Below are 57,671 nucleotides of genomic sequence, written 5' to 3' on the forward strand. Positions count from 1 at the left end.
GACCTGTCCGTAGCTGAGCGGTCCGGGCTACCTGGGCAAGCAGCTCAGGAATTGGGACGTCCTTCGAAATCAGTCCGGTCAGGCAGGGGAAAGGTTTGAGAACGGGTTCCGGAGTCCTCTCAGCCGGCGGCCTCTGCTGCCACGTCAAAGGCCTCGGAGACTCGAACCTCTCTTTCCTGGATCAGATCCTTCACCGTCACCGTGATCTCATAGCTTCCCGGCTCGAAGCTCTGCAGGGAGACGGGCAGGACCAGAACGACTCTCTGCTCGGAGAGATATTGTATCGACCGACCCATGATGTCGATGAACTGCGCGACCGGGTGTCCATCTCTCGCCACCCGGTACGCGACCCTCAGTGAGGGCCTCATTGCGGTCTGATCCAGGGCAACGTTGTACACCTGGAGATAAAAATTGAGATTATCCGAGGGCCGGAAGACTTTGTCCAAGCTCGGTCGAATCTGCAAGTCCCCCAGAACGAACATCGCATTACGCTCCGGGGCGCTCTCCAGTCGCATGATTCGATTCGAGAGCAGAATCGAGCTGACTGAAAGCTCGGACCGGTGCGGCGGTGGAATCAATACCAGGCGGCGGACCCCCACACGCCCGCTGTTGAGATCCTTGATGATCAGGTCCAGCTTGTAGCGGCCCTTTCGTTCCAGCACCAAAACCCTTTGATAGACGGAGCGGGCGGTCCGGGCCCGATAGTCGGTCACCAGATCCGCTTCGAATTCGTCCACAGTCCGATTCGACAAACTGGTTACGATTCCATAGACCGCCATGCGAGCCCGCCTTCCATGCTCTTCCTCGCCGAAAGTGAGTTCACGATCGTGGATTTCGACACTGACCGGCACCAGGGCGCGCGTCTCGTCGAGGCCGAAATAATCGACCCGGTGGGAAAAGGGAAGGTCCTGGTAAGTGACGTCGACCTCCACGAGGCGTTTCAGGTCACGATGCTTGAGGGGCTTGGCGTGCCGGATCCTGGTGAACGTCTGGTAGCGGTCGAAGGCGGTGTCCCGGGCTCGAAAGCTTCGGAGATTGGCGTTTCCGGGCGACGTGAAGGCCGTCCCTTCCAGGGATTCGTCGCGCTGAATCATTTCAGCAATGGTATTGCCTGCGCCGGCCACATGGAGCAGGGCATCCTTCTCGTCGGGGTTGAGGGCGAGCCTGTATTCCCCACTCCATGAAGGGTCTACGAACTCCAGGATGACATCGGAGCCAAGGCCTTCGATGAAGCGGTACCTCCAGACTTCGAACGGATGAGCTACGGTGGTTCCTCCTCCCTCTTCAAGGGGCCGGTCATACCTCCCGCCGGAAGGGTGCGCCTCGATCTCGTCGGGCGGCCCGTGAATGATGTAGATGCGGCCTCGGTCATGCATCCATCCGGGAAAGCCGCTGGCGAATCTCTCATTGGCGTAGGCGATCCGGCGATAGTGTTCTTCCTTGAACTCGTTGGCGGCGCTGCGCGGATCCGGATCTCTTTGAAACCAGAACTGTTCGATGAACTGCTCCTTTTCTTCCGGGGTGGTCAGACTCTCGAAGACGGCGCGCTCTTCCTTGGAGATCACGTAGACGACGTCCTCGTCCAACCAGCGTCGAAAGTAATCTTCCGCTTCCTCTTTGAGCTGGGCTTGAGGCGGGGACTTCCCGGACTTGTTCTCCTGGGCTCCGGCCAGGATCGGAACCTCCGGCAGAATAAACAGGAGAAGAGCAATCAGCAGTCGACGGAGAATTCTTTCGAAAGAAAGAATCGGCGGGTTCACGCCCTGATTATACAAGAACCCTGAAGACACCGGAATCGTTCTATTACTTCAGACTGAATGAATAGAGCTTGGGAGATCCCCCTGTGGCCGCCAGATGGAACTTGATCTGGAATGACTCCCCCTCAAGCCCCCGGAGGCCTCCTCCGCTTTCCCATTCGACTCTCCAAGCCACCGAGTCCCCCTCGAACCTGGGACTCTCCTCTTTCGAGTACCCCGGCAGTGGCCGTCCGGAGGCGGGATCGATCAGCTCGACTTGCAGGAAGCCTCCGGCGCTGCAGTCGGCGTTCACGTACAGTTCAGAAGCCGTGCCGGGCCCGATGGGAATGGTGGTGAGACTGCCTCGAGCCCGTTCCTTCACCAACTCCAGATGGGTGAAGCCGTCCAGTCTCAGCGTCGCCACGCCCCCCGAGGGCTGCCCTTCGGCCCAATGCGAAAGGCGCCAGCCTCCGTAGTACAGCTTGATTTCTTCGCCATCCACCAGGGGCACGGAAGGGGCGACCATGTCCGAGTCCCAGGCGTCCGGAGCGCCGCGAGTGATCACCTTCTCGCCGGGCTGGATGAATACGAAGGACTCTCCGTCACGGCTCGCGGCCAGTTCCACATCCATGTTCGACCCGCTGTGCTGGTATTGATACAGGGCCAGGTAGTAGCCGTATTGTTTCCACACCACCACATCATGGATCTGTTCCACCTTTCCGCTTCTGACGACGGGTACGCTTCGCGCAAAGGGGTCGAAAATGGGGTTCTGAGGATGCCCCGTCCACTGAACGGCATCCGGGCTGTAGCCGTAGGCCCCGCCGCGGCGGCTGATATTCAATGAAGTAAAGCCGTAAGCCTTGTAGCGCTTTCCCGGATCCTTTTCCGCCTCGTCGAAAAAAAGGGACATGGGCACGAAAGAACCGGGCTGGCCGGCAGGAAAGGAGATGTTCCCTCCTGCCTGCCGGCTCCACCGGATACCGTCAGGGGAGGTGAAGAGGGTCCAGCGCTGACTCTCCTGCAGGTGCGGCGCACTCGCTTCCTCGAGGGGGTCCCGGTCCCACTTCAGCAGCTTGTACCTCTTCGCCGGGTCCGCCTCGTGGGCGTCACGATGGATTCCCCCCGCAAAGATGGGCTTGTAGACCGGGGCGGGGGGAAGTCCCGCAACCAGATTCGTACGCTCCCGTCCACCAAAGGGAACCAATCCCAGATCCACTCTCCTGAAATCGTAGCCGTCGTTGCTCTCCGCGTAACCAATCCGGCGCATGGGTACGGGGCCCGACTCGGGCCACTTGGACCCGGGCTCGCGAAAGACGCCGGAATACCACATTCGATACAGGCCGTTCTCTTTCAGGACGCCCAATTGGGAGGCTCCCCCGGCATCGAAGTCCCCGGCGGCTCCTCGGGCGATCACCGGGTTTCCCTGGTATTTCGTGGCCTCATTGACCTTCAGCCGCAGACCGTCCAGCGCTTTCAACTCCTTCAAATCCAAGAACAGGACAGTCGTTCCGGGAGTGGCTGTGAGAGACGGGACCGGCATGGTGTGATAGGCCGTCTTGGGAAACCGGCTTTCGTGGGTGATGGAGACACCGATCCCCTCAGCGTCCTCAGCCATTTTCTCCTCCACCGCCAGCCGCTCGATGGAGAGATGGTTTTCGTCCATTCTGGGCGTATTGCGCGTGAGCCAGTAGGCGTTCAAGACCGGACTCCACTGCTTTTCCAGCCAGCGGGCGTAAAACACGTGCTGGCGGGTGCCGTTGATGAAGAAAACCCAGGGGATGCCGTAGCGGTCGACGGCAAACCGGGGCGAGTGACAGAAATCCCACGTGAACCTTTCGTCCTCACCGGTGAGAGGAAAGTGTTTTTTTTCTTTGGCCCCTGGAAAAACGGATCTCAACTCCGCCGTTCCGCTCTCGTGGACCGCCAGTATTCCAGCGGGCGTCTCCACCAGGGCCGGCCGATAGGCCCAGAGCCTCCAGGGTCCGGCGGGCACGGAAGAGGAGGCTCGGGTTTCAACGGCAGACTCCTTGAGCGCTTCTCGCAGATCGGAAGGCTCTTTGCTGTTATAGAAACCACGCCCTTCCCGGTTATGCCAGGCCAGGTGAAAGCCCCCCCCGCTGTCAATGAGAAGAGCGGGTGGAGCATGGCTGTCTCCGGCCGCGATTTCGAAAGCTTCCCATTTCCCTCCGCTGATGCTCCCCAGGTGGAGGGAGGCGTCGTCGCCCGTCCCGGCCGTCCATGCCAGCCAGACGTCGCCATTGGGCGCCTGCCTGATGTCACCCACGAGCGAACCCGACTCAGCCAGAATCAGCGCTCCGGGCGTCCCGTCGGCTGGATTCACCCAGGGCAGCTCCTCTCCGGCCTTCAGGCGCCTCTTGAGCCGATCCAGGCTCATCATGCCGTAACCGGAAAGACCCTCTTCGGTGCTCCAGACGAAATGCAGACGGCCGGCGCCATCGAGGGCCATGCCGGCGCAACAAATCGATTCGCGGGCGCTCCGGGGAGGGACGAGGTCGGCCGGGGGGAGAAAATCCTCCAGTGATCGAGATCTGGTGTTTTTTGAGATTCGAAGTGCGAAGCCCGCCTGTCCCTCGGGTCCCCTCCCGGGCGTCAGGAGGTAGCGGATCCCCTCGCCGTCCCGGACCACCCACCGGCTGATGGCCCGATCGAACTCTCGAAGCAACAGCCTGCTGGGGCCGGCGAGAAGGGGAGAACAGACGGGCAAGAGAGCCGGAAATGAGAGGAGCAAGAGGCAGCAGACCTTCGGCCTGCAAAATATAAGATTCTTGTCCATTTGATCCTCCACTTGGCGGGCGGTTCCCTTCCGGACGGCGCGGTCAGGAATACTGCAATACAATTCAGTATACGGAGAGTGAACATGACAACCAATCGTCGCACCTTTTTGAATCGGATCCCCTGGATAACGGCCGCCGCCATGCAACCGGTCGCGCTTGCCCGCGCGGGCCCGAAGAGCACCGATGAACCCGTTTCCATAGGGTCGCGCCGCGAGTTGTTCCTGGACGACTTCATGATCGAGCAACTCTCAGGTAAAGCCCGGCTTCGGCTTCATCATCCGGCCTTTCGCGAGGTCGTGATCGAACATGATGCCCCTTGGGAAGGAAACGCCAGCGGATCCCACACCGTACTCCGGGATGGCGACGGCTACCGCATGTACTATCGCGGTTGGAACTTCAAGACCCTCCCGGGAAAACTCGTATTCGACGGCACGCCGGTCACCTGTCTTGCCCGGAGCCGGGATGGAATTCACTGGGTCAAGCCCGACCTCGGCATCGTCGAATACCAGGGATCGAAACAGAACAACATCATTCTGGATGGAATCGGCACCCATAATTTCATGCCGGTGATCGACGAGAACCCGGCCTGCCCCAGGGAGGAACGGTACAAGGCATTGGCCGGCATCAAGCGAGAGGGCGGACTGTTCGCCTACAAATCCCCGGACGGCGTCCACTGGTCCTTGATGCAGGAAAAACCGGTGATCACCAACGGCGCGTTCGATTCCGCCAACCTTGCCTTCTGGGATCCCACCATCGGCCGGTACCGTGCCTACTGGCGAACCTTCACCGGCGGCGTCACCGAAAAGGACAATTGGAAGCCGGCCGGCTTCCGGGCCATTCGTACCGCTACTTCCGGGAATTTCCTTGACTGGGACAACCATGCCGATTTGACCTATTTCGATTCTCCCGAAGAGCACTTGTATATAAACAACGTGGCGCCCTACTATCGGGCGCCCCACATCCTGGTGGGAACGCCGCAGCGATATATCGAACGAGGTTGGTCCGCTTCGATGAGAGCTCTTCCGGACCTGGAGAAACGGGAATTGAGAGCCAGCTCGCATCTACGCTATGGGACGGCTTTGACCGAAACCCTGATCATGGCAAGCCGTGATGGTGTGAAGTTCAAGCGCTGGAATGAAGGTTTCATTCGACCGGGCATACAACGTGACGATTCGTGGTATTACGCTCACCAGACAGTGGCCTGGCAGATGCTGGAAACCAAAGCGGCCCGGGCCGGAGCCCCCAATGAACTGTCTTTTTATGCCTCCTCGGGTTATTGGCACGGCAAGGGTGGAAAGATGAGCCGCTACACCCTGCGCCTGGATGGATTCGTCTCAGCCTCGGCGCCGATGCGAGGCGGCGAGTTGCTGACCCGGGTCTTGAAGTTCGAAGGAAGCAAGCTGAGGCTGAACTTCGCCACCTCGGCGGCGGGCACACTCAAAGTTGAAATGCAGGACGCCGAGGGCCGTCCGATCCCCGGCTACTCGTTGCCGGAAGCGGATGAGACCTTCGGGAATGAGATCGACCGAACGGTTTCCTGGAACGGTTCCACGGACGTGAGCAGGATTGCGGGTCAGGCGATTCGCTTGCGCTTTATCCTGCAAGACGCCGATCTGTATGCGTTTCAGTTCGGGGAATGAGTTTCGGAGCCAACGCCGATCTCATCCCTTGAGTCTGGTGACTCATTTTTGCCCCTGACCGGAACTCCTGCCGCGGCTGCTGTCGCCGGCTGGTTGGTGCTTCCTTCCTCCACCACGACGATCTGCCGGGGTTGAAGCTCTCGCAGATGATCTCGGATTCCACTTGGCCAGTGAACCGTGATCTCGACCTTGCCCTGATATTCTCCCAGGCCGAAGTGAACTCGATAGTCGCTGGCCGAAAGATAGCTGCCGGCTGAGGTGACCTGGGAGACCCGGCGTTTCTCGCCAGATTTGATCTCTACCAGAGCCCCGAAGCCGTTTCGGTTGGATTTATTGCCGACCAGTCTCAATTGCAGCCAGGTATTTTCGTTGCCTCCCTCGTTGCGCAACAGCACCGGGCTTCCGCCGCAATTGCTGACCAGCACATCCAGATCGCCGTCATTGTCGTAATCCGCCCAGGCCAGACCCCGGCTGACCTGGGGTACCGTCAATACTTCGCCACGCTCAGAGGTGACGTCCTCGAACAGGCCGCCGGCGTTCTCCAGCAGAAGTTTGGGTTGCCGGTAAGAGGCCCCTGCTCTCAGTTGGGCCGCGTTGTCCATAATGTGGCCATTGGCGACAACCAGGTCCGGATCCGAATCGTTGTCCACGTCGATCAAACCCAGCCCAAAACCCACAAAGGGCCGGCTGGGAGCCAGAACGCCGGCACGGGAGCTCATGTCTTCAAAAAAGCCGTCACCCATGTTCTTGTAGAGGGCCAGGTATTCCAGGTCCAGATTGGTCACCGCCAGATCGAGAAGCCCGTCCCCGTCGTAGTCTCCGGCGACGACTCCCATGCCTGCCTGCGGCTCTCCGTTCTCGTCCAGAGCGGTTCCGGTCAACAGCCCCACCTCGGAAAAGGATCCATCTCCCTGGTTCCTGAAGAGGAAATTGTCGACTCCGTCGTTGGCCACGTAAATGTCGACCAGGCCGTCCCGGTCAAAATCCAGTGGCGCCACCCCCAGACCCTTCCCCGCAAACTGAGCCACGCGAGCCTTGTGACCCACCTCGGCAAAGGTGCCGTCGCCCTGGTTTCGATAGAGGACGTCAGGGACGCCGTTGAAGGCCTCGGGACCACAGGTGGCCACCATGGGTCCGTGTTTGCAGATCGGATTGTTTTTATCGAGTGAATGATCTGTGTAACCAACGACATAGAGATCCAGGAAACCGTCATTGTCATAATCGAAGAAGGCGGCACTGGAGCTCCATCGTCCGTCGCCTCCCACACCCGCCGCCAGCGACCGGTTGCGAAAGGTTCCGTTTCCATTATTGCGATAAAGAAGATCGGGACCGGCAAAATTGGTGATGAAGAGATCGTCGAATCCGTCGTTGTCGTAATCGCCGACGGCGACGCCCATTCCGTAGTACCGGTTGGATTCAATTCCGGCCTGGGCGGTCACCTTCCGGAAGGTGCCGTCACCCCGGTTTCGATAAAGGGAGTGATCGAAGGAGAGGTTCTTGTCGGTACCCGGAGTCCAACCGCCGTTGATGAGCAGAATGTCCTGGTAGCCGTCTCTGTCAAAATCGATAAAACCGCATCCTGATCCCACCGTTGCTACGGCGTATCTCTTGGGAGTCGGCGAATTTTGGTGCAGGAAACGGATACCGGCTTGTGCGGTCACATCCCGAAAGGTTATTGAGGAGCCGGAGTCGGGAGCTTCACCCAGGGCCCAGGCTTCGACGGCCAGCAGCGGGAAAAGCACTGCGGTCATGAGTCGACGCGGCATCTAATCGGGTTTCCCTCCGCCGGACAGCCGGAAGTAGATCTCTCTTTCTCTTTCGGCCTCATGAGCGGCCCCGATCTTGGGCAGCGTCGTGGCCAGATTCAAGTGCGGGATGGGGTCGTCCGGGTCCATTTCCACGGCCCGGCGATAAGCTTGGACGGCGCCCTGAAAGTCATCCCGTTTGAAGAGCAGATTGCCCAGGAAGTTGTGGTAGTCCGCATTCGTCGGGTTCAATTCGATGGCCGTCCTGACGGCGTCGAGGGAGCCGGCCACATGAGTCTGCTCCAGGAGTCTGGCCAGCACGAAGTGGTACCGCGCGTCAAGCGGATACACCTGAATCGCCTGGCGAATCCAATCGGCCGCACGTTGGCGGTTCCCCCTTTCGGTATCGATTTGGGCCAATCGATAGAAACCCAGATCCATGTCGGGGGAAGCCTCAACGGATTCGAGGAAGGCCGCATACGCCTTCTCCGGCGCAGCCTGCTTGGACAAGAGGTCCACTCCCTGCGCGTATAGCCTTGGGCCTCTGTTCTCCACCGCCAGCCGTTCCCGGGCGGCCGTCCTCAGAGATTGGAATCGTTTCAGAGCGGCTGCCGCTTTCTCCTTCATCCCCAATTTGCGGAATGCATCCGCCAGCAGAAAATGGGGTTCCACATAGTCCGGGCTGCCTTGCAAAGCCAGCTCCAGTTGTTCCACCGCTTTCTCATGCTCCCCCAGTTTGAGGAGTACAAAGCCCAGGCTCTTGTGAACGTCCGGTCGAACCAATCCTGACGAGATCGCCAACTCCAGGTGCTCAACGGCCAGGCCAAAGGTCTTGTGATCGGCGCTGTAAAGTAAACCCAACTCCAGGCGGGCCTCGGCGAACGAGGGGGCCAGGGCAACGGCCTGCTCCAATGCAGCTTGCGATTCCTCGAATTGCATCAGCCCCTTGTGGCTGACTCCCAGGAGGTAATGTCCGTAGCTGTCGCCGGGGTCCAGCGTGAGGCCCTTCCGAGCCAGAGCCAGCGCCTGATCATGCTGGCCCTCCCGGACGTATATCCGGCACAGTAAGCGAATACAGGGGAGAGACTCCGGATGCCGTTCCAGAAAGGCCCGCAGCACTTGAATGGCTTCTCTGGCTTGCTTACAGTGGAACAAAACCGAGGCTAGGGCGAGCGGATATAGATCCGAGTCCTCATCCAGGTGTCTGCTCTTCCAATATTGGGCGATGGCTTTCCGGAACTGGTTTTGGGCCTGGTAGAGGATTCCCAACTGATAATTGAGCATGGGATCCTGAGGGTTCGAGCGCAGACGATCCTGCAACACCCGCACAGCCTGCTCCGGTGATTTCTGCTCAAACGCCCATTTGGGGAGCGTCTGGTTCGCCGCGCCGCAGACTTCTTGGGAGCGGATGGTCCAGGAATCCCCGGATCGATTCTGCTGAGACCGGGCCCCGGTCCCAGCCAGAATGAGGAAGACCAACAGGCTGGACGCAATAACAGGCCACACCGGATATCTCGGGTCCTGCTTGCATCGTCGCAACAGCCCCTTTCGTTCGAGGCTGTCCGTGACCGGAATCCGGTGCGAGAACAGATCGCGCGCGAAGGATGGGTGATTCCCCATAATATGTTGACATTACCTGGAAGGGCCGGTGGTGAACGCCCTGCGGCGAAACGCGATTTTCACCACTCACTACTCTCTAGCATACAACTGTGGGGGTCGAATCAGCCATAGACTTGGGGAGAGCCAGTGTTGCCGAATTGTTCGACCTTCAAGCGATCCATATCCGCACCATGTAGCGGTCTTCCACGTCCAGAAGGGAACATCACATGAAGCCGCATGCAGCACTTCTTCTGTTTTGCGCCTTGCCGGTATTGACGACAGTGGACGCTTGGGCTGAGTTCAGGGCCGGGGCAGCGGTGGTGGACGTGACGCCCCTGCAGTTCCCGGTCGTCGTCAACGGCGGCCTCGTCGCCCGCACCGTCGACCAGGTGAAGACCCCATTGAATGCACGGGCGATCGTGCTCGACGACGGACGGGTGCGTCTCGGGATGGTGGTTGTCGACAGTTGTTTTATGCAGCGTCCGTTCTTGGATGAGGTGAAGCAACTGGCGGCACGGCGAACCAAGATCCGAACCGATCGGATGCTCATCTCGGCGACGCATACGCACTCCGCGCCGTCGGTCGCGGATAGCATGGTGCACGCTGACCCGACTTACCTGCCCTATCTTCCGGGGAGGATCGCTCAAGCCTTGGCCGAGGCGGAAGCCAACCTCGAACCCGCTCAAGTGGGCTGGGCGATCGTGAACGCCGAGAAATTCACGGCCACGCGGCGCTGGATTCGCCGGCCGGATCGAATTGTCGACGACGTATTCGGCAACCCCACCGTACGCGCGACCATGCACGCCGCCAGCAACTGGGACAACGTCACCGGCCCCTCCGGTCCGGAGGATCCGGACCTGTCGCTGATTTCCTTTCAAGCGTTGGACGGCCGCCCGATCGCGGTGCTGGCCAACTTTTCCATGCACTACTTTTCGGGCGAGCAGGGCCTCAGCGCGGACTACTTCGGATTGTTCTGCGAAGGGCTGAAGTCCCATCTTGGCAACGACCATGCCGACAGCGATCCTCCCTTCGTCGGGATCATGTCGCACGGCTGTAGCGGAGATATCTGGCGGCGCGACTACGCAAAACCCCCGGCCTCCAGGTATGAGCCTACGATCGAAGGTTACTCGGCGGAGATGGTGGACCTCGTCCTCGGTGCCTATGGCACGATCGAATATCGCGAGGATCCGGACTTGGCCATGGCCGAGAAGCGACTGGAACTCAAGTATCGCGTCCCGGACGGACAGCGCCTGGAGTGGGCCCGCCGAATGGTCGAAGCGATGGGAGACCGGATCCCCAAAGTGAGCGTGGAAGCCTACGCTCGTGAGCAAATCGTCATGCACGAACGGCAGTCGACCGAAATCGTGGTTCAGGCCGTCCGCATCGGCGACATCGCAGTCGCAACGACTCCCACCGAAACCTATGCCCTCACCGGCTTGAAGCTGAAGCTGCAGAGCCCGCTGCCGAAGACCATGGTCATGGACCTGGCCAACGGCGGGGATGGCTACATTCCGCCACCCGAACAGCATTTTCTCGGAGGCTACAACACGTGGGCGAAACGCGGGGCCGGACTGGAGATCGAGGCCGAGCCGAAAATCACCGAAGTCGCCCTCCAGTTGTTGGAAACAGTGGCCGCCAGACCCCGGCGTCCGTACCGACAGAGCCGAGGTCCCGCCTTCGACCTCCTCCTGAAGGCCGGACCCGCGGCCTATTGGAGACTCGATGAATTCACCGGTTCACGGGCCCTGGATTCGTCCGGCCGGGATCGCGACGCGCTGTACGAGCCGGGCGTCGCGTTCTTCCTCGAGGGTCCGCGCTCGGAGGCTTACTGCCTGGACAATGAGCAGAATCGAGCTGCCCACTTTGCCGGAGGACGGCTGCGTGCGCGAATTGCCGGTCTGGGCGACCGGTACTCCGTGGTTCTCTGGTTCTGGAATGGGATGCCGACGGATGCACGCGAGGTCAGCGGCTGGATGTTCTCACGGGGGCGGGACCATGGCCTGGAAGGGGACCACCTCGGTCTGGGAGGCACGAGCCATGCGGGTAAGCTTGTCGTCCTCCGCGGTGAGAATGGACGGGGAGGCAAGCTGGTGGCGGGTCGGACGGAGATTCGGCGCTGGACTTGGAATCAGGTTGTGTTCATACGTGACGGTGAAACCGTACGGGTTCATTTGAATGGAGGGCGCCAGCCCGAGATCGAGACCGAGTCAACCGCAGGTTTTCCCGTCCCGTTCGACCAGTTTTTCTTCGGCGGCCGCTGCGACAATCGGTCCAATTGGGAAGGCCGTCTCGACGAGGTGGCGGTGTTCGACCGGGCCCTGTCGGCGGAAGAGATCGAGCAGATGGCTCGTTGACCGCCGAACCTTTACTCCTGCACCCGTTGGAAGGCGGGGAGCTTGGCCTTGTCCGGATGTAATTTCAATTGAATGGGTTTTCCAATGAACCAGAAAAGAAGAGAGTTCCTGCAATCTGCGGCGCTGGGGTTCACGGCCCTGGCTCCCTTGACTTCCTGCGCCGGCAAGCAAGGGAGGCAGACCCTGATCGACGTCGGCTCGCGGCGCGAGCTGTTTGTCGACGACTTTCTCATTGAACGGTTTGAGGGGAAGGCCGAAACGAGGCTGCACCACCCCATTCCGCGTGAGATCGCACTTGTCCACGATGCGCCTTGGGAAGGCACCAGCAGTGGTTATCATACCGTTTTTCAGGATGGCGACCTCTACCGGATGTACTATCGCGGGTCACAGCTCGAGGTGAAAGACGGCCGACTCATCACGAATCGCCACAAAACGGTCTAGTGCTACGCGGAGAGCCGGGACGGAATCGTTTGGACGAAACCGGTCCTGGGCCGGTTTGAGTTCAACGGGTCGAAGCAGAACAACATCGTGTGGGACGGTGTGGGCACTCACAACTTCACACCGTTCAAGGACACTCGCCCGAACTGTCCTGCCGAGGCCCTCTACAAGGGGCTGGGTGGGCTCCGGGGAGAAGGCGGCCTGTTCGCATTCAAGTCGCCTGACGGTATCCATTGGTCGCTGATGAGCGACACCCCGGTCATTACCAACGGAGCGTTCGATTCCCAGAATCTGGCTTTCTGGGATCCGACACTTGGGAAGTACCGGGCTTACTGGCGGACTTTCACGCAGGGGACCACGACGGAAAAGGTCTGGAAGCCGGCCGGCCACCGAGCCATCCGCACGGGATCATCCAGCGACTTTCTCAACTGGGGTGACGAAGCCGACCTGACCTACGAGGACTCGCCCGGCGAGCATCTCTACACGAATCAGGTCAAACTCTACTACCGGGCGCCGCACATCCTGATCGGCTTTCCGGTGCGTTATATCGAACGTGGCTGGTCCGATTCGATGCGTGCCTTGCCGGAGCGTGAACACCGCGAAATGCGAGCCGAGGCCAACCTGCGATACGGCACGGCGATCACGGAAGCGCTGCTCATGGCCAGCCGCGACGGCGTGAGATTCAAACGGTGGAACGAAGCCTTCCTGCGTCCCGGAATCGAGCGGCAGGACACCTGGAACTACAGCCAGCAGTTCACGGCTTGGCATGTCGTCGAAACCAAGTCGGAACTCAAGGGAGCGCCGAACGAGCTGTCGCTGTACGCGAAGGAGGGTGGCTGGACCGGGACCAGTTGTGCGATGCGGCGTTACACCCTTCGCCTCGACGGCTTCGTCTCGGTGAGCGCCCCGATGAGTGGCGGCGTATTGGTGACGAAGCCGCTCACCTTTTCGGGACGAGAACTTCGCCTGAACTTCGCCACCTCCGCCGCTGGTGGTATCCGCGTCGCACTGCGGCGTCCCGACGGATCGCCGATACCGGGATACTCAATGGCGGACTGCAATGAGGTCTTCGGCGACACGCTTGACCGTGCCGTCACCTGGAAATCGGGCAGCGATGTGGGCAGGTTGGCCGGAACGCCGGTCCGGCTCCACTTCCAACTGAAGGATGCGGATCTGTATGCGTTTCAGTTTGTGGCTTGACGGGCCCCATTTGCTCGATCACGGCGTTTGTTTTTCCAGGCGCCATCCCGACCCGTCGGCGCTGAGGGCGCGGTGACCCAGGTAGCGGTCGTTCACGGCGTGCATTTCCTCGATGCTGTCGAAGTAGCCGACGATGAAGGCGGCGCTGAAGGATTCGCCGGCCTTGATCGGCCGACCCCCGATCTCATGGATGAAGATCACGATCCCGGGCCGCTGGTTGCACCACGATTCGTAGACGACGGAGGGTTCAAGTGTGATGCCTGCCAGCCACGGACCCTGTTGGCCCGTTTTCGGATCGCGCAAGCGGTAGGCGCGGATGAAATGCTCCGGCATTTCGTGCGTGTCTCGCCGGTAGTTGAATTTCTCGTCGGGCGGGAAGACGTCGTAGAACTCGCTGGGCGGGATCCGCAGCCCTTCCGGACCACCCAGGTAACTGAGGTAGATCTCGCTGAACGTCTCGCCGCGCCGGTGGCGGACGCAGCCCGGCATGTCGATGCGGAGGAACATTTCGTCCGAGTCGTTGACGCTGTCGATCCGGTCCATCGAGAAGAAGTATCGCTTGCCTTTCGGGAACACCAGTAGCTGAGTCCATTGGGATCCGGCGTTGTAGCCGGGGGCGGCGTACTCGTAACGGTAGGTCGTCTTTACGGCGACGAAATCCTTGCCCCGGATCACCTGGGGTTGGACCGGCTTCATCCGGTGGCAGAGCTGGGGCCCCTCGATGATGCGCTTGGCCCGCTTCCCGTGATTGTCGTTGTTGTAGCGGTAAGGAACCGTCTCGGTCCCTTGCTTCTGCCAGGCCGCGTCGCTGCCGGGCTCCATGATCCAGTCCACGATGCACAGCCCGTCGCCGGCTTCGCGAAAGCCGGTGCTCTTGTCGAGAAACGATCCCTTTTCGATGCCGGTCATCCATTGCTTGGGGTTCTTCTTGGGGATGACGGCTTCGAGTTGGTCGGTCTCGATCCTGATGGTGGCGTCGTCTTCGGTAATCCGCGCCCACGGCGTCTGGCCCGCCGGCTCGGCCGGCAGCGTTCCGGCGCCGGCCAGCGCCATGAGAGTCAGCACCATCAGCGGTTGGGATGAGCGATGGGTTGGCATGGATGTTTCCCTTGTCGTTCGGTCAGGTTGAGATGTCCCGGTTGGAATTGATCCCGAAGTCGAAGGCCCTTTCACTGCCTGAACTGAAAGGCGTACAGGTCGGTATCATTCATGACGAACCGGAGTTTGACCGGCTTTCCGGAGAGGCGACTCACGTCCGGCTCCCGGCGCCAGGTGACAATCCGGTTCATCTCGTTGGTGGTGTGGATACGGTCGCAGTCCGCCAGCCGAAAACCTTCCAGGGGATTGTCGAACTCGTCCAGTATTTCCACCCGGAGTGTGCCCAAGGCTGAGGTGTCGACGTTCAAGGCCAACTCACTACCCTCAAATGTCAGGACGGGGGTGGTGAACTGCCCTCCCGGATACGATGCTCGAACCGAGATGAACCCGTCCCTGCGCAGGACCAGCCGGCTGAGGGCTCGAATGTTGCGAATCGGACCCAGCCCCTCCCTTCGAACCGCTTCGCCTTGAGGCTGAAAGCCCCAGGCATGGATCTGATCGCTTCCGCTGTAGTACATGTACATCTCGCGCCCGTTGAGAGCGGGAACCAGCCCGAGAATCATGTAGTTGGACTTGGAATCGAATTCGCCCTTCATCCCCAGGTCCACAAAGGCGCGGCGGTCGTACCGCTGCCATTCAATGCCATCCCGACTCGCTGCGAAACGGATGTCCAATGGTCCGGTGTTGGCAGCCGTCTGACCTTCCCGGGGCATGGTCTCTCCCTGCTTGTCCCAGAAAGATTCAAAGTCGAAGACCGAATCGTTTTCGAATTCGCGGAGGAACCTGCTGTGGTAGTGGTAATAGGCCGAGGGGAACATGTAGTAGGCATCCTGGGCCCAGGGATACTTCACCGTGGCGTTCGTATACAGATCCATGACCTGGACGTTGCGGTCTTCCCTCGAATCGTAGTGGTGGGGATCCAGGTGATCCACAGCCAGGACGACAGGGGTCGCTTCGGCATTCAAGAACCGTTCGAGACGGCCCGATTCGCTGCGGGCCACGGCCCTGCCCTGGGATCCGGGAGGACGCAGGTTTCGCCGGATGTAGGCCACATACTTGTGGATGCGGTCATCCCAGAAGATCACGTTTTGGGTATCCAGGTGGTGCTTTTTCGACTCGAAAACGATGACCGATTTGCGGGTGAGGCTCCAGTGGATTCCGTCCGGCGAAGAAAACAGGTGCAGGGCGGAGGCGGGGAGCGCAGGCGGGTTCCTGACGTAAGCGATCTGGCGAAATCGCTCTTCGGCAACTGCGTTGGGGTCCAGAAACACGGAGGTGGCAATGAGTTGCTCCTCGAAGCCACCGGCACCGTAGCCAAGAACGATGTTGTTCTCCTTGCTTCCGAAGATCTCTGCCAGACCCAGCATGGGCTTTTCCCAGTGAATCCCATCCCGGGAGCGGGCATAAGCCAGACTCTGAAACCTTCCTTTGTTCCACATCGGTTCGCCGGTGTCGGGATCCCTCTGCTTGGGAGCCCTGGCGCCGTACCAGAGGTGATAGACATCCCCGATCTTGATGACGGTGGAGGAACCGGATATTACGGTTTCCCAGGGGTGTTCCGGCGCAATCGTGAGCTCGTTGGTCTTGATCGGCGGGTGAACGACCAGCTCGACGCCCTCCGAGACCTCCAGGAAGCGCCCGTCGATGAACACCTGTCTTCGGCCGGCGACATCCAGCGGGTCGCTCTGGGCAGGCAGTGCCGTCGGAACCGTCAGCATGCCCAGCAGCGCAAACCAGATTGCTCGCATTCCAAGCCTCCTTCCAATCCAAGGTTGGCAAACCTTGCGGGGCCCACCAAAAAAGCCGGCCGTCAAGCCTGACAGCCGGCTTTCTTTTTTCCGGTTGCAACCGGGCCCGGTTCAGAAAATGAACTTCACACCGAACTGGACGATTCGCGGGCCCGAGGAGAAGCCCTGCGTCCCGAACCCGCTGCTTCTGGGGTTGGTATTGACCGCGTTGCGGTGGGCGCCCCAGAAGTAGTGCGAATTCAAGAGATTATAGGCTTCCAACCGAAACTGGGCGTGAAACCGCTCCCCGATGTAAGTGTTCTTGATAAGAGTCAAACCGACGTCCGTAGGCCCCTGATCCCGAACCCCGGAAAGACGAAAGGGAAAGCTGCGCAGATTGTAGGCAGGCTGTTTGGCCGCGCTCGTCTCAAACCCGGCATTCTGGTTGAACATTCGAGTCGCTTGATGCTGGCTGACCGGAATGTTCTTGATGTTGCCCCGGAAAATAATATTCCCCCAATTCATGGGGATTCCACTCTGCGCGAACCCAATGAAGGTCGCACTCCACCCGCTGATCAGGTAACCGGCAACGCCCGAGTTTGGTCCAAAGCGCTGGCCCTTGCCGAAGGGGAAGGTGAAGGTGCCCGCAAAGCGAAGGACGTGGGGACGGTCGTTGATGCCGATCGCCCTTTCCGGCCCCGGGTCAATACCGAATCCATTGAGGTATTGCAGCTCCTCCATGGTCTTGCCCCAGGTGTAGCTGCTCTGGATGTCCCAGCCCCCAAGGTCCTGGGCCCGGAATTCGACCTGCATAGCGTTGTAGTCAGTCGAGCCCACCTTGTCGGCCCAGGAGCGAAGCCCGGTGATATGGGGATAGGGACGCAGCAGAGACTGCCGTTGGATGGTCGACGACACTCCCAGAGAGCCACCCACACCTTCGACACCCTGGAACGGATTCGGGACCCGCTCCGTCATGTAGTCGATATGGGTCTGATCCCGCTCGATCGACCGGGTCAAGTATTGCCCCGGCAGCCGGTTATGGTCGTTGTTGGCAATGCCGAAGTCCCTGGTTCGATTCCCCACATAGCGCACCTCCAGGGTGGCATTGGGCGACAATCTGCGCTGGATGCCCAACTGAAACTGGTGGGCATAGGGATTTGTGGTACTCCGATCGAGACCGTGGTTCATCCAGATGAGCTGGCCCAGATTGGTTTTAAGTCCATCGCTGGACCCCCTGGGTTGGTTCAAGCCATTGGGGAAGAGATCGTCCAGAGTGCCGGTAAAGGTCAAGCCGGCATCGGTGCTGGAAAAGGCGAATGTGCTGGTGTCGAATCCGGCAATGGGAAAACGGGCCGCGAAGTGACGCTGGTTCAGGGGAATGAACGTACGGGAGTAGCCGCCTTTCAGGACCGTGTGGTCATTCAAGCGGTAGGCCGCGCCGGTCCGCGGAGAAAAGTTGTTGTTGTCGGAATCGTAGACGGTGCGCGGTTCTCCATCGACTCCGGCGAAGATCACGCCTCCCATCAGACGAAACTGATCCACTGGGATTTCCTGAATCGGATTCTTGGCATAATTTGCCTGGACCGCTGCCGAGATCGGATTCTCCACGTCGGCCGCCCATCGCGCGAGAGCCTGGTCATGCATCTCGGTGGGGGGACCTTCGCGCTCCCACCGGAGGCCGAGGTTCAAGGTGAGTCGGGGCGTGACCTTCCAGTCGTCCTGGAGATAGATTCCGGTATAGGTGGAATAATTCGCATAATCCGCGCGTACGTTCCGGTTGGTGGAGGAGTGGAGGCCCAACAGAAAGTCTGCCAGACCGTGGCCCCGCGGCGGGGGCGGCGAGTTGTCGAAGGGACCACTGGTAAATTGACCGGTGAAGAAAGTTCGGGCTTGATCGCTTCGAACGGAGTTGTAGACATAGCCCCGCCAATCGGCTCCGAACCTGAAACTGTGGTTCCCCGAAATCTTGGTGAAGTGGGCGGAAGCGCTTCGAATCTCGTCGACCTGCAGGCCCGGATCGAAATTGGTGAACCCGTTGTGGCCACCGGGAATGTTGCTCAGTTTGGGGTAGCCGGTGATTGAAACATAGGGAAAACCGGTGAACTCGACGTCAACAAACTCGGCCATATTGGTGGGGAGGTCCGCCCAGGTCAGTCCCCCCGCATTGTTCCGGGACCTCGACGTATGCCGATTGTTCGTGGCGCGAAAATCAGCCACGAAAGTGGGGTCGATGGTCCAGACGTCGCCGATCGAGAAATTCCAAATCTGGTGTCGCGTACCGTGCACGTCGACGCAGTCGCAGCCCGGACCTCCCGGGTGGTTGTCGAACATGGTCCACCCGCTGGAAGGACCGTCTGAATTGAGATACCTGCCGAACAAGGTGTGGGATTCGTTCAAGTCATGGTCGATTCGAAGCACCGTGTGCCGGTCCGTTCGGGGCAGCGGGGTATAGCCTTTGTCGTAAAGATAGTTGCGAAAGCCGTCCGGACTCGCCCCACTCGAATTGTTGGGGGCGAGGAAGAACTCGAGGAGGGGCGCCGCAATCGGGTGGATGCGGCTGGATGGAATGACATTGTTGGGGAAGGGTTGGCGCTCCACTCGCCCCTCCGCGTTCAGAACCCCGGTCATTGGATCGTAGAGCTGATACTCCGGATCCAGTGCCAGCAGGTCCGAAAAGTCGCCGGACTTGTGCGCCGCTCTGGGTACGGTTGCCTGAGAGTCGCCGAACCTGACCTGTTCCCAATGGGTCCAGCCCAGAAAGAAGAAGGTCTTGTTCTTGATCACCGGACCTCCTCCGGTAAAACCGTAGCGCTTGTAGGGGAAACTGCTTCGCTCCTGTCCCGCCCGGTTGCGGACCCAACTGTTGGCGTTGAACATGTCATGGCGCCCGAAGTAAAAGGCCTCGCCGTGATAGTCATTGGTGCCCGTCTTCATGATGACGTCAATGGTCGTGCTGCCGGTATGCCCCACACTGGCATCGAAGGTCGTGGTCTGGATGCGCACTTCCTTCACCAGTTCCGTGGTCGCATTGAAGGAAACGGCGCCCCCGTCGACCGCGTTGTTCCGCTGCGTATTGGGAGTTCCGTCCATCGTGAACTCGGCAGTTCCCGTGGGCATTCCGTTGAACCGGACCAGACCGGACCCGGCCCGCTGATAGGGCTCCTGGTTCATGCTGAAGTTGCCATACCCCGCGGCGGAGTCGGCCGAGGGTGAAAGCAGGAACAGATAAGTGGGATTTCCCTGGCCGATGGGCAGCGAAGTCAGCGGCTTCTGCCCGAAGGCGACGCCCAGATCGGCATCCGCCGACTGGAGCAGCGCGCGATCGGAGGTCACCGTCACGCTGTCTTCGACCTCCCCGACTTCGAGACTGAGGTCGATCCGCACCCGCTCGTTGCTGGCGACGGGAATGTCCTCGACGACAGCGGTCTTGAAGCCCGCCAGTGCGGCCTCAATCCGGTACTGGCCGGGGAGCAGTCCCGGAGCCTCGTAGTAGCCGCTGTCGCTGGTAATCGTATTGTGGCCAATGTTGGTGGATTGATTGATGACCCTCACCTCGGCTCCCGGGACACTGGCGCCGCTCGCGTCGACGACCAGGCCCGAGATGATGGCCCGATGTCCCTGAGCCAACAACGCCGAGCCGGCGCCCGTCAGGCAAATCAAACAGATTGCGATCACGGTCCTGTAATTTACGGCCCACATCACGACCTCCTCCCGTTGGCGGATAAAATTGTCGGCCTGGATGGCAAGATCACGCTCTTAGAAAAACTCAGTCAAAACCAGCCGGTTTTTTCCCTGTTTTTCTGTCCGTGGTGAAAGTCGCGTGCAGCCCCGGTCGAATGCCGTGGCGATTATTACCACAGGCAGTTGGAAGAGAAATTGCTAGGTTACTAGCAGTGTCCTAAACCTTGCCCTGAAGTATAGCAAGATTGGTGCCATTTTGCTCTGGAAGCGTACCAAGTGCAGTCAGCTTCGTACTTATGTCAACCGGACGGCGGTCGCAAGCAACCGCCAGAACCCAAAATTTTGGATGCCCAAGAGGCCAAAAAAGGCAAACAATCAAGAATTTGGATTTATCGGTTGCTCTTGCCACCCGTCCTATTCGCCTGTGGCAAAGGTCCGGAAGAGTCCGTCCGGCAATTTGAAAACAGTGCTATGGCGGCGGGAAAGAAACCGTCCGGAGGACGGCAGCGTGAGATGTGGGTGGCGACGGAGAAACTGCCGTGCAGCCCCGGACTTTTTCCCCACCGGCGGCCATCGTAAAGACCGCGGACACAATCAGATGGATTTTTGAGGCTTATATACTTGGCTAGCCACCGGCCCTTCCAATACACAGTTCCGGCGCCACGCTCGGCCCATCGGCCCACGTTCCGGCGCCCAGGGCGGAAACCCCAGCCCTGAGAATGTTGATCGCGGCGTTGTGGTCGCGATCCATTTTGAGTCCGCAGGAGACGCAGCGATACATCTCGCTCCTCCCAGGTTGGTTCCTGGCACCACACCGGTGGCAGTCCTGCGACGTGTATTCAGCGTTGACTTCCACGAACTCCCGACCGGCCCACTCTGCCTTGTACTGGAGTTGATTACGGAGAAGCCCCCAGGATTGGGTGAGGATCTCCCGATTCAGACCCCTCTTGTTCGGGCCCTTCTTGGTCATCCCCTGGACGTTCAGCTTCTCCACTGCGATCAGTCCATGCTCACGGACGATCCGGGTCGTGGCCCGATGGCATGCGTTCCGGCTACGGACGCCCTCCCGGAACCGAATCGTCGCCAACCGTCGAACTCGCTTCCGGCGCCGGTTCGACCCGCGCTGGCACCGGGAAACCTTTCGCTGCTGCTTTCGGATCTCTCCCCAGTCCCGTCGATTCCGTTCGATCCTCTCACCCGAGGACAGCACCGCCCGCTTGCGGACTCCCAGGTCGATCCCCACCGAAGACCCGCATTTCGGTAGCGGCTGTTTCTCCACCTCGTAGGTCAGGTCCACATACACCCGGTTCGGCTTGCGGACGATCCGCAACGCCTTCAACGGGCATCCGTGCGGCAACGGACGGGACGGAAAGATCCGGATCGTCGGGAAGCCCTTGGGCCGGATGGCGTAGCCTCGAGCCCGCTTCTTCACCATCGTCGCCTTCGGGTCGACGACGTCGATGGTCTCCATCCTCGCAATGGGCCGGAACCGAGGATACCCTGGCTTCTCCCCCGCCTTGCAGCGACGGAAGAACGCCTTGAAGGCCCGGTCCAATCGTATCAACATTCCACGCTCCGCTTTGACCGCCACGGACCCGAGCCCCTCCGGATCGTCCTTCCTCTGGGAGGTCAACCCCTTCATCTGATCGTACAGGGTCACGCCGCGTTGCTCGGATTCCCAGGCCGTCTTGCGTTCCTCCAATGCAGCATTGTACAGCCGATTCAGGACCGACCTCACCCAGTCCAACCGTCGGAGTCCGCCCTTGGACAGCTTGGCTCTGCACTGGATAGTGGCGCGAGCTTTCATGGTAGGAATTGTCGAACAACTGTGTGACGTCTTGGCTTGTTTGTTATATGAGCCCCCGATTTTTTCTGTTGCAACGAGCCTTGGAATATTTGATGTACAATTTCCCACCGGGATCCGATGCCGGGCCAGGGATGTCCGGCTGCGAGGATGCTTCGTCTTCATGTCGGAGGCGGGGCGGATCCGGGTCGGCGACTCCATCCGTAAGCTGTAACCGAGGAAGACCATGAAGATCATCGACGTCCAGACCTTCGGCGTGAACCTGGGGGACGGCAACCACGTCTTCGTCAAGATCCTCACCGACGAGCATCTGCACGGGATCGGCGAGGCTTACCGCGTCGGTCCCGACCATGCGGTGGAGGAGGCGGTCCACTATTTCAAGGACTGGATCCTGGGGCTGGATCCGACTCGGATCGAGTACATCTGGCGTCTCCTGTACAACGGATCCCGATTCCCCGGAGGCTCCATCCTGAATGCCGCCATCAGCGGCATCGAGATCGCCTGTTGGGACCTGAAGGGCAAGGCGCTGGGGGTTCCCGTCTATGAACTGATCGGTGGCCGCTGCCGGGATCGGGTCCGGGTTTACCTGGGCGTCAGCGGGAGCACCCCCCGCGAGGTGGCCGACTCGGCCAAGCGGGCCCAGGACCTGGGGTTCACGGCCGTCAAGATGGCTCCGCACCCGCCCAACGCCGAGAAGCTGCCCTGGGACCAGGTGCTCCGGGGGACGGCGGCGAGGCTGGCGGCGGTGCGCAAGGCCGTGGGCGACGACATGGACGTGGGCCTCGATCCCCACGCCCGCATCTTCGAGCCGGTCCGCGCCCTCCAGATGGCCCAGGCGGTCGAGCCCTACCACCCCATGTTCTTCGAGGAGCCGCTCCGGCCCGAGAATATCGAGGCCATGGGGAGGCTGCACCGGAAGATCCCCGTTCCCATCGCCACCGGGGAGATGCTCTACACCAAGTACGAGTTCAGGGACGTGATCGCGGCCGAAGCCGCCGACATACTGCAGCCGGACCTGCTGTTGTGCGGCGGGCTCATGGAGTCCAAGAAGATCGCCGCCATGGCCGAGGCCGAATATCTGACCATCGCCCCGCACAGCCCGCTGGGTCCCGTCTCCACGGCCGTGTCGACCCACTTTGCCGCGTCCACGCCCAATTTCATCATTCTGGAGTACCGGGACGACAGCCAGGGTCCCATGCGCAACCTGATCCTGGAGCCCCTGAAACGAAATGGGGGCTACCTGGAGCTGCCTCAGGATCCGGGCCTGGGAATCGAACTCAACGAGAAGGCCTTCGCCGGCAACCCGCTCAAGAAATGGCATCGCCCCTTTGTCATTGAGCCCGACGGCAACATCGCCTACCAATGATCGAGAGTCCGGGTCCCAATTCCCATTCCGTTCGCCCCTGTCTCCGGCTGAGGCCGGAGGACATTGAACCGAGAGCGAGGTCCATCGTGAGCCGAATCCTCCTGATCTGCATCCTGGTCATTGGTATGTCCACCCTTCTGCCGGCCGGACCTCTGGAGCGGTACGTGGCGGTGGACGACGTCTGCGCCTGGCCCAACCTGACGCTGCTCAAGAACGGGACGCTGACCGCCACCATCTTCAACCAGCCCCATCACGGCCTGGGAGAAGGTGACGTGGAATCGTGGGTCAGCACCGACGGCGGCCGCAAGTGGGAGCTCGGGGGCGTCGTGGCCCCCCACGAGGACGGGTCGAACCGCATGAACGTGGCTGCCGGCGCGGCCCATGACGGGTCGGTGGTGGTGTTGGCCTCCGGCTGGGGAGGAGCAGGCTTCCGGGAGCGGATACTCCCGTCCCTGGTGTGCCGCTCCAGCGACGGCGGCAGGACCTGGGAGCAGAGTCCCGGCGTGACCCTTCCTGACGGCGTCCAAAACCTCATCCCCTTTGGAGACATCGTTCAGGCTCCGGGGAACGTCCTGGTGGCTCCCGGCTACTCCTGGAAACTGCCCAATATCCCGAGCGGTTCGACGGCCTACGTGCTCTTCAGCCTCGACGACGGGCGGACCTGGACGGAGAATGCCGTCATCGCCGAGGACGACTTCAACGAAACGGCCCTGATCCGCCTCAAGAGCGGCCGCTGGCTGGCGGCCATCCGGACTCGTGGAGACGGCCACCTGGAACTGTTCAGCTCGGAAGACGAGGCCAGGAGCTGGACCCCCGGAGGAACGCTGACGCCGCCGCGCCACCACCCCGCGCACCTGGTTCAACTCTACGACGGGCGGGTGATCCTGACTTACGGGATCCGGGAGGCCAGCCGCAAGGGAGTCGGCTACCGCGTCAGTTCCGATGACGGCAGGACCTGGGGTCCCCCCGACCAACTGGTCCATCTGGAGGGAACCGGCGACGGCGGTTATCCCGCTACGGTGCAGTTGGCGGACGAGATGTTGGTGACGGCCTACTACAGTGACGGAATCGGTGAGCACCGGCGCTACCACATGGGGGTCGTCCGCTGGCTTCCGCCCGGGAAGTAGCGCTGACGGTCCCGGATTCCAGCCCGTTCGAGCCGCTGTGTCCGCCCGGAGGGATTCGTGAAGTCCATCCCCAGTGTCAAGCTGAAGAGCGGTGAGACCCTATCGGTCGAGTACTTCGAGCCGGGACCCCAGGTTCCCGCCTCCCTGGCCGAGGAGATCACCCGGTTCGCGATCCAGGTGGAGACCCTGGACTCGTGGGCCTCGGTGGCCGAGTCCGAGTACCTGAAGCGGTGCCTCCAGGGGCGATTCGCCGCAACCGGATTGGACCCCCTCTTCCTGGGGCGCCTCGACGGGAGGATCGCCGGGGACGTGGGATGCCAGGTCTCCCGCGACAGCCCCGAGGTGGGGAGCCTCGGCTGGGTCTTCACCGATCCGGCCCAGCGGGGGAAGGGAATCAGCTCGCACCTGACCCGACTGGCGGTCCAGTGGTTCCAGGACCGGGGCGGAGTCTGCATGCTGCTGGGCACCGGGAATCCCATCGCCCATCACGTCTACGAAAAATACGGGTTTCGAGATTACAGCGGACACGTGATGCGGCGCCTCAGTCCCGGCGCCGAGGAGAAGGGATTCGAACGGAGGCTGTTTGCCCGCACCGGGCCGGCCGCCGTCCGGCCCGCCGTCTGGTCAGACGTCTCGAGAGTCGCGGCCCTGTACGCCGCCCCTCATCCCTGGCTCGTCCAGGACTACCAGGAAGGCCTCATCACTCATCCCTCCCTCAAGAAGCTCCGGTATTTCTCCATCTTTCCCGCGCTCATGCTCCGGGCGGAGCGGCCCGGGGGATCGGTGCAGGTGCTGGAGACGAGCCGCAAGCGCATCGTGGGGCTGGCCGCGCTCCTTCCCGAACCTGCTCCCTTCCAGCAGCACGTGGGGCGTCTCGATTTCCTGATCCGGCCCGAGTTTCTGGATCAGGGACAGGAGTTGCTGGCGGCTGTTGTGAACCAGGCCGGACAAGGAGGCATCCGGATAGTGGAGGCTCGCTTTGCCTCCTGCGACGAGGCCAAGGTGAAGTTGGCCCGTGAATCGGGCTTCCGGAGGACCGCCCGGTTCCCGGACCGGTTCCGCATCGGCGCCGAGAGTGCCGATTTGGATCTTTACGTCTCGACGGACGTTTGAAGGGTTGCCAGGGAGGAGGATTTCCATGATCTGCAGGTCGCGGCGCATCGTCTGGATTCTGGCGTTCTGGCTGCTTGCGGGTGGCCTGGGGTCCGCCGCCGTTCCGGCCGTGGAATCGCATCAATCACCCGCCTCCGACGCGTTGCCCTTGGACCCGGCCGTCACCAAGGGGCGCCTGGACAACGGGCTCAGCTACTTCGTCCGGGTCCACCGGCAGCCGGAGAAGCGGATGGCGCTCTGGCTGGCGGTCAATGCCGGGTCCATGCAGGAGGACGACGATCAGCAGGGTCTGGCCCACTTCCTGGAGCACATGGCCTTCAACGGGACGCGCCGGTTCCGGAAGCAGGAGATCGTGGACTACCTGGAGACCATCGGGATGCGTTTCGGTCCCGACGTCAACGCCTACACCTCGTTTGACGAGACGGTCTACATGCTGGAGGTCCCCACGGACAATCCCGAGTACATGGAGAAGGCCTTTCTGATCCTCCATGAGTGGGCGCAGGGGATTGTCCTGGATCCGGACGAGGTGGAGAAGGAACGGGGTGTGGTCCTGGAGGAGAGGCGCGCCAGTCTGGGCGCCCAGTCGCGGATCCGCGACCAGCAGTTTCCGGTCATCTTCAAGGGGTCGCGTTACGCGCAACGCCTCCCCATCGGCACCGAGGAGGTCCTGAAGGCGGCCCGGCCCGAGGACCTGAAGCGCTTTTATCGAGACTGGTACCGGCCCGACCTGATGGCGGTCATCGCGGTGGGTGACTTTGACGGAAAACAGGTGGAGAAAGCGATCCGGGAGCGGTTCGGCGACCTGACAGGTCCCAAAAATCCGCGTCCCCGGGTCATTCATCCGGTTCCGCCCCATGAGGAGACCCTGGTCAGCATCGTCACCGATCCGGAGGTTCCCGGCACCTCCGTCTCGCTGCTCAAGAAGCTTCCCTCCCTGCCCCAGAACAGCCGGGCCGCCTACCGGCAGATGGTGATCGAGCGGCTGTTTCACGCCATGCTCAATGCGCGCTTGGAGGAAAAACGGCGCACGGCCACCGCTCCCTTTCGTTTTTCCATGTCTCAGACCGTTCGTTCCATGGTTCGGTCCGCCGACATCCTGGTGCAGGCCGCCATGGCCAAGCAGGACCAGATTGCCCAGAGCATGGAGACTCTCTTGACCGAGGTGGACCGGGCCACCGTCCATGGTTTTCAGCCCTCGGAGCTGGAGCGGGCCAAGAAGGAGATGTTGCGCGGTTACGAGACGGCTGCCCGGGAGAAGGACAAGGTCCGGTCGCGGCGCTACACCTCTGAGATCCTGCGGCATTTCCTGGTGGGTGAGGGAATGCCTGGGATCGATTATGAACTGGAGCTGCTGAAGGAGCTGCTTCCCGGCATCGCCGCCGACGATCTGAACGCCGTCGCCCGGGAGTGGGGACGTCCCGGAAGCCGGGTCGTCACCGTCACCGCGCTGGAAGGGACCCAGGTTCCCGACGAGGAGGCGCTACTGGCCCTGATGGACCGCGGCGGCCGGAAGGTCGAGGCCTATCAGGATCAGGCCAAGGCCGGACCTCTGGTGCCGGAACCACCCGCGGCCGGCAGCATTGCCGGAGAATCCCGGATCCCGGAACTGGGGGTCACCGTCTGGAAGCTCTCCAACGGGGTTCGGGTGGTCCTGAAGCCCACCGACTTCAAGAACGACGAGATCCTGCTCTCCGGCTTCAGCCCGGGAGGCCATTCCCTGGCTTCGGACCAGGACTACCCGTCGGCCCTGTACGCCGACTCGGTGGTCGGGACGAGCGGAGCGGGAGGGTTCAGCGCCGTTGAGCTGGAGAAGACCCTGGCCGGCAAGGTGGTCCGGGTCTCCACCTCGATCTTCGAGCTGGAGGAAACGGTGCGCGGACGGGCGTCTCCCCAGGATATGGAGACCATGCTGCAGTTGATCTACCTTCGCATGACCGCTCCCCGCCTCGACCCGGATGCCATCGCCGCGTGGAAAGCCAATGCCCTGGAATCGGTGCGCAACCGCCTGGTCATGCCCCAGGCCGTCTTCGGCGACCGGCTCCAGGAAGTGTTGAGCCAAAACCATCTCCGGCGCCGGCCGCCCACCGAGGAGAGCCTGGGCCGGATGGATCCGCAGAAGGCGCTTGAGATCTACCGGGAGCGGTTTCAGGACGCCGGCGACTTCACCTTCGTCCTGGTGGGGAACCTGGATCTGGAAGCTCTCCGGGGACCGCTGCTCACCTATCTGGGCGGGTTGCCCACCAGCCGGCGCGAGGAGGTCTGGAGGGACGTTGGCGTCCAGTCCCCGAAGAAATCGGTCCGTTTCAAAGTGAACAAGGGACTCGAGCCCAAGAGCCGGGTTCATCTGCAGTATTTGGGCGAAGCCTCCTGGAGCCGCCAGAGCCGGCATGACCTCACGTCCCTGGCCCGGGTCTTGAGCATCCGCCTGCGGGAAGTGCTCCGGGAGGACATGGGAGGGACCTACGGCGTCCGGGTGCGGAGCCGGATGCGCCGCCGGCCCACCGAGTCCTACACCTTCACCATCTCCTTCGGCTGCGCCCCCGAGAACGTGGATCCGCTCGTGAAGGCCGCCCTCGACGAGATCGAGAAGCTCCGCGAGCACGGAGTGGACGACGAGATCCTGGTCAAGGTCCGGGAAGGCCAGGCGCGTTCCCGGGAAGTGGCTCTGAAACGCAACGGGTTCTGGTTGAACGGGCTGGCCGGCCATTACCGTTACGGCACCGACCCCCGCCTCATCCTGGACTACCGGCCGCTGGTCGAAAGCGTCACCTCCGACCGCATGCGGGACACGCTGCGGCAATACCTGAACCCGGAGCGCTACGTGATGGGTGTGTTGAATCCCGAGAAGACCGCTCCGCCTGCGGAGTAGCACGGAGCGGCGGTTTTCCTACCGCCGCTCAGGGAGGTTAGGGGGACGGAGTCCCCCTGTACACTTTCGGACAAGAAGAGCAGGCGACAGGAAAGTCGCCTGTCCCAGTGGGCGGTAAGAAAACCGCCCCTCCTTTCCTCTCTCCGGCCCCCGGCCATTCTTGACCCTCGCGCAATCCGCATCCTATGATGGCGGAACGCGGGAAATGACTCTATTGATTGCCTTTCTGAGCATTGTCGTCCTCTCGGTGTCCGGCCTTTTCGGAGGGGGCGGGGCGGAAACGAAAGCGGCCGAGGCGGTGAGCTACTCTCAGGACATCCAGCCCGTCCTGCAGCGCAGTTGCCAGGGCTGCCACCAGCCTTCCAGCCGTCAGGGTGGACTGGATGTCACCAATTTCGAGAGTCTTCGGACCGGGGGCCAGCATGGAGCCTCCTTCGTCGCGGGCGCCCCGGACAGGAGCCTTCTCCTGGCGCATCTCACCGGGGACAGGGAGCCTCGAATGCCGCTGGGTCAGCCGCCGCTGGAGGCTTCCGATATCGAGCTGTTCCGTAAATGGATCGGGTCGGGGGCCCGGGACGACTCCTCGGAAATGGCGACCCGGCTGGCCGGCGGGAAGCCGCCCGTTTACCGGCAGCCGCCTGTCATCACCGCCTTGGCCTACTCTCCGGATGGAAGCACTCTGGCGGTGTCCGGCTACCGGGAAGTTCTGCTGCACCGGGATTCGGACTCGGTACCCGACGCCAGGCTGGTGGGGACCGCGGACCGGATCCAGTCCCTGGGCTTCACGGCCAACGGCAAGACCCTCATGGCGGCAGGGGGCAGGCCGGCCAGCTTCGGAGAGGTGCAGTTCTGGGACATGGACTCGGGACGCCTTCTCAGGGCGGTCCGGAGTTGCCACGACACCCTCTTCGGGGCGTCGCTTTCTCCGGACGGGACCCGGGTGGCCTTCGGTTGCGCCGATCACACCGTCCGGATTGTGTCAGTGGCCACGGGCAAAGAACTGCTGAAAATGAGTCATCACGAGAACTGGGTCCTGGGAACCGTTTTCGGGGTGGACGGTAGACGGATCATATCGGTGGGGCGAGACCGGGCGGCCAAGCTGGTGGACGCCACCAGCGGGGCCTTCATCGAGAACGTCAATCTGCTGAAGGGAGAGTTGACGGCCATCGCCCGGCATCCCAGCCGCGAGACCGTCGCCATCGGCGGGGAGGACCGGACGCCGTTTCTCTACCGGGTGGACAAGGCTGCCAAAATGCAGATCGCAGACACCACGAACCTGCTCCATGAGTTGGAGAAGCATGACGGCGAGATTTTCGATCTGGCCTTCAGCCCGGACGGCAAAACGCTGGCCGTATCAGGCGCCTCGAGCCGGGTCTCCCTGTACGACGTGGAGAGGGGAGCCGCGACGGTAGCTTGCGACGCCGGCCAACAAGGCGTCTACGCCGTAGCCTTCCATCCGGAAGGCGCCAAGCTGGCTATGGGTGGCTTTGACGGCAACGTGAGAATCTGCGAGTTGGACTCGGGACGGATCGTATCCGAATTCATCCCGGTGCCGATCCAGGGGACGCTGGTCTCGTCCAGGTAACCCAGGAATCTGACACTGGACGGGTGTAGACTGAGCGTAAACCGACGGTCCGCCAATTCCATGGACGCACCCATGAACGAATCTGGTCCCTTCCAGCGAACAGGACATCGAGCCGGTCGTGTAACCGTGTTGCTGTCGCTGCTCAGCGGTTCCCTTCTGCTGGCTGAAGCCCCGCAGTTGAAGCAGATGCATCCGCCCGGCGCTCAAAAAGGAGCGGCCGTGACCCTGACCCTGTCGGGAACGGCACTGGGCGGGAATCTGGAGGTCCTCTCATCGCTTCCTGGTAGTTTCACTCCGCTGGCGGCGCTGGACCCGGACACCCCGGCTCCGGACGTGAAATCGGCAGCCTTTCTGGTGGAGGTTCGAAAAGACGCAGCCTCCGGCCTTTACCCCATTCGCGTCCGCAGCGACCGGGGACTTTCCAACGTCCTGCTCTTTTCAGTGGGCGATTTCCCCGAAGTCAACGAGCAGAAGGGAGGGGCCAACGACACTCCCTCGGGAAGCCGGACCGTGCCGGTCCCGGTGACGGTGAACGGGACCCTGGAGGGACCGGACCGCGACATCTATCGGTTCCGTACCGGGGAAGGGAAGAGGGTCGTCCTTGAGGTGGAGAGCCGCCGGATCGCTTCGGCCCTGGACCCTGTTCTGCTGGTGCTCGATTCCAAGGGAAAACAGGTCGCCAGAAATGATGACGCTGCCGGGATCGGCGTCGATTCACGCCTCGACCTGAAACTTCCCGAGGGCGATTACTATGCGGTGGTCCACGACGCCCGTTTCAGCCGCCAGGACCAGAACTTCTATCGCCTCAAGATAGGCGCCTTCGACTACGCCGAGGGGGTCTTTCCCCTGGGTTGGCAGAGAGGTGGAGAGATCCGGGTCGAAATGCTGGGGGGACATGGCGCCGGTCCCCGGGAGATCCCTCTGGACCTGTCGGGAGTGGACCAGGACTACGTGATGCTGCAGGTTCCCGGAGCGCCGGGCGCGCTTCCGCTGCCCTTCGTCGTGGGCGACCTTCCCGAGCGACTGGAACGGGAAGAACAGCCGTCGGAAGTGCTGGAACCCTCAACGGTGGTCAACGGGCGAATCTCGGCGCCCGGCGAAGTCGACCGCTATCGTCTCCAGGTTGCACCGGGTGAGGAGTGGTCGGTTCATCTGGCAGGTTCGCGGTTGGGCACGACACGCCTCTTCGGTCGGGTTTCGGTCCTGGATTCCGAGGGGAAGATACTGGCCTCGGGAGGCGATCGGGTGCCCTTGAGGAATGACTCGTTCCGGACCCACGGCGCCGTCAGCCGCGATCCCCACCTGAAATTCAAGGTCCCCGATGGGGCGCGGGAAGTGACCGTCACCGTGGAGGATCTGGTAGGGCGCGGCGGTTCCGATTACGCCTACCGGCTATCGGCGTGGCGAGGTGGGGGCGATTTCACAATCAGCTTGCTGACTCCGTACTTGAATGTCCCTCGAAACGGCACCGCATGGATCGAAGTCAGGATCGACAGGCGGGGGTATGCCGGCGCCGTACGATTGGAGGTCCCGGATGCAGGAGAGGATCTGCTGGTGGAGGGGGGTGAGGTGCCCCCCGAATTGGTGGCTCCCGAGAGTCCCTTCCGCTCCACCACCGGGGTCCTGACCGTCACGGCCAAGGGCGGAGCCTCCCTGGGAGTCCGCCGGGTCTCGGTCCGGGGAACGGCCGTGTTGCCCGACGGCACCCGAACCGAACGCTGGGCCGAGGCGCCGGGTCTCGTGACTGCCGTCAAGCCGGGAACGGGATTGCCGGAACCCGCCATGCGGATGCGTGAAGAGCCGTTCAAGGCTCCCTGGCTGGGTCTTGGATTGCCGGTGAACGTGCGCCCGGAGATTCCCGTTCGCCTGGAATTGGCGGGAGTGACCTCAGAGCGCCTGCTGCCCGGCATGGACCAGCGAGTGACTTGGCGCATGGTGGCCGCCGATCCCGCGGTGACGCTGCCGCGGGAGCTCACGACCAATCGAGCAATCACCCGCGAACTGCGGATCCGGACAGTGAAAGGGCAGGGGGAACCGGGCGCCGGCGCCATTGTCCTTGCCACCACCATGGGCACGGTCCATGGAAAGTTCAACTTCCTGGCGGAGGGCGAAGTGGAGTTCCGGGGACGGAAGCAGATGGTCCGGAGCCGCGCGCTGACCTTCGACGTGGTGCAGGGCTACCACATCCGGGTGGCGGAAACGAGTCTGACGCTCCAGCCGGGTGGTCGTGGGCAATTGCGGGGCCGGGTCGAACGCGATCCGCTTTTCGACCGGTCGGTAAACGTTCAGCCTGAGAATTTCCCGAATGGGGTTCTTTGCGAGTCGGTCCAAGTGGACCCGGAGCAGGAGGAATTTCGGATCCCTTGCACAGCCGGTGAATCGGTTCAGCCGGGTGAGTACGCCATAGAGTTGTCATCGTCCTCGACTCTGGCGACCCGAACGGAAACGCAGGTTCCCTATCGGATTCCATCCGTGGCAACCCGTTTGATCGTCGCGGGCAAGGAGTCTAAGAAGAACGAAGCGGGCGTGGTTTCTCTCCGGACGAGGGACTAAATAGTTTAATCGGGGGCGTCTATGTTCACGGTACGCGTATCGATGCGGTTGATCCCCATAAGTGCCATGTTCGCCGGTCTGCTCTGGGCCTTGATTCCGTCCTCCGCGCTCGGAGCCGGAGCAACTGGGGCGACTATTGAGGAGTTCCAGGAAATTCGGGTCGAGCCTTCTCCTCTGGTCTTCTCGGGACCGGGTTCCGTCAGAAGGATTCTGGTCACCGGAATCACGGCGACGGGCGAAAGACGTGACTTGACGGCGACGGCCGATTACGAAGATCCGGCCGGTCTGGTGGAGGTTCAGGGCGATGGCTACCTCCACCCGAATAAATCCGGAGAAACAACCCTCAGGGTGACGGCTGAAGCCCTCGTTGCGGACGTGGCGGTTCGGATCGAGCCGGCGCGCGAACAACCGACCACCTTCCTGAAGGACGTCCTGCCGGTCATCAACAAGGTGGGCTGCACCCAGGGAGTTTGTCACGGAGCGGCCAAAGGGAAGAACGGCTTCAAGCTCTCGCTCCGGGGCTACGATCCCCGGTTCGACTACCAGTCGCTGCTCTATGACATGTCGGGCCGGCGCTTCAATCGGGCCGATCCGGCTCGAAGCCTGATGTTGGCCAAGCCGACCCAGGAGGTGGCCCATGGCGGCGGCCTCAGGTTGAAGCGCGATTCGCGCTACTACGACACCCTCCTGCAATGGATCAGCGACGGAGTGCCGTACGGCGAGGACTCGGCGGATCGTGTGCGGCGGCTGGAGGTCCTGCCGGAGGAGGTCTTCCTGACCGCACCCGGCCAGACGCAGAGCGTGGTCGTGTTGGCCGAATACGAGGACGGCAGCCTCCGGGACGTCACCCGGGAGGCACATCTCGGCAGCAGCAACACCGAGGCCATCGCCGTGACGGACAGCGCCGTGGTGGAGGGCCAGCGGGTCGGAGAGGGAGCCCTGCTGGTCCGTTACGAGGGCAAGTTCGTGACGGTTCCGGTCACGGTGCTGAATCCCAGCTCCGGTTTCGCGTGGCGTCCTCTGCCTCAGTACAACTATATCGACCGATTGGTGGACGGGAAGTTGGAGCGGATCCGGGTTCAGCCTTCGCTTCCGGCGACGGACAGCGATTTCCTGCGACGGGTCTCTCTGGACCTGACCGGGCGTCTCCCCAGTCCCGGGGAGGTCCGGGCCTTTCTGGCGGATCCGGCCGACAGGCAGGAGAAACGCCGCGAGGCTATCGATCGGCTCATGGGAAGTGACGCCTATGTCGATCACTGGACCCTGAAATGGGGCGATCTCCTGCGCAACAACCGGAAGTTCCTGGGCCACAAGGGCATCTGGTCCTTCCGGGAGTGGATCCGGCAGTCGGTGGCCGACAACAAACCCTACGACCAACTGGTCCGGGAACTGCTGGCCTCCAAGGGAAGCACGCTGGAGAACCCTGCCGTCAATTACTTCCGTGTGGCCCGGACTCCCCAGGACGCCATGGAGACCACCACGCAACTGTTCCTGGGCGTCCGCATGGTCTGCGCCCAATGTCACGACCATCCCTTCGAGAGATGGACCCAGGACCAGTACTTTCAGATGTCGGCCTTCTTCTCCGCCATCGGGATCCGGCCCGGATTCAAGAGTGGGGAGGAGATCGTCTACGAAAAGCGCCAGGACGCCGATTTGAAGCACCCCAAGAATGGGCGAGTGGTGGAGCCCGATTATCTCGTTCCCGTCGAGGGAGCTCCTGCGTTGAAGGCCGAGGGCGACCAGCGCCCCGCGCTGGTGGAGTGGTTGACCTCGAAGGAGAACCCCTTCTTCGCTCGGGCTGTGGCCAATCGCGTCTGGAGCTACTTCTTCGGGCGGGGCATCATCGAACCGGTGGATGACATCCGGGCCTCCAATCCGGCGGTCAACGCTCCCCTGTTGGACGCCTTGGCGAAGGATCTGAAGGACCACGATTACGATCTTCAGCATCTCATGCGGACCATTGTCGAGTCCCGGACCTACCAGGCGTCGATCCAGACCAACTCCTGGAACGAGAACGACGGAGTCAACTTCTCCCGGCGGATTCCCCGGCGGCTCAGCGCGGAGCAGTTGGCCGACGCCATCACAGCTGCGACCGGCTCGCGAGTCGAATTCGAGACGGTTCCGGACGACTCTCGTGCGGCCCAGTTACCCGATCCCCACGTGGAGAACGGCGAGTTTTTGGACCTCTTCGGGCGGCCCCAACGGGACGATCCCTGCGAGTGCGAGCGCAAAAGCGACATGAGCCTTTCCCAGGCGTTGAATCTGGTCAACGGCCCCACCGTGGGACGGGCCGTGGCGGACCCCCAAGGGCGAGTCGCATCCCTGATTCTGGGAGGCGCCTCGAACCGCGAGTTGATCGAGGACCTATACTTGTCCACGCTGAGCCGTCCGCCCACGGAATCCGAGTACGCGTCGGCGGCCCTTCTGTTCCGGGAACGGGAGAGCCGGGCCGGGACGGCCCAGGATCTGCTCTGGGCGCTGCTGAACAGCAACGCATTCCTGTTCAATCGGTGAGTGGAAGTTCACGAGGTTGCAAGACGGAGATCGAGAATAGAAAATAAGACGAAACGGTCGGCTCTCCACCGGCCGTCATGCGCAAGCTTTTGAACACGGAGGTATCCAATGCTAGTCGTACCAGGTCATCGCGCTTTTCTATGTGACGGTCCGACGCGCCGGGAGTTCTTGCGGGTCGGTTCCATCGGCCTCTTCGGCCTCGGCCTTCCCAATTTCTTTTCCTGGCAGGCCGCCCAAGCCGCCTCTACGGCGTCGGTTGCCGGCGACCTGGTGGCCAGCAAAGGCTTCGGTTCCGCCAAGAGCGTGATCCTCCTCTTTCTCCAAGGGGGACCCAGCCACATCGACATCTGGGATCCCAAGCCGGACGCCCCGGCCAACATTCGGGGCGAGTTCAAGCCCATCAAGAGCAAAGTTCCCGGTATCTGGCTCAGCGAGACCATGCCCAAGCTGGCCCAGCAGGTGGACAAGTGCACCCTGATCCGCTCCATGAGCTACACGCCCAAGGGGCTGTTCAACCACACTGCGGCCATCTACCAGATGCTGACGGGATATCCCCCTGACCGGGTGTCACCGTCGGGCCAGTTGGAGCCGCCGTCCCCCGCCGATTTCCCGACTGCGGGGTCTCACATCTCCAAGATGCTCCCCCTGGATGAACCGGTGCTGCCCTTCGTGGAGATGCCGCGACCGCTGCAGGAATCCAACGTGGTGGGGAAGGGAGGAGCCGCCGGGTTCCTGGGCAAAGCCTACGATCCCTACCGGCTCTACCAGGATCCCAACAAGGCGATCCGCCTGGATGACCTGTCCCTGCGCCAGGAGGTTCCGCCCCAGCGGTTGAAGGATCGCTTCACTCTGCTCAAGGGAATCAACAAGTCCATGCCCGACCTGGAGAAGGCCGTGGGCCAGCACGCGCTCGACGAATACTACGAGCGGGCCTATGACCTGGTCCTCTCGGGCAAGGCCCGGGCCGCCTTCGATCTGGAGCAGGAGCCGGTCGCGGTGCGGGAACGTTACGGGCGGACCACCTTCGGCCAGGGGGCGCTGATGGCCCGGCGTCTGGTGGAGGCGGGAACCCGCTTCGTTCAGCTCAACTGGCCATCCGTGGCCAACGGGGACCCGGAAACCACGGCCTGGGACACCCACGCCGCCAACTTCGGTCCCCTGAAGAACCTGCATTGCCCGGTCCTGGATCAGGCGCTCTCGGCGCTCCTGGAGGACATGGACGATCGGGGACTGTTGGACGAGACGTTGGTCGTGACGGTAGGAGAGTTCGGCCGGTCGCCGCGCCTGGGCGTGAGCACGTCGGGGAACACCAACGCTCCTGATGGCCGGGACCACTGGCCCTACTGCTACACGGCGCTGGTGGCGGGTGCGGGCGTCGCTCGCGGGACGCTCTACGGAGAGTCGGACGAGACCGGATCCTCGCCCAAGGAAAAGCCGGTCCATCCCAACGACCTGCTGGCATCCGTCTACTTCAGCCTGGGCATCGACCCGCACATGGAGGTCCTCAACCACTTGGATCAGCCGCGTGAGCTGGTCAAGGGGAACCCCCTGCTGGATCTTTGGGGATAGTTCGGCCGGACGAGAGCAATTCTGACGCCGGACAACCAGCGGCGGCCGGGACCGGCCGCGCAATCTCCATCCCTGTCATTGGAAGGCACGCGCTCCCATGCACCGGTTCGGAGCCGCGTCCGCCTGTAGGTCGCCGAGCAGTGGCACGCGTGGCGGGTTAACCTCAACGGACCCGGCCCGCCGTGCTCGCGCGCAGACCCTTCCAGGTGCTGTAGCACAGGGCGACGAGTACCAGCGCAAAGGGGACGGCGGCGGCGAGCGTCGCCGCCTGTGCAGCCACAAGGCCGCCGCCGAGCAGCAGCGCGATGGCGGTCAGCCCCTCGAAGACGCACCAGAACGCGCGCTGGACAACCGGCGCATCCAGTTTACCGCCGGCGGTGATGGTGTCGATGACCAGTGATCCGGAGTCGGACGAGGTGACGAAGAACACCACGACCAGCACGAGGCCGATGAACGACGTGACGGTCGCAAGGGGCAGCGATTCCAGCAGCGCGAACAGGGCAAGTTCCGGCTGCTGTGCCTGCACTGCCGCGATCACGGCGGGATGACCGCGGTCGACGTACTGCGACACCGCGGTCCCGCCGAAGGCATTCATCCAGATCGTCGCCGTCAGTGTCGGGAGGACCAGCATGCAGGCGACCAGTTCGCGCACGGTCCGGCCACGCGACACCCGGGCGATGAACAGGCCGACGAAGGGGGACCACGAGAGCCACCAGGCCCAGTAGAAGGTTGTCCAGCCGTGCATGAAGTCGAGATCCTCGCGGCCCACCCAGTTGCTGAGCGGTCCGATCGACGCGAGATACTGGCCGAGGCTGGCGACGGCGCCGGTGGCAATGGCGCGCGTCGGCCCCACCGTCAGCACGAACGCCAGCAGCAACAGGGCGAGTAGCAGGTTGGCCTGGCTCAGCCGCTTGACCCCCTTCTCCATGCCGCTGATCACCGACGCCAGCGCCATACCGGTGATAACGGCGATCAGCAGCACCTGGGTGGTGTCGGTCGATGGCGTGCCCCACAGGCGGGCCACCCCCGCCGCCAACTGCTGGGCGCCGAGGCCGAGCGATGTGGCCAGCCCGAAGAGCGTGGCGAAGACGGCAAGGGTGTCGAGGCCGTGTCCGAACCGCCCCCACACAGCCTCCCCCATGAGCGGATAGAACGCCGACCGCAACGCCAGCGGCAGGCCGAGGTTGTAAGACGCGAAGGCGATCGCAACCGCCACCACGGCGTACATGGCCCATCCATGGATACCCCAGTGGTAGATGGCGCTGGCCATGCCGAGGCGCGCCGCCGCCGCCGTGTCGGCTGCATCGAGGCCCAGCGGCGGTTTCAGGAAATGCTCCACCGGTTCCGACACCCCGAAAAACATGAGGCCGATGCCCGTACCGGCGGCGAACAGCATGGCGAACCAGGCCGGCCGGGAGTAGTCCGGCCGGGCATCCGGACCGCCCAGGCGCACGCGGCCCGGCGGCGTCACCAGCAATAGCAGGCAGAAGAGCACGAAGAGGTTGCCCGTGCCCATCAACAACCAGTCGAAGGTCGACGTGAGCCACGCGCGTAGCGCCTCGAATGCGAACGCCGCCTCGGCCTGGAATGCCAGCACCCCGGCGACGAATGCGATGATGGTGAGGCTGGAGACGATGAATACGGGATTGTGAATGTCCAGACCGAGGAACCGGACGTTGTCTTGACCCAGCCGGTAGTCGATCCCGGAGTTCTCAGCCATATCCCGCAATTCTCACCAGGGGGCGCGCGCCCAGCGCAGTCTGTCCCGAAGCAACCTCGCAACAAATTGCGCAAATGCTCAAAAATAGATTCTTTTTCGTCATACACGTAGCGACCTGGTGAGAAATGCGGGATGGGACCGTCAACAACTTGGCACAGCGCTCTACCCGTCGAATCCGCACCAATCCAGGATGGTCAGCGCGTAGATCGCAAGTCCTTCCACGATCTGATCCAGTTCCAGGTACTCGTCGTAGCAATGCGCCCGCCGGTAGTCGCCCGGCCCCATGAGCAGCGAGGGCACGCCGCATTCCTGGTAGAAGCGGGCGTCGCTCACCGGTTGCCAGGTCATGTAACGCGGCTCCTGCCGCAGCACCGTCTCGTAGGCGCGGCCGGCGGCGGCGACCAGCGGATGGTCCTGCTCGATGCGGAACGGCGGCCAGTCCAGCCGCCACTCGACGTTGGGCGGATGCTCCCGGAGCCAGGGGTCCATTTGGCAGACGGCATGAATCCGCTCGTCGACCTCTTTCCGGACCCGTTCGTAGCTGTCCCGCGGGTCCCGCCAGACGGCCGCCCCCAGCTCGCAGTGGTCCGCCACGAAGAAGGGGATCTCGATCCCCTTGGGATGGCCGTGGATCCAGGCCGTGATGATGGACGGATAACCCATGGGCGTCAGTCCCTGCGGGTCCAGCTTGCTGGCGGCCCATTCCTCGTCCAGGTCCGCCAGGCCCCGGTAGATCTTCAGGGCCTTGCCGATGGCGTCCATCCCCACTTCGCCCCCTTCGTATCCCATTCGGTAGGTGCGGTAACCCATGGCGGCGTGGACCGGTTTGCCGGCGACCTCGATGTGCAGCCAGGATGCGCCGCCGGAAGCCAGGCAGATGCCGTGGCGGTGGGGCGGCGCCGACGACTCGCACACCAGGCAGGCGTCGGTGACGCAACGGGGGTTGCGGGGCAGGAAGTAACCGGGGCCGTGGGTCTTCCCGTCCATGGTCTCCTCGCCCACCGTGGCGTGGAGCTGCAGCTCGCCTCGGAGGCGAAAACCGGCTCTTTGGATCACTTCCGCGGCCTTGATCATGCAGGCCAGCGGACCCTTGTCATCGGTGGAGCCGCGGCCCCAGAGCCTCCCCTCCTCGAGACGCGCGCTGAACGGGTCTCCCCAGCGCCACTCCTCGTGGGGACCCGTGGGGACGGTGTCGGTGTGGGCGTTGAGCGCCAGGGACCGGCCCCCGCCGCTGCCCGGGAGAATGCCGATGAGATTGGGCCGAAGCGGCTCCTTGGCCTCCATGAAGGTCTCGGCTCCCAACGACGTGAAGACCGGCTCCAGGTGCTCGGCCACCTTCCTCTCGCCGCCCAGGGTGACCGGAGCGTCGTACAGCTTGGTGTAGCCGCGCTCCTGGTAGATCTTGGCGTACGCGTAGTTGGGGCTCTCGCTGGGAATCCGCACCAGCTCACGGATGAGCTGGACGGTCTCGCCGTAGAGTCCCTCGGCCGCGGCGGAGATTCGCTCGTGGACCTCTGGATCGATGCTCATGGCGCGCTCCTGTCAGGAGGACTATTGGTGAAATCGCAGGGCTCGCCCCGGCAACGGGCTATCCGGACCCTCTACCGGCTGGGATTGCCGCAGGATCGGAACGCCGTTGATCACCACGTGATCGATCCCAATGGGAAGCTGATGGGGGTTCTTGTACGTGGCTCGATCCCGGACCGTGTCCGGGTCAAAGACCACCAGATCCGCGAAATTCCCCTCCTTCAGGACTCCCCGGTCCCGCAGCCCGAAACGGCGGGACGGGTAGCCGCTCAGCTTGTGAACCGCATCTTCCAGGGAAAAGAGTTTCCGGTCCCGGACAAGGGGGCCCAAAAGGCGCGGGGCCGATCCGTAGTGCCGGGGGTGGATGAGGCCCCCTTCCTGGTAGATGCCGTCGCTGCCCATCATGTAGTGGCTGTGGGTCAGGAAGGGCTCCACCATGGAGTCGTCCCCGCGGTGGAATACCAGCAGGATCGACAGGTTCTCCTCGATCAACAGGTCGGCAACGGCGTCGGCCGGCGGGAGTCCGCGCCGGGAGATGTATTCGCTCATGGACATGCCCTGAAGGTGGTGGTTGCCCTTGCTGGAGGTCCAGGCGACGATCGCCCGTTCCAAGGCCGGGACGTCCAGGATCGAGGCCAACCGGTCCCGGAACCTGCGGGTCCGGAGCTGATCCAGAGCCGCCAGCGGTCCTTGGTCCCATGCCTCGTAGGGCAGTAGGAAATTGAGCATGGTGGACCCGGGCAGGTAGGGGTAGACGTCGAAGGAGAAGTCCACCTCCTGGGTGGCAACACGGTCGACGTAGTCGAGGACCTTTTCGGCTGTAGCTTCGTCGATGGCCTTCAGATGGGAGATGTGGACGGGGACTCCTGCCCTCCTGCCGATCTCCACGGCCTCCTCGAGGGCTGCCAGGATTCCCATCTTGTAGCGCATGTGGGTCGCGTACAGACCGTGGGGAGCCATGATCCGGCAGGCTTTGACCAGTTCGTCGGTGGAGGCGTGGCATTGGGAGATGTAGTCCAGTCCCGTGGAGATCCCGACCGCGCCGGCCTCCATACCCTTTTCGATCTCCGTCAGAATCCGAGCCATCTGGATGTCGTCCGGCGCCTGCCGTCCGAACCCGCAGGCCAGCGCCCGGACGTTGGCGTAGGGAATGTGGGGAATGCTGTTCTGAGCGGTCCGGCCATCCAGCGCCGCCATGTAGTCGGCGAGGCTCTCCCAGCCCTCGTACTCCTCCAGCCTGAGTCCGTTGAGCGACCGCAGGTAGTAGATCCAGGCGTGGACCGTGTGCCGGTCCACGGGGGCATAGGAGATTCCGTCGGCCATGATCACCTCGGTGGTGAATCCCTGGGCCGTCTTGGACAGGAAGTTGGGGTTCGAGAGCAGCCACGAATCGGAGTGGTTGTGCACGTCCACGAAGCCCGGAGCGACCACCCGCCCTCCGGCGTCGATCCGGTCCCGGGCCTCCTGGCCGTTCAGGTCTCCGATCTGTTGAATCCGGTCCCCGCTGATGCCCAGATCCGCCTTGAAGCGAGACCTGCCGGTGCCGTCGATGAGAATTCCGCCCTGAATGATGAGATCCAGCATGGCGCAAGATTCTAACATCCCCGGAAGCGGCGGTTCCCAAACCGCCGAACAGGAACGGTGGTTTCCCAGCCGCTGAACAGGAACGGCGGTTTCCAAACCGCCGAACAGGAACGGCGGTTTCCTAGCCGCTGAACAGGAACGGCGGTTTCCTAACCGCTGAACAGGAACGGCGGTTTCCTAACCGCTGAACAGGAACGGCGGTTTCCTAACCGCCGAACTCCTAATCAGACAACAAAAGACTGGGCGATTGGAAATCGCCCCTCCAAGACTGGGCGATTGTAAATCACTCCTCCAGCGGCCCCTCCACCTGGCGGAGGCGCGGCCGGATTCTGCTAGAATCTGGGGCCCGAATGACCCCCCGGCAATTGGATCCTCTGGCTGACGCGTATTCCCGGCGGGGACTCCGTTTGCCCGCCATCGAGCGGGTCGAGGGTTTGGTGATTCCTCAGCCATACCGGGACCTGCTGGTGCACGACCGGGACATGACTCCCACCCTGGAAGCGTTCCACGGGGAGCCGATCCATCTCCGGGTAGTGAGCCGCGGCGCCCCTTCCGGCATCCTTTTCCGGGAAGTCGTCCTGATCACCGCGGAAAGCGCCAGGCCGGTGGAATTCGGCGCGATCCGGATCCGGCTCGACGGGTTTGGGAATTCGGCCCGGGAACTGATCCTGGAAGGGCTGATCCCGCTGGGAACCATCTTGAAGCAGATGGAGATCCCCCACCGGAGCGATCCCCGGCGCTACTTCCGGGTCGAACCGGACCAGGTCGTCGCGCGGGCCTTGGAAATGGAAGGCCGCGAGCCACTCTACGGGCGGCACAACCTGATTTCCAGTCCGGACGGCCGGGTCCTGGCCGAGATGGTGGAGATTCTTCCTCCCTGGTCCGGATAGCCGCTACAAGAAGTCTCGCGCCCCACGGAAGAGGCCGGATCAATCGCCGGCGACGGCGGACGGGCGGGTCTCGAAGAGGGTGTCCAAAGCGGTCTGAAGACGTCCGCGGACGGCAGGCTCCTGATCCGAGGCAACGGCCTGGGTCTCGTCGGGATCATCCGCCATGTGGAAGAAGCGGCCGTCCCGGTACAACTTCCAGTCCCGCGTTCGAACCCAACTGCGGCCCCGGTGCTCCGCGAAGACCCAGTCCCGTCCCTCGCCCGGCCCGCCTCTCAAGAGCGGAGCGAAACTGGTCCCGTCCAGGGTCTCCCCCGGGGGGACCTCGGCGCCCCCCAGCTCCGCCAGCGTGGGCAGCAGGTCGCTGAAATCCACCAAGGCTTCGGTCGATTGACCCGGGGACAACGTCCTGGTCCAGTTGGCGATCGTAGGCACCCGGGTGCCGGCGTCGGTGAGATCTCCCTTGCCTCCGCGGATTGTCCGATCTCCCATCCTGCTCGATACCGGTTCCCGGACGAGATTCCCGCCCTGGGCAGTGATGATGGACCTCTTCGGAGTACCGTTGTCCGTGGTGAAGAGGATCAAGGTCTTTTCCCGCAATCCGAGGCGGTCCAGAGCTCCGGCCAGACTGCCGATCCGCTGGTCCATGGCCTCCACCATCTCGGAATAGCTGTCGTAACGCCCTCGGGGACCGAAGGGGACGGGTGCTTCCAGGTCGTCGGTGACGTCGTGGCAGAGCGCCATGGAGTAGAACGCGAAGAAGGGACCCGACTGGTGGCGTTCCATGAATTCGGTGAGGAACCGGACATAGACGTCCGGTCCGTACTGGTCGCGGACGTCGCCACGAACCCGGCCGTTCTCCCAAATCAGTGGTTCGTAGTACCGGGGTCCTTCGTGCCACCCGAAGAGGCAGTACTGGTCGAAACCCAGCCGGACGGGGTGTTCGGGGTCTTCCCGGAGCAGCGTGAGCTGCCACTTGCCCGCGATGGCGGTGGCGTATCCGGTGCGCTTCAGCATCTGGGGCAGGGTCCTTTCCTCCCATTGTTCGGGAAAGGTTCCCCAGACCGGATGACCCAGCCGGAAGGGGTAGCGCCCGGTCATGAGACAGACCCGGGAGGGGTGGCAGACGGGCATGCTGTAGGCATGCTCGAAGCGCAGCCCGGTTCGGGCCAACCGGTCCAGGTTGGGAGTCGAGTAGGAACTGCCGCCGTAGCTGCCCAGCACCTCGCGTCCCACGTCGTCTGCCAGGATCAGGAGGATGTTGGGCTGGTCCGGTTTCCCAGGGACTTCCCGGTGCTGCTCACAGGAGGTATTGGCCGTCAACAGGAGGACAGCCAGCAGGATCAGAGCGTTCGTTTTCAATGAATCGTGAGAATAGTCCAAATTGTTGAAGGGGTCCACGGTCCCGAGTGGTCTTATTTCTGGTCTTGTTACAGACCACCGTAGTAAGCTGAACTCCACAGGGCACCCGAACGCGGCCCAACCCCAAATGATGTCCACCAGGAGCCGGCCCCGAACCAAGATCGTCTGCACTTTGGGGCCATCGGTACGATCCCGGACCAGCATTAAGCAGTTGGTCGAGGCGGGAATGAACGTGGCCCGCCTCAACATGGCCCACGGGACCATGGAGGACCACACGACGGCGTTCAGCCACGTTCGTTCCATCGCCGAGGAACTGAAACGACCCGTTGGGATCATGGTGGACGTGCCCGGCCCCAAGTACCGGACGGGCGATGTTCCTTCGGGTTCCATCTCCTTCAAAGAAGGCCGACGGGTCACGCTCACCAGCCGCCAGGACGGGGCGGATGGGGAAGACTTCGTGGTCCCAGTGAAACCTGCGGGAATCCACCGGGACGCCCGGCCTGGAAACCGGGTTCTTCTGAATGACGGAATGATCACCCTGGAGATCCGGGAGGTTCAGGGCGAGGACGTTCACTGCGAGGCTCTCACCGCGGGTCGAATCACACCCGGCCGGGGAGTTACGACTCCGGGCGTCGAGCCCTCCCAGCCTTTTCCCGACGAAAAAGCGACGGCCGCAATGGGATTTGCCGCTCGGCAGCAGGCGGACTTCGTCGCGCTATCCACAGTGACCACATCCGATGACGTGGCGAAAGCCCGTGAGATCCTGTTGGCAATGGGATTCGGCGGCGGGATCTATTCGAAGGTTGAACGCTCCCGGGCCGTCACCAATCAGGCGTCCATCATCAATGAAAGCGACGGCATCATCGTGGCCCGGGGGGACCTGGGAACGGAGATCCGGCTGGCCCGGGTACCCGTCGTTCAGAAGGAGCTCATCGCCCTGTGCAACGAGCTGGGAAAACCGGTGATCACGGCCACGCAGATGCTCGAGTCCATGATCTCCCTGCCGGTCCCCACGCGAGCCGAGGTGACGGACGTGGCCAACGCCGTGTTCGATGGCACGGATGCCGTCATGCTCTCAGGGGAGACTTCCATCGGACGGTATCCCCTGGAAGCGGTCCGGGTCATGGCGGAGGTGTCGATGGAGGCCGAAAAAGCCCTGCCCTACGACGCCATGCTGGTGGACAAGCGGGACCACCTGGAGCCTCTGACCGACGACGCCATCTCCTACAATGCCTGCCAGACCGCCCATCAACTGGGCGCCTCCCTGATCGTGGCGTTCACCGAATCGGGGGGCACCGCGAAACGGGTCTCCAAGTACCGGCCCCGGACGCCTGTCCTGGCTCTGGTCCACAACGAGCGGACGCGGCGATCCCTGACCGTGACCTGGGGAGTCCAGCCGGTGACCACCCGAAGCCTGGAGCAGACCGACGACTTCTTCGACCGGGCACGGGAGGAAGCCGTGCGCCGGGTCGGTCTGAAAAAGGGTGCGCTGGTGGTGCTGGTGGCCGGCGTCCCCATCGGCCATCCCGGAGGAACCGATCTGCTCCGGGTCCTGACTATCTGACCATTTTCTGAGAGGATGTCCGCGTCGTTCTTCCCGGGTGTCGAAGGGGAGAGTAGTCCATGATTCTGACTCAAACCGTTTGGCTGGGACTTCACTGGGTGGACTGGGTCGTCCTGATCTTCTACCTGCTGGCCGTCTCCTTCATCGGCTTCTGGTCCTACCGGAAGGTGAAGGACCTCACCGACTTCTTCATGGGGGGACGCCGCTTCGGCAAGGTCTTCATGATGTTCTTCGCCTTCGGAGTCGGAACCAGCAGCGAGCAGGCCCTGAGCGTCGCCGCCGGGTCCTTCCGCTACGGCCTGGCCGGGATCTGGTACCAGTTTCTGTGGCTCTGGGCCACACCCTTCTACTGGATCATCGCGCCCGTCTTTCGCCGCATGCGGGCCCTGACCACCAGCGACTTCTTCCAGGCCCGTTACGATTCTTCCACCGCAACGCTCTATTCGTGCCTGGGGATCATGATGTCGGTGATCTTCATGGCCGGAGCCCTGTACGGCAGCGGCGAGATGATCGAGGGACTTGCGGGAGGCACCGACCCCGCGACGGGAAAGCCTTATTTCCCCATGGAATACGCCGTCGCCGGGATGACGGTGCTCTTCGTCCTCTACGGAATGGCCGGAGGTCTGGGCGCCGCCATCATCACCGACTTCATCCAGGGCGTCCTGACCATCGTCTTCTCCTTCCTGCTGCTCCCCTTCGCGTTCAACGCCGCGGCCCGGGTGGCCGGGACCTCCAGCGGATTCGAGGCGCTGCACCAGGGCGTGCCAGGCCGGAGCGGCTCCGAGTTGTTGAGCCTCACGGTCACGGAACAGGTGAGCAGCCTCATGGGTCAGGAACCCATCACGCTCTTCTATGTCGTGATGCTCTCCCTCACCGGGCTCATCGGGATCGTGGTCCAGCCCCACATCATGGGGGTCTGCGGCGCCGGACGCACCGAGTTCGAGGGGCGCTTCGGCTTTACCGTCGGCAACTTCATCAAGCGGTTCTGCACCATCGCCTGGACCTTCACCGGGCTGGCCTGCATCATCATCTACCTGACGCCCGAGAACGGGTACCTGTCGGCCGCCGAGATCCAGCGGGTCCAGTCCGATCCCGGGACCCTGGCCGCCTTCGCCAACCAGGTCTTCGGCCGGGCGGCCCACGACATTCTGCCCACCATATCCGTCGGGCTCGTAGGGCTCCTCATGGCTTCGCTGCTGGCGGCGGTGATGAGCACCTGCGACGCCCAGATGGTGGTGGGATCCGGGCTCTTCACCGAGAACATCTACAAGCGCTTCATCCATCCCGGCGGCAGTGAACGCCACTATCTGTGGGTCGGGCGCCTGACCGGCCTCGGGATCGTCTGCCTGGCGCTGCTGATGCTGACCCAGTTCGACAACGTGATTCAGGTCCTGACTCGCTACATCCAGCCCATTCCCACCTTCATGGGCCTGGCCTTCTGGTTCGGCATCACCTGGAGAGGCTATACGGCCAAGGCCGTCTGGGCTTCCACCGTGGCCACCGCTCTGGCCTGGTACCTGACCCAGACCCACAATCCGTTCGAGACCATCGCCGCCCTGGGGAGCTCCCAGTTCTTCCAGCTCAACATCGACTATCTTCCCGGCCTGGTTCGGGTCTGGCTCCATGAGCAGGTCCCGGGAATCATGCAGGTGGTCCAAGGAGCGGGAGGCGAAGCGGCCTACCGGACCCGCCTGCCCTACCAGATTCTCATCTATCTCTCCTGCGGCGCGGCGGCCGGCCTGGTCACCAGCTTTCTGACCCGGCCCGTGGCCCGGGCCAAGCTGGACCATTTTTTCCGGCTCATCCACACCCCGGTCCGGGAGGGCGAAAAGATCGACGAGCCTTGCACCCTCCCGGAGAATCCCTTGCCGGCCGAGACCGAAAAGCTGATCTCGGCGGGTGGACTGGAGATTCCCCGGCCCGGTCTGGTGGGCCTGGTGGGATTCGGTCTGGCCTGGGTCGCCGTGGGAGGACTGATCTGGCTGACCGTGACGTTGGCCGGGATCGGCGGATAGCTTCGGCTTCCCGCTCGGCGTCGGGGGATTCGGCTCCCCCGGCGAACTACAGGTTTTCAGGCAGCGAGCTTTCCCGACCGGGCGTCCGATCCGGGGCCGGCGTCCGGCTCCCGAAAGACTCGCCAGAAGACGAGGGCGCACAGGGCCGTGATCACTGCGGGCACGGCAAACACGATGTCGTAGCGGGTCGTTCCGCCCACTGTGGCCACCTCCTTGAGCCAGCCTGAGAACAGGCTCCCGATGAACAGTCCGATGCCCAGGACCGCCACGTTGATCAGCGACTGGGCCGAAGCGCGGATATCGGACGGCGCCACCATGTCCGTGTAGATGAACGCCACCACGAAGAAGAAGACGTAGCAGAAACCGTGCAGCGCCAGTGAGCCCACCACGACCCAGACCAGAGTCGGAGCCGTCTCGTACAGCGGCCAGGCGGCCGCAAAGATGACGTAGCGGACGGGCCAGGCCAGGATGCCCACCAGCATGGAGACCCTCACGCCCCAGCGGGCCAAAGCGTAGGGGAGGATCAGCGCCATGGTGAAGATCTCGGCGATCTGACCGATGGTCATCCAGGCGGGCAGATTCTCCGAGGTGATGCCCACTGTGGGACCGATGGTCTGGAGGTAGGGAAAGGTGAGGATGTAGTAGAGCTGCAACTCGGTGGCCACCACGAAGGCGATGATGAAGAAGCTGAGGTAGTTCCGGTCCTTGAGGAGCCCGAACGACTTCCGGAAGGCCAGCGGGTCCGGAGCCTCGCGGGCGGGGGGCGTGTGGGGCAGCGCCAGGGAGAAGAGGCCCAGGACCAGGGAGAATGCAGCCGCCAGGACGAAGGTGTCGATGTAGCCGGCCGCTTCCGTGTCCAGCGCGACCCGCATGCCGGTCAGAGCCCAATTGGCGCCGATCCAACCCAGCGTGCCCCAGACCCGGATGGGCCCGAAGTCCCGCTGTCCGTCGGCCAGATGCTGAAACGCCAGGGCATTGGTCAGGGCCAGGGTGGGCGCGAAGACCAGGCAGTAGAGGAGCATCAGGATCAACATGGCGCCCAGGGTTTCGGTGTACGCCATCCAGAGGAGGAATCCCGCTCCCAGAAGATGAAAGATGGCCAATGCCACCTGGGTCGGAAGCCAGCGGTCGGCGACCTGGCCTCCGGTAAACGGAGCCACCAGGTTGGCCAAGGGAAAGGCCGCGTAGATCAGTCCCAGCCCCCACCCCGAGAACCCCAGTTGCGCTTCCAGGTATCCGGCCAGGGCCGGTGCCCAGGCTCCCCAGATGGCGTACTGCAGGAACATCATCAGGCTGAGCCGGGGATGACTGAACATCCTCTTCATCGATTCCTCTCCTTGCTTCCAAGAAAACGGAGGGGCGATTTCCAATCGCCCGGTCTTCGTCGCCAAATATGCCACACGGGAGTTCGGCGGTTAGGAAACCGCCGGTCCTCCTTTCGTTGTCGGTCGACCAGGCCCCGGACGGTTACGGCAGGGCCCCCACGTCGACGGTCAAGCTCCTGGGTTGGTCATCGCGGCGCTCCCGGATGCGGAGTTGGGCGCCATCGTATTCGGCAGACGCCACGCCCCGGAAGTCGTTGGGGATCCGCGCCAGAAACAGGATGTAGCTCCGGGTGTGGGTTTCTCCCGCGTCCAGGTATTCGTAGACTCCTTTGTCCAACACTTTCCCCAGTTCGAGGAGGGTCGGGAATGGTTGGTGGATCCCCGTGGTCCCGAACTCGAGCCCGCGGGCACTCACCTTCCCCTGGTGCCGGTAACGCCACATGTTCAGCCATGGATACTCGGAGATCTTCCAGAGATAACCCACCAGAAGACCGGCCGAAGGCGTCGCGGCCGTCACCCATCCGTACTCGACTCCGGGGTCGAAGATGAACGCGGTGACGTCGTGTCCCGAGGAGCCGTCGTCGGTGCTGTTGAAGAAACGAAGGTTCGCCGGCGTTCCCCCAATGGAGATCCGGGGCCACCGGTCGGCGTCGTCGGTCGATTGGGGCACCGGTTCCTCCTGGACCAGCCCGTGGGAGGCGTTGCAGTCCACGATGGTGGAGTCGTCCAGGAAGGGAGGAGCGATGCTGGGGTGCTGCACCAGGTTGTAGACGCGTCCCGCCGCCCGGACGTTGGTGACCGCTTCAGTCACCGTGAGGGACGCCTCATTCTCCTGGAGCCGGACGGTTCGCTTCACCTCCATCCCCGCCAGGGGGAGTTCGCATCCCATCCGGAGCTCGCTGTCCGCGGCTTCGCCGGCGCCCGGGTCGAGCCGTTCCCAGACCACCCGGGGAGCTTCTCCGTGGTAGGGCATCCCCATCTTCTCCTCGGCCGGCGACGGGGCGCCCCAGCGGTCGAAGCAGATGAAGTGCCCCTGGAGGTTGGGTCCTTCCGGACTCAGCGGTTCGATATCCTCCGTGGCTCTCCAACTCAGCGGGTTGACGCCGTGGTCCAGATAGTGGAAATCAATGATGCCCCCTCCCCAGCGGTCGAGCGTGACCTGGGAGAGTCCATTCTTCAGGACCATCGAGCGGGGTGTGGACGCCGGCTTCTCCGGAGCAGGCGTGCAACCGGTCATTCCGGCCAGAATCGCCAAGACCAGTCCCAACCATAGAGGGTCGACAAATTCCAGAGTCTTCAAGATCATGTTCATGCTCTCCTGACAGCAGTCTGCGGCTGATATCGCCGCCCCTACAAGTTCTGCTCCCTCCAGCGCGTCAACTGGTGCGCCAGTTGACGCGGCTTCGCCGTACCGGTGACGGCCAGTTGCCGGATCGTGACCGAAGCCGCCAAGTTGCCCACCAGGGCGGCTTCCGGAAGGCTCGCTCCGCCACACAGCGCCAAGACCGCGCCGGCGGTGAAGCTGTCGCCGGCGCCGGTCACGTCCAGGGGACCCTCCACCCGGACGGCCGGCACCCGGGTCAACTCGGGGTCGGTCACCAGAGCTCCCGCATCACCCAGGGTCACACAAATGGGTGCGCCGTTCCGGGACCGGAACCGGGGCAGGGCCTGTCGAATGGAATCGATCGGGACCCTCTCCCCGGGTCCGGGACTGGAACGCCTCACCACCTCGAACTGGTTCGGCTTCAGAATCATGCCGCGGAAGTGGTGGATCTGGGCCCGGCTGTCCGCCCAGAAGATGACCCGGGGGTGACGGAGTGCCAGATTCGTCAAGCCGTCGCGGACCTCGGCAGTCACGACGCCCAGGTCCGGTTGTTCCACCTGATCCTCGATGATGACGGCATCGACACGATCCAGCAGGCCTTCAAGATCGGCCAACATCTCCTGGAGGAGATCCGGCGGGACGGGGTCGCGGTTGCGGATGTCGTACCGCTCGTGTTCGCCGGATAGTTCTTTCCGGGACAGGTCTCTCGGTTTCAAGTAGGTGGGCGTCAGCATTGCCTTCCGGCGCCGCAATCCCCGGGTCGTGCAGCCGATGCGGTCCAGGCACTTCCGCAACTCGAATCCCGGGCCGTCATCCCCGGTGATTCCCAGGGCGTGGATCCGGCCGCAGTCCAGCGCGGCCAGGTTGTTCGCCACCGTTCCGGCGGCGCCGGGACTGGAGCGAACGGCGGCAACCTGGTGGGCACTCTTTCCGGTCTCCAGGCTTCTCTCCTCCAGATCCGGATCGACCTCCAGGTACTGGTCCAGAAAGAAATCTCCCAAGACGGCGACCCGGCACGAGGGGAACCGGCCCGTCAGTTCTTCCAGCCGGGGTCTCTTCATGATTCCGGTGAAGGATCGTTTGCTGAGAGCTCCCCTGCCTGAATCCGGTCGAGGACCAGATCGTAGAGGGCCGGGACCGTCGCCGCGTGGTTCCCCTGGACGTAAAAGCTCTCCCCGCCGTCGGCCACGGTTCGTACCAGGATGGTCTTGAAAGGCCGGAAATAATATCTGGGGTCCGACTTGCCGGCCTCCCGGGAGGTGTCCCCCAGGGGAACCAGGTCGAAGACGGCCGTGGTGAAACGGGCGATGCGCCGGCCTTCCGGGTGAGCCACGTTGCGGGCCATGGCCAGGGCCTTCAGGTAGATCTCGGGTCCCATGACGGCCGACCCGATATTGAGAAAGACTCCACCCTGGAGGCGGGTCACCGACTCGGTGAAGATCAGGAAGTCGGTGTAGGAGGCCGCCCCGGTGGCGGCTCCGTCGAATCCCGGGTGCTGGTGGATGATGTCCTGGCCGATGGAGACGTGGACCGTAGCCGGGACCTGCAGCCGGTAGGCCGCGGCCAGGACGCTCTCTCGCCGGTACGGGAAGGACTCCTCCTGGATCATCCGGCCTACGGCCTCCCCCAGGCCGATCCCGTCCCGAGCCGCGGCTGACGCCGCCTCGTTGATGCGCCCGGTCTCGCGCCAGAGACCAAACTGCCCTTCGGCCACGTAGCGGGCCACGCTCTCGCAGGTCTCCCCCACCAGCGCCAGTTCGAAATCGTGAATGGCGCCGGCGCCGTTGAGGGCCAGGTGGCCCAGGATTCCCCGCTCCATGAGATCGATGAGCAGCGGGGCGTTGCCCTCCCGCAGGACATGCGCGCCGCAGGCGAAAATGACGGATCGGTCCGTCCGAGAGGCTTCCACGATCCGCTTGGCCAGCAGGGGCAGCGCCGGATGCTCGAAAGGTTCTCGACTTCCCTCCGGCCTCTTCGACACGTCCGCCGCCTTCAGGTCGTGGGTCCGCCGGCTCAGGGGCAGAAGGCGCAGGCGGCTGCGGTCGAATTGAGGGAAGGGCATTCACGTTCGCTGGAACAGGCAGCGGATGAGGACCTTCCAGTCCCGGAAGTCGGGCACCAACAGGTCGGCGCCCGCCGCGCTCAACCGTGTTCGTTTCCAGGGATCGGGAGCCCCGCCCGGATTGGCTTCGTCGGTGGCCAGCGCAACGGCGACTCCGCCGCACGACTTTACGTTTTCGATCTCCACGTAACCGTCGCCGAAGCCCACCAACGAGGCGCCTTCGATCCGGTTTTCCCGGAGGATTCGTTGGATGACCATTCGCTTGGAGTGGTTCGCGTAGTCTTCCCGGGCGCCGTAGATGTGGCCACCGAAAAATCCGTCCAGCTCCAGGAGGCGGGCTTCTTCCCGGACGTACTGCTCATCGGTGCCGCTGGCCAGGTAGAGCTGGACTCCATGCTCCCGGAGGGCGCGCAGCATCTGAACCGATCCCGGAACCAGGTAGTCGGCGGGGCGGGCCTTTCCGGTGCGCAGGCGCAGGCGCCGGTGACGGATCTTCTCCATCAGAAGGTCCAGGTAACGGCTCTTGTAGTCCTGAGGATCGGCAGGTGCGCCCCCCCTTTTCCCCAGCTCCTCCGCCAGCCGGATCATCTGGTAAATGGTCTGGCGTCCCGTCAGCTCGGTGACGAAGTCGGTCACCACACGCTCCAGCTCCTCATCGCTCTCGCCGGTGCCGCTCTCCTTCAGGATGTCCACCATCATGGGGATCATGATCTGGGGCCAACCTTCGCGGATCAGGCTGAGCGTGCCGTCGAAGTCGAAGAGGGCGCAACGGGGAGGCCGGGTCCCGGAGACGTCCCGGAGCACCTCGACGGTGGAGGCGTCCAGAAAACCCGGTGTCGCAGGAGTCGTCAGCGCCATAATGAAGAAAAGGATACCGTCAAAGACCAGCGGATGCGAACTTGGCAACCGCTGATTTCGACCTGGAAGGGGACGAGCGAAACCGCTGTCTGGCAGCGGTTGGCGGAGCCCTTGTGAGGCGCCTCCGACTGGGCTATGGTGATCCGGCGATGGGTCGAAAGACGGACGAAGACCGGAGCTGGCGGGGTAAGGTAGGGAAGCTGTCCCCGGCGGAGCTGGAGGAATTCCTGTCCGGAGACCCCATTTGCCGGCTCGGTTGTCTCGACCGGGAGGGATGGCCTTATGTGGTGCCGTGCTGGTTCGAGTACAGTGACGGCGGCTTCTACATCATTCCACGAGCCCGTTCCGCCTGGGCCAGGCACATTCAACGGGAATCCCGGGTGTTTCTGTGCATCGACGACTCCACCCGCTACAATCGGAGGGTCCTGGTACGGGGCGAGGCCGAGGTCCTGGAAGAGCCCAACGTCGGCGGCAGATGGGTCGAGATCGCCCGCAGAATGTCACTGCGCTATCTGGGACACCGGGGACCGGACTATCTGGTTCCGACTCTGAATGAGCCCAGGTGGCTGTTGTTCGTCCGGCCCCGAAAGCTCATGAGCTGGCAAGGGGTCGATTGGGCCAGGCGATACAAGCACGGCGAATGGTAGCGGCCTCGGGCCGCCGCTGGCCGCGGCGTTTTTTGGTGCTGATGTTGGATTATTTCAGGAGGGCGCTCTGATGGCTGGACCCAAGGTCGAAGCGATTTATCAATTGAATCCGAATCACGTGGACTGGCTCAAGCAGATGGCCGACAAGTACGATCTGGGAGATCAGGACAAGGCTCTGCGGGTGGTCATCGACTACGTACTGACCGAGGCCGACGAATCGACGGTCTTCGAAGACATCCGCTGCCTCTACTGCTGATCAGTTTTCCGGGCTGCTAGCGTCGGCCGCGGCGCCGCTTCCGAGCCACCTTTTTCCGGGATTTCCGGATCTTGGCCCAGGCGTCCCGCAGGGTCACGGTGCGATTGAAGACCAGCCGCCCGGGAGACGAATCCTCCGAATCCACGCAGAAATACCCCAGCCGTTCGAACTGCACCCGCCGCCCACCCTGGGCATCGACGAGGCTGGGCTCTAATTTACAGTTCTCGAGCACCTTTAGAGACTCGGGGTTGAGGTTCGAGATGAAGTCCGAACCGGCGCCGGCGTCGTAGGGGTTGTCCTTGGTGAACAGGCTGTCGTAAAGGCGAACCTGAGCGTTCACGGCGTGGGCGGCGGAGACCCAGTGCAAAGTGGCTTTGACCCGTCGTCCGTCGGGCGCATCTCCTCCCCGCGTTGCCGGGTCGTAGGTGCAGCGCAACTCCACGACTCGTCCCTCGTCGTCCTTGACGACGCCGACGCAGGTGATGAAGTAGGCGTAGCGCAGTCGGACCTCGCGTCCGGGGGCCAGCCGGAAGAATCTGCGGGGCGGGTCCTCCATGAAGTCCTCCCGCTCCAGGTAGAGGACTCGTGAGAAGGGGACCTTCCGGACCCCCGCCTCGGGACACTCGGGATTATTGATGGCCGTCAACTCCTCCACCTGGTCGGGAGGATAGTTTTCGATGACCACCCGGAGCGGACGGAGCACGCCCATGACCCGGGGGGAAGTCTGGTTCAGGTGTTGGCGGAGGCTGTGCTCCAGCATCTGCGCCTCCACGATACTGTCTTTCTTGGAGACCCCGACCTTGGCGCAGAAGTCCCGGATCGCTTCCGGCGTGTAGCCCCGGCGGCGCATCCCCGACAGCGTCGGCATGCGGGGATCGTTCCAGCCGCTCACGTAGCCCTCCTTCACCAGCCGGGAGAGTTTTCGCTTGCTCAAGATGGTCTTGGTGATGTTGAGGCGAGCGAACTCGATCTGCTGGGAGCGGTAGATTCCCAGGTTCTCCAGAAACCAGTCGTAAAGGGGACGATGGTCTTCGAACTCCAGGGTGCAGATGGAATGAGTCACCTTCTCGAGGGAGTCGGACTGGCCGTGGGCGAAGTCATAGGTCGGGTAGATGCACCATTTGTCTCCCGTTCGAAGGTGGGAGGCATGGAGGATCCGGTACATGACCGGGTCTCGAAGGTTCAAGTTGCCTGAAGCCATGTCGATGCGGGCCCGGAGCACGTGAGTGCCGTTGGGGAACTCCCCATTCCTCATCCGTTCGAAGAGGTCCAGGTTCTCTTCCACCGTCCGTTCCCGATAGGGGCTGTTGCGGCCCGGCTCGGTGAGAGTGCCCCGGAATTCCCGGATCTGGGTGGCGGTGAGGCTGTCCACATACGCCTTGCCGTCCCGAATGAGTTGACAGGCGAATTCGTAGAGCTGCTCGAAATAGTCCGAGGCGTGGTAGAGGCGGTCCCCCCAGTCGAAGCCGAGCCAGCGCACGTCTTCGAGGATGCTCACCATGTACTCCCGCTCCTCCTTCGTGGGATTGGTGTCGTCGAAGCGCATATTGCAGAGACCCCCGTACTCTTCGGCCAATCCGAAGTCGAGGCAGATGGCCTTGGCGTGCCCGATATGGAGGTAGCCGTTGGGCTCGGGAGGAAATCGGGTCTGGACGCGGCCCTGAAAGCGTCCGGTCTTCAGGTCGTCCTCGAGAATCGCCCGGAGGAAGTCCAATGACCGGGACGGCCGGGCATCTCCCGCCGCTTTGGGGTCCGTCTTTTTCGGCATTCGCCGATTCTAACCCGATTCGGCCAGCCATGGGCAAGCGGCCGGCGCCGGAGCAATCGACCCGGGGCGGCCGGTCCGGCTCGACATTTTCGCGTCGCGTTTTTCTCCCGCTTGGACGTTATAGCGATTGGAGTTGTTGTCGAAAACCGGTGACCACAGGGACTTCTGGAAGGGAGGCAGGCCATGGACTACAAGACGGAAGGTTGGGTGTATGGAACGGTGGTGTCGTGGGGTGTGATCTTCTTCATCGTGGGTGGTATGTACGGTTGCCCGAAATACAAGGTCTGGGAGCAGGGGCTGGCCGGGGAGGCCAAGCTGCGGGAGTCTCAGTCCAGTCGCAAGGTGAGAGTGGAAGAGGCCAAGGCCAGACTCGAATCGGCAAAGTTCGAAAGCCAGGCGGAGATCGAACGGGCCAAGGGAGTGGCGGAGGCCAACCGGATCATTGGGGACAGCCTCAAAGGGAACGAAGCCTACCTGAGATATCTCTGGATTCAGGGACTCCAGGACGGCTCCAGCGAGACCATCTACATCCCCACCGAGGCGAATCTCCCGATCATGGAGGCGACACGGCGACGGGAATCGAGAAGGCCGACGGAGTAGAGAGAGGGGACTCTCTTCCCGGCACGTTGTCCATCCATTTCGCCGGCTGCGAGCGTTGCCGGGAATCTGACGGTTGATGGGCAATGGTATAAATGCATGAGCAGAGCGGAGGATCAGGTCCGATGTCCCATAGAGTCAACATTGTTGTTCAGGATGAAGCGTGGGACGTGTTGGCGAAGCTGCCTCGCGGCGAACGCAGTCGAGCCGTCAGTGTCGCGATTCTGGAATGGGTACGGCTGCGCAAACGTTTGGACGCCGCCGCCAAGATGGATGAGTTGCGCGCCACGATGCCACCGGTCAGCACCGACGAAGTGGTCCGTTGGCTTCGACAAGACCGGGAGCGACGGCCATCAGCGTAGTCGTCCCTGACGCCTCGGTGCTGCTCAAGTGGGTCCTGCCCGGCGACGATGAGCCGGGCACCGCGTCTGCATTGTCGTTGCTTGACGAAGCCCGAGCCGGTGCCATTAAGTTGGCCGTCCCGCAACTCTGGCTCTATGAAGTGGGGAATACTCTGGTCCGCCGGTTCCCCGATCAGGCCAACGATCTTCTGACTTCGCTGGTCGATTTTCAGTTGACGGAAGTGCGGCCCGACGAACGTTGGCGGGAGCAAACCGTGGAACTTGCCATTGCCTACGGCGTCACGTTTTACGATGCTGCCTACCACGCGGTTGCATTGCTTCGAGACGGGATATTCGTCACTGCAGATGAACGCTATATACGTCGAGCATCCGGTGGCGGCAATGTCGTGCTTCTTGGCCGCTGGAGTTCCGTGTGACGTCTCGACCAAGGATCACCACGCTTCCCGCTTGGCCATTCGGCGTAGAGTACTAACGACTGAATCCGGTCGACTCACGTTGATTGCCGCGATATCCAATCGACGGGGGGATCCGGTCGCGCGCCAACGTCTGAGGAATCCCTCCTTTTCCAATTCCTCAAGCCAGGGGTATAGAAGAAGGAGACGTTTGGCGTTGTATGCTTGGGCGCAGGCGAGTATCTGATAGATGTCGGATTGCCCAACATCAAGGGTCTCTTTGGATGTAAGTTCCTTCCACTTGGCGACGAAGCGGGACATCCTTGAGATCAAGGCCGAAGTGGCCGAGGAGTTCAAGACTCTCTACCGCTGGCTCCGGGTCATGGCTGCCGGCATCGTGACGCTGGTGCTTGCTCTTGGCCAACTCGTTTTCTAGTTTGTGAAACGAAAGAGGGCGCCCTCTCAAGGAGTGCCCCTGCTTCATCCTCGCGAATGGATGTGCCATGCTGAGGGGGGAGGTTCAACATGAAGGCAGGCGCCAGCGCGGAATTGACACCAAAACAAGTTCAGACGGCGAGAACTTCGTCCTACCGATGGGACCGGTGGGGGCGGCGCTCCTTCCTGGCGGCTGCGGCGGCCTCGGTTCCCGTCCTGGGCCGGGAATATGGTCCCTCGGCGCAGCCGGTGCGCTATCCGGATCCCGACATCGTGGTGCTGGACCAACGCTTCGCCCGCTACAAATTGGGGAATACCCCCATCCAGCGTCTTTACACCGGAACCCTTTGGGCGGAGGGGCCCGCCTGGAGCGGGGTGGGGCGCTACCTGGTCTGGAGCGACATTCCCAACAACCGCCAACTGCGCTGGCTGGACGAGGACGGACACGTGAGCGTCTTCCGGTCCCCCTCGGG

Annotated in this window: 40 protein-coding genes (1 of these 40 cut by a window edge); 22 read left to right on the forward strand and 18 right to left on the reverse strand. The window is 62.7% G+C overall.

The window, feature by feature from the left end; translation table 11 throughout:
- Positions 1-119: 119 nt before the first annotated feature.
- Together OXT71_08420 and OXT71_08425 are read right to left on the reverse strand one after the other, a co-directional pair.
- Positions 120-1,760 (reverse strand): GWxTD domain-containing protein, encoded by a 1,641-nt coding sequence (locus OXT71_08420; GenBank protein ID MDE2926407.1) that lies wholly within the window; start codon positions 1,758-1,760, stop codon positions 120-122.
- Between the two features lie 43 nt (positions 1,761-1,803).
- The gene (locus tag OXT71_08425) at positions 1,804-4,530 is read right to left on the reverse strand and encodes a hypothetical protein (GenBank protein MDE2926408.1); all 2,727 of its coding nucleotides are present in this window, start codon (positions 4,528-4,530) and stop codon (positions 1,804-1,806) included.
- 84 nt (positions 4,531-4,614) lie between these two features.
- On the opposite strand from OXT71_08425, the gene OXT71_08430 reads away from it, so the two are divergent.
- On the forward strand, positions 4,615-6,171 hold the full coding sequence (locus OXT71_08430; protein ID MDE2926409.1) for a hypothetical protein: 1,557 nt from the start codon (positions 4,615-4,617) through the stop codon (positions 6,169-6,171).
- On the opposite strand, the gene OXT71_08435 is transcribed toward OXT71_08430, so the two are convergent.
- Positions 6,156-7,937, reverse strand: coding sequence for a CRTAC1 family protein (locus tag OXT71_08435; GenBank protein MDE2926410.1), 1,782 nt, complete (start codon positions 7,935-7,937; stop codon positions 6,156-6,158). The two genes, OXT71_08430 and OXT71_08435, sit on opposite strands and share 16 nt — an antisense overlap.
- On the reverse strand, positions 7,938-9,422 hold the full coding sequence (locus OXT71_08440) for a tetratricopeptide repeat protein (GenBank protein MDE2926411.1): 1,485 nt from the start codon (positions 9,420-9,422) through the stop codon (positions 7,938-7,940).
- Between the two features lie 320 nt (positions 9,423-9,742).
- Between OXT71_08440 and OXT71_08445 the strand changes: the two genes are divergently transcribed.
- From OXT71_08445 to OXT71_08455, 3 genes are all read left to right on the forward strand, one after another.
- On the forward strand, positions 9,743-11,869 hold the full coding sequence (locus OXT71_08445) for a hypothetical protein (protein MDE2926412.1): 2,127 nt from the start codon (positions 9,743-9,745) through the stop codon (positions 11,867-11,869).
- An 84-nt stretch (positions 11,870-11,953) separates the two neighbouring features.
- Positions 11,954-12,310, forward strand: a complete 357-nt coding sequence (locus tag OXT71_08450; protein ID MDE2926413.1) for a hypothetical protein — start codon at positions 11,954-11,956, stop codon at positions 12,308-12,310.
- An 87-nt stretch (positions 12,311-12,397) separates the two neighbouring features.
- Positions 12,398-13,507, forward strand: a complete 1,110-nt coding sequence (locus OXT71_08455; protein MDE2926414.1) for a hypothetical protein — start codon at positions 12,398-12,400, stop codon at positions 13,505-13,507.
- A gap of 18 nt (positions 13,508-13,525) precedes the next feature.
- On the opposite strand, the gene OXT71_08460 is transcribed toward OXT71_08455, so the two are convergent.
- From OXT71_08460 to OXT71_08475, 4 genes are all read right to left on the reverse strand, one after another.
- Positions 13,526-14,605, reverse strand: a complete 1,080-nt coding sequence (locus OXT71_08460; protein ID MDE2926415.1) for a hypothetical protein — start codon at positions 14,603-14,605, stop codon at positions 13,526-13,528.
- 71 nt (positions 14,606-14,676) lie between these two features.
- Positions 14,677-16,353 (reverse strand): hypothetical protein, encoded by a 1,677-nt coding sequence (locus OXT71_08465; GenBank protein MDE2926416.1) that lies wholly within the window; start codon positions 16,351-16,353, stop codon positions 14,677-14,679.
- Positions 16,354-16,464: 111 nt separating this feature from the next.
- Positions 16,465-20,031: a TonB-dependent receptor gene (locus OXT71_08470; GenBank protein ID MDE2926417.1), complete on the reverse strand. Its 3,567-nt coding sequence runs from the start codon at positions 20,029-20,031 to the stop codon at positions 16,465-16,467.
- 607 nt (positions 20,032-20,638) lie between these two features.
- Complete coding sequence (locus OXT71_08475; protein ID MDE2926418.1) at positions 20,639-21,820, reverse strand: transposase; 1,182 nt, start codon at positions 21,818-21,820, stop codon at positions 20,639-20,641.
- A gap of 223 nt (positions 21,821-22,043) precedes the next feature.
- Here OXT71_08475 and dgoD point away from each other — a divergent pair, with 223 nt between their 5' ends.
- The 8 genes from dgoD to OXT71_08515 all read left to right on the forward strand — a co-directional run bounded on the left by dgoD (position 22,044) and on the right by OXT71_08515 (position 36,513).
- Entirely contained in the window at positions 22,044-23,183 is a 1,140-nt protein-coding gene (gene dgoD, locus OXT71_08480; protein ID MDE2926419.1) for a galactonate dehydratase, read from the forward strand.
- A gap of 86 nt (positions 23,184-23,269) precedes the next feature.
- Positions 23,270-24,310 (forward strand): sialidase family protein, encoded by a 1,041-nt coding sequence (locus OXT71_08485; protein ID MDE2926420.1) that lies wholly within the window; start codon positions 23,270-23,272, stop codon positions 24,308-24,310.
- Positions 24,311-24,367: 57 nt separating this feature from the next.
- Positions 24,368-25,423, forward strand: a complete 1,056-nt coding sequence (locus tag OXT71_08490; protein ID MDE2926421.1) for a GNAT family N-acetyltransferase — start codon at positions 24,368-24,370, stop codon at positions 25,421-25,423.
- Positions 25,424-25,448: 25 nt separating this feature from the next.
- Positions 25,449-28,292 (forward strand): insulinase family protein, encoded by a 2,844-nt coding sequence (locus tag OXT71_08495; GenBank protein MDE2926422.1) that lies wholly within the window; start codon positions 25,449-25,451, stop codon positions 28,290-28,292.
- A gap of 205 nt (positions 28,293-28,497) precedes the next feature.
- Positions 28,498-29,877, forward strand: coding sequence for a hypothetical protein (locus OXT71_08500; protein ID MDE2926423.1), 1,380 nt, complete (start codon positions 28,498-28,500; stop codon positions 29,875-29,877).
- Between the two features lie 72 nt (positions 29,878-29,949).
- Positions 29,950-32,430, forward strand: a complete 2,481-nt coding sequence (locus OXT71_08505) for a hypothetical protein (protein MDE2926424.1) — start codon at positions 29,950-29,952, stop codon at positions 32,428-32,430.
- 21 nt (positions 32,431-32,451) lie between these two features.
- Positions 32,452-34,944, forward strand: coding sequence for a DUF1549 and DUF1553 domain-containing protein (locus tag OXT71_08510; GenBank protein MDE2926425.1), 2,493 nt, complete (start codon positions 32,452-32,454; stop codon positions 34,942-34,944).
- A 108-nt stretch (positions 34,945-35,052) separates the two neighbouring features.
- A complete protein-coding gene (locus OXT71_08515) occupies positions 35,053-36,513 on the forward strand; it encodes a DUF1501 domain-containing protein (GenBank protein ID MDE2926426.1) in 1,461 nt (486 codons plus the stop codon).
- A gap of 163 nt (positions 36,514-36,676) precedes the next feature.
- Here the strand turns inward: OXT71_08515 and OXT71_08520 are convergent, their stop codons facing one another.
- The 3 genes from OXT71_08520 to OXT71_08530 form a co-directional block, all read right to left on the reverse strand.
- On the reverse strand, positions 36,677-38,233 hold the full coding sequence (locus OXT71_08520) for a BCCT family transporter (GenBank protein ID MDE2926427.1): 1,557 nt from the start codon (positions 38,231-38,233) through the stop codon (positions 36,677-36,679).
- A 162-nt stretch (positions 38,234-38,395) separates the two neighbouring features.
- Positions 38,396-39,763, reverse strand: coding sequence for a M20/M25/M40 family metallo-hydrolase (locus OXT71_08525; GenBank protein MDE2926428.1), 1,368 nt, complete (start codon positions 39,761-39,763; stop codon positions 38,396-38,398).
- 21 nt (positions 39,764-39,784) lie between these two features.
- Positions 39,785-41,344 (reverse strand): D-aminoacylase, encoded by a 1,560-nt coding sequence (locus tag OXT71_08530; GenBank protein MDE2926429.1) that lies wholly within the window; start codon positions 41,342-41,344, stop codon positions 39,785-39,787.
- Positions 41,345-41,694: 350 nt separating this feature from the next.
- On the opposite strand from OXT71_08530, the gene OXT71_08535 reads away from it, so the two are divergent.
- Positions 41,695-42,234: a hypothetical protein gene (locus tag OXT71_08535; GenBank protein ID MDE2926430.1), complete on the forward strand. Its 540-nt coding sequence runs from the start codon at positions 41,695-41,697 to the stop codon at positions 42,232-42,234.
- Positions 42,235-42,273: 39 nt separating this feature from the next.
- Here the strand turns inward: OXT71_08535 and OXT71_08540 are convergent, their stop codons facing one another.
- Positions 42,274-43,593: a sulfatase-like hydrolase/transferase gene (locus OXT71_08540; protein MDE2926431.1), complete on the reverse strand. Its 1,320-nt coding sequence runs from the start codon at positions 43,591-43,593 to the stop codon at positions 42,274-42,276.
- A gap of 127 nt (positions 43,594-43,720) precedes the next feature.
- Between OXT71_08540 and pyk the strand changes: the two genes are divergently transcribed.
- Positions 43,721-45,157: a pyruvate kinase gene (gene pyk / locus OXT71_08545; GenBank protein MDE2926432.1), complete on the forward strand. Its 1,437-nt coding sequence runs from the start codon at positions 43,721-43,723 to the stop codon at positions 45,155-45,157.
- Positions 45,158-45,216: 59 nt separating this feature from the next.
- Positions 45,217-47,172 (forward strand): sodium:solute symporter family protein, encoded by a 1,956-nt coding sequence (locus OXT71_08550; GenBank protein MDE2926433.1) that lies wholly within the window; start codon positions 45,217-45,219, stop codon positions 47,170-47,172.
- A 56-nt stretch (positions 47,173-47,228) separates the two neighbouring features.
- On the opposite strand, the gene OXT71_08555 is transcribed toward OXT71_08550, so the two are convergent.
- The 5 genes from OXT71_08555 to OXT71_08575 form a co-directional block, all read right to left on the reverse strand.
- Complete coding sequence (locus OXT71_08555) at positions 47,229-48,497, reverse strand: MFS transporter (GenBank protein MDE2926434.1); 1,269 nt, start codon at positions 48,495-48,497, stop codon at positions 47,229-47,231.
- Positions 48,498-48,639: 142 nt separating this feature from the next.
- Positions 48,640-49,803, reverse strand: coding sequence for a hypothetical protein (locus OXT71_08560; GenBank protein MDE2926435.1), 1,164 nt, complete (start codon positions 49,801-49,803; stop codon positions 48,640-48,642).
- Positions 49,804-49,847: 44 nt separating this feature from the next.
- Positions 49,848-50,882 (reverse strand): PfkB family carbohydrate kinase, encoded by a 1,035-nt coding sequence (locus OXT71_08565; GenBank protein ID MDE2926436.1) that lies wholly within the window; start codon positions 50,880-50,882, stop codon positions 49,848-49,850.
- Entirely contained in the window at positions 50,879-51,883 is a 1,005-nt protein-coding gene (locus OXT71_08570) for a hypothetical protein (GenBank protein MDE2926437.1), read from the reverse strand. The genes OXT71_08565 and OXT71_08570 overlap by 4 nt, the downstream gene beginning before the upstream one ends.
- Positions 51,884-52,789: an HAD family hydrolase gene (locus tag OXT71_08575; GenBank protein MDE2926438.1), complete on the reverse strand. Its 906-nt coding sequence runs from the start codon at positions 52,787-52,789 to the stop codon at positions 51,884-51,886.
- Between OXT71_08575 and OXT71_08580 the strand changes: the two genes are divergently transcribed.
- Positions 52,783-53,388: a pyridoxamine 5'-phosphate oxidase family protein gene (locus OXT71_08580; protein MDE2926439.1), complete on the forward strand. Its 606-nt coding sequence runs from the start codon at positions 52,783-52,785 to the stop codon at positions 53,386-53,388. The genes OXT71_08575 and OXT71_08580 overlap by 7 nt on opposite strands.
- A gap of 70 nt (positions 53,389-53,458) precedes the next feature.
- On the forward strand, positions 53,459-53,644 hold the full coding sequence (locus OXT71_08585) for a hypothetical protein (GenBank protein ID MDE2926440.1): 186 nt from the start codon (positions 53,459-53,461) through the stop codon (positions 53,642-53,644).
- A 16-nt stretch (positions 53,645-53,660) separates the two neighbouring features.
- On the opposite strand, the gene OXT71_08590 is transcribed toward OXT71_08585, so the two are convergent.
- Positions 53,661-55,412, reverse strand: coding sequence for a glutamine--tRNA ligase/YqeY domain fusion protein (locus tag OXT71_08590; GenBank protein MDE2926441.1), 1,752 nt, complete (start codon positions 55,410-55,412; stop codon positions 53,661-53,663).
- A 183-nt stretch (positions 55,413-55,595) separates the two neighbouring features.
- Here OXT71_08590 and OXT71_08595 point away from each other — a divergent pair, with 183 nt between their 5' ends.
- The 5 genes from OXT71_08595 to OXT71_08615 form a co-directional block, all read left to right on the forward strand.
- Positions 55,596-56,012: a membrane protease subunit gene (locus OXT71_08595; protein ID MDE2926442.1), complete on the forward strand. Its 417-nt coding sequence runs from the start codon at positions 55,596-55,598 to the stop codon at positions 56,010-56,012.
- Between the two features lie 122 nt (positions 56,013-56,134).
- Positions 56,135-56,371: a hypothetical protein gene (locus tag OXT71_08600; protein MDE2926443.1), complete on the forward strand. Its 237-nt coding sequence runs from the start codon at positions 56,135-56,137 to the stop codon at positions 56,369-56,371.
- Complete coding sequence (locus OXT71_08605) at positions 56,332-56,787, forward strand: type II toxin-antitoxin system VapC family toxin (protein MDE2926444.1); 456 nt, start codon at positions 56,332-56,334, stop codon at positions 56,785-56,787. Before OXT71_08600 ends, OXT71_08605 begins: the two co-directional genes overlap by 40 nt.
- Positions 56,788-57,064: 277 nt before the next feature.
- Positions 57,065-57,199, forward strand: coding sequence for a hypothetical protein (locus OXT71_08610; protein MDE2926445.1), 135 nt, complete (start codon positions 57,065-57,067; stop codon positions 57,197-57,199).
- A gap of 89 nt (positions 57,200-57,288) precedes the next feature.
- A protein-coding gene (locus tag OXT71_08615) for an SMP-30/gluconolactonase/LRE family protein (GenBank protein ID MDE2926446.1) crosses the window boundary here: on the forward strand, positions 57,289-57,671 show its start. Its footprint extends 727 nt past the window's final position; the window shows 383 of its 1,110 coding nt (coding positions 1-383); the start codon lies at positions 57,289-57,291; its stop codon lies beyond the right edge, outside the window.

Source organism: Acidobacteriota bacterium (assembly GCA_028874215.1).
GTDB lineage: Bacteria > Acidobacteriota > UBA6911 > RPQK01 > JAJDTT01 > JAJDTT01.

Bases quoted from the DNA above. Each gene is read 5' to 3' on its own strand.
- OXT71_08425 (MDE2926408.1), bottom strand. From the start codon at position 4,530: ATGGACAAGAATCTTATATTTTGCAGGCCGAAGGTCTGCTGCCTCTTG.
- OXT71_08430 (MDE2926409.1), top strand. From the start codon at position 4,615: ATGACAACCAATCGTCGCACCTTTTTGAATCGGATCCCCTGGATAACG.
- OXT71_08435 (MDE2926410.1), bottom strand. From the start codon at position 7,937: ATGCCGCGTCGACTCATGACCGCAGTGCTTTTCCCGCTGCTGGCCGTC.
- OXT71_08445 (MDE2926412.1), top strand. From the start codon at position 9,743: ATGAAGCCGCATGCAGCACTTCTTCTGTTTTGCGCCTTGCCGGTATTG.
- OXT71_08450 (MDE2926413.1), top strand. From the start codon at position 11,954: ATGAACCAGAAAAGAAGAGAGTTCCTGCAATCTGCGGCGCTGGGGTTC.
- OXT71_08460 (MDE2926415.1), bottom strand. From the start codon at position 14,605: ATGCCAACCCATCGCTCATCCCAACCGCTGATGGTGCTGACTCTCATG.
- OXT71_08465 (MDE2926416.1), bottom strand. From the start codon at position 16,353: ATGCGAGCAATCTGGTTTGCGCTGCTGGGCATGCTGACGGTTCCGACG.
- OXT71_08470 (MDE2926417.1), bottom strand. From the start codon at position 20,031: ATGTGGGCCGTAAATTACAGGACCGTGATCGCAATCTGTTTGATTTGC.
- OXT71_08475 (MDE2926418.1), bottom strand. From the start codon at position 21,820: ATGAAAGCTCGCGCCACTATCCAGTGCAGAGCCAAGCTGTCCAAGGGC.
- dgoD (MDE2926419.1), top strand. From the start codon at position 22,044: ATGAAGATCATCGACGTCCAGACCTTCGGCGTGAACCTGGGGGACGGC.
- OXT71_08495 (MDE2926422.1), top strand. From the start codon at position 25,449: ATGATCTGCAGGTCGCGGCGCATCGTCTGGATTCTGGCGTTCTGGCTG.
- OXT71_08500 (MDE2926423.1), top strand. From the start codon at position 28,498: ATGACTCTATTGATTGCCTTTCTGAGCATTGTCGTCCTCTCGGTGTCC.
- OXT71_08505 (MDE2926424.1), top strand. From the start codon at position 29,950: ATGAACGAATCTGGTCCCTTCCAGCGAACAGGACATCGAGCCGGTCGT.
- OXT71_08510 (MDE2926425.1), top strand. From the start codon at position 32,452: ATGTTCACGGTACGCGTATCGATGCGGTTGATCCCCATAAGTGCCATG.
- OXT71_08515 (MDE2926426.1), top strand. From the start codon at position 35,053: ATGCTAGTCGTACCAGGTCATCGCGCTTTTCTATGTGACGGTCCGACG.
- OXT71_08520 (MDE2926427.1), bottom strand. From the start codon at position 38,233: ATGGCTGAGAACTCCGGGATCGACTACCGGCTGGGTCAAGACAACGTC.
- OXT71_08525 (MDE2926428.1), bottom strand. From the start codon at position 39,763: ATGAGCATCGATCCAGAGGTCCACGAGCGAATCTCCGCCGCGGCCGAG.
- OXT71_08530 (MDE2926429.1), bottom strand. From the start codon at position 41,344: ATGCTGGATCTCATCATTCAGGGCGGAATTCTCATCGACGGCACCGGC.
- OXT71_08535 (MDE2926430.1), top strand. From the start codon at position 41,695: ATGACCCCCCGGCAATTGGATCCTCTGGCTGACGCGTATTCCCGGCGG.
- pyk (MDE2926432.1), top strand. From the start codon at position 43,721: ATGATGTCCACCAGGAGCCGGCCCCGAACCAAGATCGTCTGCACTTTG.
- OXT71_08550 (MDE2926433.1), top strand. From the start codon at position 45,217: ATGATTCTGACTCAAACCGTTTGGCTGGGACTTCACTGGGTGGACTGG.
- OXT71_08555 (MDE2926434.1), bottom strand. From the start codon at position 48,497: ATGAAGAGGATGTTCAGTCATCCCCGGCTCAGCCTGATGATGTTCCTG.
- OXT71_08560 (MDE2926435.1), bottom strand. From the start codon at position 49,803: ATGATCTTGAAGACTCTGGAATTTGTCGACCCTCTATGGTTGGGACTG.
- OXT71_08565 (MDE2926436.1), bottom strand. From the start codon at position 50,882: ATGAAGAGACCCCGGCTGGAAGAACTGACGGGCCGGTTCCCCTCGTGC.
- OXT71_08570 (MDE2926437.1), bottom strand. From the start codon at position 51,883: ATGCCCTTCCCTCAATTCGACCGCAGCCGCCTGCGCCTTCTGCCCCTG.
- OXT71_08585 (MDE2926440.1), top strand. From the start codon at position 53,459: ATGGCTGGACCCAAGGTCGAAGCGATTTATCAATTGAATCCGAATCAC.
- OXT71_08590 (MDE2926441.1), bottom strand. From the start codon at position 55,412: ATGCCGAAAAAGACGGACCCCAAAGCGGCGGGAGATGCCCGGCCGTCC.
- OXT71_08595 (MDE2926442.1), top strand. From the start codon at position 55,596: ATGGACTACAAGACGGAAGGTTGGGTGTATGGAACGGTGGTGTCGTGG.
- OXT71_08600 (MDE2926443.1), top strand. From the start codon at position 56,135: ATGTCCCATAGAGTCAACATTGTTGTTCAGGATGAAGCGTGGGACGTG.